Annotated in this window: 56 protein-coding genes and 2 pseudogenes; 27 read left to right on the forward strand and 31 right to left on the reverse strand. The window is 65.9% G+C overall.

Annotated features, from left to right (window positions below):
- Positions 1-41 precede the first annotated feature (41 nt).
- From ON44_RS29550 to ON44_RS29585, 8 genes are all read left to right on the forward strand, one after another.
- On the forward strand, positions 42-935 hold the full coding sequence (locus ON44_RS29550) for a metal-dependent hydrolase (protein WP_040696026.1): 894 nt from the start codon (positions 42-44) through the stop codon (positions 933-935).
- On the forward strand, positions 935-1,972 hold the full coding sequence (locus tag ON44_RS29555) for a PDR/VanB family oxidoreductase (RefSeq protein WP_040695919.1): 1,038 nt from the start codon (positions 935-937) through the stop codon (positions 1,970-1,972). The genes ON44_RS29550 and ON44_RS29555 overlap by 1 nt, the downstream gene beginning before the upstream one ends.
- A gap of 30 nt (positions 1,973-2,002) precedes the next feature.
- Complete coding sequence (locus ON44_RS29560) at positions 2,003-3,484, forward strand: aldehyde dehydrogenase family protein (protein WP_040696028.1); 1,482 nt, start codon at positions 2,003-2,005, stop codon at positions 3,482-3,484.
- Positions 3,485-4,942: a flavin-containing monooxygenase gene (locus ON44_RS29565; protein WP_040695921.1), complete on the forward strand. Its 1,458-nt coding sequence runs from the start codon at positions 3,485-3,487 to the stop codon at positions 4,940-4,942. It abuts the gene before it with no gap.
- Positions 4,939-5,796, forward strand: coding sequence for a short-chain dehydrogenase/reductase (locus ON44_RS29570; protein WP_040695923.1), 858 nt, complete (start codon positions 4,939-4,941; stop codon positions 5,794-5,796). Before ON44_RS29565 ends, ON44_RS29570 begins: the two co-directional genes overlap by 4 nt.
- A gap of 67 nt (positions 5,797-5,863) precedes the next feature.
- A complete protein-coding gene (locus ON44_RS29575; protein ID WP_063721651.1) occupies positions 5,864-6,790 on the forward strand; it encodes an alpha/beta hydrolase in 927 nt (308 codons plus the stop codon).
- Between the two features lie 13 nt (positions 6,791-6,803).
- Complete coding sequence (fadD11, locus tag ON44_RS29580; RefSeq protein ID WP_040695925.1) at positions 6,804-8,615, forward strand: fatty acid--CoA ligase FadD11; 1,812 nt, start codon at positions 6,804-6,806, stop codon at positions 8,613-8,615.
- Positions 8,612-8,866 (forward strand): SRPBCC family protein, encoded by a 255-nt coding sequence (locus tag ON44_RS29585; RefSeq protein ID WP_051182579.1) that lies wholly within the window; start codon positions 8,612-8,614, stop codon positions 8,864-8,866. The genes fadD11 and ON44_RS29585 overlap by 4 nt, the downstream gene beginning before the upstream one ends.
- A 44-nt stretch (positions 8,867-8,910) precedes the next feature.
- On the opposite strand, the gene ON44_RS29590 is transcribed toward ON44_RS29585, so the two are convergent.
- From ON44_RS29590 to ON44_RS29600, 3 genes are all read right to left on the reverse strand, one after another.
- Entirely contained in the window at positions 8,911-9,378 is a 468-nt protein-coding gene (locus ON44_RS29590) for a hypothetical protein (RefSeq protein ID WP_040695927.1), read from the reverse strand.
- 796 nt (positions 9,379-10,174) lie between these two features.
- Positions 10,175-11,170 carry a pyridoxal phosphate-dependent aminotransferase gene (locus ON44_RS29595; RefSeq protein ID WP_040695929.1) on the reverse strand — a complete coding sequence of 332 codons (996 nt, stop codon included), beginning with the start codon at positions 11,168-11,170 and terminating at the stop codon, positions 10,175-10,177.
- Positions 11,171-11,249: 79 nt separating this feature from the next.
- Complete coding sequence (locus ON44_RS29600; protein WP_040696032.1) at positions 11,250-11,525, reverse strand: hypothetical protein; 276 nt, start codon at positions 11,523-11,525, stop codon at positions 11,250-11,252.
- Positions 11,526-11,806: 281 nt separating this feature from the next.
- On the opposite strand from ON44_RS29600, the gene ON44_RS29605 reads away from it, so the two are divergent.
- From ON44_RS29605 to ON44_RS29625, 5 genes are all read left to right on the forward strand, one after another.
- Positions 11,807-12,655: an SAM-dependent methyltransferase gene (locus tag ON44_RS29605; protein WP_051182590.1), complete on the forward strand. Its 849-nt coding sequence runs from the start codon at positions 11,807-11,809 to the stop codon at positions 12,653-12,655.
- Positions 12,656-12,703: 48 nt separating this feature from the next.
- Positions 12,704-13,063 (forward strand): hypothetical protein, encoded by a 360-nt coding sequence (locus ON44_RS29610; RefSeq protein WP_040695932.1) that lies wholly within the window; start codon positions 12,704-12,706, stop codon positions 13,061-13,063.
- Positions 13,064-13,143: 80 nt separating this feature from the next.
- Complete coding sequence (locus tag ON44_RS29615; protein WP_040696036.1) at positions 13,144-13,578, forward strand: MarR family winged helix-turn-helix transcriptional regulator; 435 nt, start codon at positions 13,144-13,146, stop codon at positions 13,576-13,578.
- Positions 13,579-13,595: 17 nt separating this feature from the next.
- Positions 13,596-14,018, forward strand: coding sequence for an organic hydroperoxide resistance protein (locus ON44_RS29620; RefSeq protein ID WP_040695933.1), 423 nt, complete (start codon positions 13,596-13,598; stop codon positions 14,016-14,018).
- A gap of 15 nt (positions 14,019-14,033) precedes the next feature.
- On the forward strand, positions 14,034-15,020 hold the full coding sequence (locus tag ON44_RS29625; protein ID WP_040695935.1) for a zinc-binding dehydrogenase: 987 nt from the start codon (positions 14,034-14,036) through the stop codon (positions 15,018-15,020).
- Positions 15,021-15,035: 15 nt separating this feature from the next.
- Here the strand turns inward: ON44_RS29625 and curA are convergent, their stop codons facing one another.
- Positions 15,036-16,052: an NADPH-dependent curcumin/dihydrocurcumin reductase gene (gene curA / locus ON44_RS29630; protein WP_040695937.1), complete on the reverse strand. Its 1,017-nt coding sequence runs from the start codon at positions 16,050-16,052 to the stop codon at positions 15,036-15,038.
- Positions 16,053-16,210: 158 nt separating this feature from the next.
- Between curA and ON44_RS29635 the strand changes: the two genes are divergently transcribed.
- Positions 16,211-16,960, forward strand: coding sequence for an LGFP repeat-containing protein (locus ON44_RS29635; RefSeq protein ID WP_040695939.1), 750 nt, complete (start codon positions 16,211-16,213; stop codon positions 16,958-16,960).
- A gap of 12 nt (positions 16,961-16,972) precedes the next feature.
- On the opposite strand, the gene ON44_RS29640 is transcribed toward ON44_RS29635, so the two are convergent.
- The 8 genes from ON44_RS29640 to ON44_RS29675 all read right to left on the reverse strand — a co-directional run bounded on the left by ON44_RS29640 (position 16,973) and on the right by ON44_RS29675 (position 25,013).
- Positions 16,973-17,854, reverse strand: coding sequence for an SDR family oxidoreductase (locus tag ON44_RS29640; RefSeq protein WP_040695940.1), 882 nt, complete (start codon positions 17,852-17,854; stop codon positions 16,973-16,975).
- A 186-nt stretch (positions 17,855-18,040) separates the two neighbouring features.
- A complete protein-coding gene (locus ON44_RS29645; protein WP_040695942.1) occupies positions 18,041-18,988 on the reverse strand; it encodes an ABC transporter substrate-binding protein in 948 nt (315 codons plus the stop codon).
- Positions 18,989-19,046: 58 nt separating this feature from the next.
- Complete coding sequence (locus ON44_RS29650; RefSeq protein WP_040695944.1) at positions 19,047-20,216, reverse strand: LLM class flavin-dependent oxidoreductase; 1,170 nt, start codon at positions 20,214-20,216, stop codon at positions 19,047-19,049.
- Positions 20,213-21,337, reverse strand: coding sequence for an LLM class flavin-dependent oxidoreductase (locus ON44_RS29655; protein WP_051182591.1), 1,125 nt, complete (start codon positions 21,335-21,337; stop codon positions 20,213-20,215). Before ON44_RS29655 ends, ON44_RS29650 begins: the two co-directional genes overlap by 4 nt.
- Before the next feature lie 23 nt (positions 21,338-21,360).
- Positions 21,361-22,386, reverse strand: a complete 1,026-nt coding sequence (locus ON44_RS29660; RefSeq protein WP_040695948.1) for an ABC transporter substrate-binding protein — start codon at positions 22,384-22,386, stop codon at positions 21,361-21,363.
- Positions 22,383-23,126 carry an ABC transporter ATP-binding protein gene (locus ON44_RS29665; protein WP_040696040.1) on the reverse strand — a complete coding sequence of 248 codons (744 nt, stop codon included), beginning with the start codon at positions 23,124-23,126 and terminating at the stop codon, positions 22,383-22,385. The genes ON44_RS29660 and ON44_RS29665 overlap by 4 nt, the downstream gene beginning before the upstream one ends.
- Positions 23,123-23,974: an ABC transporter permease gene (locus tag ON44_RS29670; RefSeq protein WP_040695950.1), complete on the reverse strand. Its 852-nt coding sequence runs from the start codon at positions 23,972-23,974 to the stop codon at positions 23,123-23,125. Before ON44_RS29670 ends, ON44_RS29665 begins: the two co-directional genes overlap by 4 nt.
- A gap of 1 nt (position 23,975) precedes the next feature.
- Positions 23,976-25,013, reverse strand: a complete 1,038-nt coding sequence (locus ON44_RS29675; RefSeq protein WP_040695952.1) for an NrtA/SsuA/CpmA family ABC transporter substrate-binding protein — start codon at positions 25,011-25,013, stop codon at positions 23,976-23,978.
- A gap of 179 nt (positions 25,014-25,192) precedes the next feature.
- Between ON44_RS29675 and ON44_RS29680 the strand changes: the two genes are divergently transcribed.
- Together ON44_RS29680 and ON44_RS29685 are read left to right on the forward strand one after the other, a co-directional pair.
- A complete protein-coding gene (locus ON44_RS29680) occupies positions 25,193-25,960 on the forward strand; it encodes an IclR family transcriptional regulator (protein WP_040695954.1) in 768 nt (255 codons plus the stop codon).
- An 89-nt stretch (positions 25,961-26,049) separates the two neighbouring features.
- The gene (locus tag ON44_RS29685) at positions 26,050-27,462 is read left to right on the forward strand and encodes an MDR family MFS transporter (RefSeq protein WP_040695956.1); all 1,413 of its coding nucleotides are present in this window, start codon (positions 26,050-26,052) and stop codon (positions 27,460-27,462) included.
- A 153-nt stretch (positions 27,463-27,615) separates the two neighbouring features.
- Here the strand turns inward: ON44_RS29685 and ON44_RS29690 are convergent, their stop codons facing one another.
- Together ON44_RS29690 and ON44_RS29695 are read right to left on the reverse strand one after the other, a co-directional pair.
- Positions 27,616-28,359 carry a hypothetical protein gene (locus ON44_RS29690; RefSeq protein ID WP_040695958.1) on the reverse strand — a complete coding sequence of 248 codons (744 nt, stop codon included), beginning with the start codon at positions 28,357-28,359 and terminating at the stop codon, positions 27,616-27,618.
- The gene (locus ON44_RS29695) at positions 28,356-28,565 is read right to left on the reverse strand and encodes a hypothetical protein (protein ID WP_040696043.1); all 210 of its coding nucleotides are present in this window, start codon (positions 28,563-28,565) and stop codon (positions 28,356-28,358) included. The genes ON44_RS29690 and ON44_RS29695 overlap by 4 nt, the downstream gene beginning before the upstream one ends.
- 162 nt (positions 28,566-28,727) lie before the next feature.
- On the opposite strand from ON44_RS29695, the gene ON44_RS29700 reads away from it, so the two are divergent.
- Complete coding sequence (locus ON44_RS29700) at positions 28,728-30,113, forward strand: flavin monoamine oxidase family protein (protein ID WP_040695960.1); 1,386 nt, start codon at positions 28,728-28,730, stop codon at positions 30,111-30,113.
- A 188-nt stretch (positions 30,114-30,301) separates the two neighbouring features.
- Here the strand turns inward: ON44_RS29700 and ON44_RS50590 are convergent, their stop codons facing one another.
- The 3 genes from ON44_RS50590 to ON44_RS29710 all read right to left on the reverse strand — a co-directional run bounded on the left by ON44_RS50590 (position 30,302) and on the right by ON44_RS29710 (position 32,797).
- Positions 30,302-30,418 carry an NAD(P)-binding protein gene (locus ON44_RS50590; protein WP_157187351.1) on the reverse strand — a complete coding sequence of 39 codons (117 nt, stop codon included), beginning with the start codon at positions 30,416-30,418 and terminating at the stop codon, positions 30,302-30,304.
- A gap of 23 nt (positions 30,419-30,441) precedes the next feature.
- On the reverse strand, positions 30,442-31,872 hold the full coding sequence (locus ON44_RS29705; RefSeq protein WP_040695962.1) for an amino acid permease: 1,431 nt from the start codon (positions 31,870-31,872) through the stop codon (positions 30,442-30,444).
- Between the two features lie 97 nt (positions 31,873-31,969).
- The gene (locus ON44_RS29710; protein WP_083898218.1) at positions 31,970-32,797 is read right to left on the reverse strand and encodes an NADPH-dependent oxidoreductase; all 828 of its coding nucleotides are present in this window, start codon (positions 32,795-32,797) and stop codon (positions 31,970-31,972) included.
- A 111-nt stretch (positions 32,798-32,908) separates the two neighbouring features.
- On the opposite strand from ON44_RS29710, the gene ON44_RS29715 reads away from it, so the two are divergent.
- On the forward strand, positions 32,909-33,673 hold the full coding sequence (locus ON44_RS29715; protein ID WP_040696045.1) for a siderophore-interacting protein: 765 nt from the start codon (positions 32,909-32,911) through the stop codon (positions 33,671-33,673).
- Positions 33,674-33,733: 60 nt separating this feature from the next.
- Here ON44_RS29715 and ON44_RS29720 read toward each other — a convergent pair whose 3' ends face one another.
- From ON44_RS29720 to ON44_RS29730, 3 genes are read right to left on the reverse strand one after another with little or no spacing between them, the layout of a single operon-like run.
- Positions 33,734-34,828: an ABC transporter substrate-binding protein gene (locus tag ON44_RS29720; RefSeq protein ID WP_245567385.1), complete on the reverse strand. Its 1,095-nt coding sequence runs from the start codon at positions 34,826-34,828 to the stop codon at positions 33,734-33,736.
- Positions 34,789-35,676, reverse strand: coding sequence for an ABC transporter permease (locus tag ON44_RS29725; RefSeq protein ID WP_083898216.1), 888 nt, complete (start codon positions 35,674-35,676; stop codon positions 34,789-34,791). Before ON44_RS29725 ends, ON44_RS29720 begins: the two co-directional genes overlap by 40 nt.
- Positions 35,666-36,472 (reverse strand): ABC transporter ATP-binding protein, encoded by an 807-nt coding sequence (locus ON44_RS29730; protein WP_040695968.1) that lies wholly within the window; start codon positions 36,470-36,472, stop codon positions 35,666-35,668. The genes ON44_RS29725 and ON44_RS29730 overlap by 11 nt, the downstream gene beginning before the upstream one ends.
- Positions 36,473-36,618: 146 nt before the next feature.
- Between ON44_RS29730 and ON44_RS29735 the strand changes: the two genes are divergently transcribed.
- From ON44_RS29735 to ON44_RS29745, 3 genes are all read left to right on the forward strand, one after another.
- Positions 36,619-38,319 carry a sensor histidine kinase gene (locus ON44_RS29735; protein WP_051182593.1) on the forward strand — a complete coding sequence of 567 codons (1,701 nt, stop codon included), beginning with the start codon at positions 36,619-36,621 and terminating at the stop codon, positions 38,317-38,319.
- Positions 38,301-38,975 (forward strand): response regulator, encoded by a 675-nt coding sequence (locus ON44_RS29740; protein WP_040695970.1) that lies wholly within the window; start codon positions 38,301-38,303, stop codon positions 38,973-38,975. Before ON44_RS29735 ends, ON44_RS29740 begins: the two co-directional genes overlap by 19 nt.
- A gap of 126 nt (positions 38,976-39,101) precedes the next feature.
- Complete coding sequence (locus ON44_RS29745; RefSeq protein ID WP_245567386.1) at positions 39,102-39,641, forward strand: hypothetical protein; 540 nt, start codon at positions 39,102-39,104, stop codon at positions 39,639-39,641.
- A 3-nt stretch (positions 39,642-39,644) separates the two neighbouring features.
- Here ON44_RS29745 and ON44_RS29750 read toward each other — a convergent pair whose 3' ends face one another.
- Positions 39,645-40,280: a LysE family translocator gene (locus ON44_RS29750; protein WP_040695972.1), complete on the reverse strand. Its 636-nt coding sequence runs from the start codon at positions 40,278-40,280 to the stop codon at positions 39,645-39,647.
- A 189-nt stretch (positions 40,281-40,469) separates the two neighbouring features.
- Positions 40,470-40,991: an SRPBCC family protein gene (locus tag ON44_RS29755; RefSeq protein ID WP_245567387.1), complete on the reverse strand. Its 522-nt coding sequence runs from the start codon at positions 40,989-40,991 to the stop codon at positions 40,470-40,472.
- A 222-nt stretch (positions 40,992-41,213) separates the two neighbouring features.
- Between ON44_RS29755 and ON44_RS29760 the strand changes: the two genes are divergently transcribed.
- Positions 41,214-41,930 carry a class I SAM-dependent methyltransferase gene (locus ON44_RS29760; RefSeq protein ID WP_051182582.1) on the forward strand — a complete coding sequence of 239 codons (717 nt, stop codon included), beginning with the start codon at positions 41,214-41,216 and terminating at the stop codon, positions 41,928-41,930.
- A 6-nt stretch (positions 41,931-41,936) separates the two neighbouring features.
- Here ON44_RS29760 and ON44_RS29765 read toward each other — a convergent pair whose 3' ends face one another.
- A complete protein-coding gene (locus tag ON44_RS29765) occupies positions 41,937-42,878 on the reverse strand; it encodes a tellurite resistance/C4-dicarboxylate transporter family protein (RefSeq protein ID WP_245567388.1) in 942 nt (313 codons plus the stop codon).
- Between the two features lie 127 nt (positions 42,879-43,005).
- Between ON44_RS29765 and ON44_RS52860 the strand changes: the two are divergent.
- A pseudogene (locus ON44_RS52860) lies at positions 43,006-43,356 on the forward strand (molybdopterin-dependent oxidoreductase); the annotation flags it as partial.
- A gap of 44 nt (positions 43,357-43,400) precedes the next feature.
- On the opposite strand, the gene ON44_RS52865 reads toward ON44_RS52860, so the two are convergent.
- The gene (locus tag ON44_RS52865) at positions 43,401-43,787 is read right to left on the reverse strand and encodes an alpha/beta fold hydrolase (protein ID WP_051182583.1); all 387 of its coding nucleotides are present in this window, start codon (positions 43,785-43,787) and stop codon (positions 43,401-43,403) included.
- A 220-nt stretch (positions 43,788-44,007) separates the two neighbouring features.
- Here ON44_RS52865 and ON44_RS29780 point away from each other — a divergent pair, with 220 nt between their 5' ends.
- Both ON44_RS29780 and ON44_RS29785 read left to right on the forward strand, forming a co-directional pair.
- Positions 44,008-45,192, forward strand: a complete 1,185-nt coding sequence (locus ON44_RS29780; protein WP_245567389.1) for a Gfo/Idh/MocA family oxidoreductase — start codon at positions 44,008-44,010, stop codon at positions 45,190-45,192.
- A gap of 51 nt (positions 45,193-45,243) precedes the next feature.
- Entirely contained in the window at positions 45,244-46,044 is an 801-nt protein-coding gene (locus ON44_RS29785; protein ID WP_040695980.1) for a M50 family metallopeptidase, read from the forward strand.
- 17 nt (positions 46,045-46,061) lie between these two features.
- Here the strand turns inward: ON44_RS29785 and ON44_RS52870 are convergent.
- Positions 46,062-46,655 (reverse strand): annotated as a pseudogene (locus ON44_RS52870) (phosphatase PAP2 family protein); the annotation flags it as partial.
- Positions 46,656-46,749: 94 nt separating this feature from the next.
- Here ON44_RS52870 and ON44_RS51390 point away from each other — a divergent pair.
- Positions 46,750-46,971 carry a hypothetical protein gene (locus ON44_RS51390; RefSeq protein WP_169338111.1) on the forward strand — a complete coding sequence of 74 codons (222 nt, stop codon included), beginning with the start codon at positions 46,750-46,752 and terminating at the stop codon, positions 46,969-46,971.
- Position 46,972: 1 nt separating this feature from the next.
- On the opposite strand, the gene ON44_RS29800 is transcribed toward ON44_RS51390, so the two are convergent.
- Entirely contained in the window at positions 46,973-47,503 is a 531-nt protein-coding gene (locus ON44_RS29800; RefSeq protein ID WP_245567390.1) for a gluconokinase, read from the reverse strand.
- Between the two features lie 300 nt (positions 47,504-47,803).
- Here ON44_RS29800 and ON44_RS29810 point away from each other — a divergent pair, with 300 nt between their 5' ends.
- Positions 47,804-48,724, forward strand: a complete 921-nt coding sequence (locus ON44_RS29810) for an LLM class F420-dependent oxidoreductase (RefSeq protein WP_040695989.1) — start codon at positions 47,804-47,806, stop codon at positions 48,722-48,724.
- Here ON44_RS29810 and rpoB read toward each other — a convergent pair.
- The 5 genes from rpoB to ON44_RS29835 all read right to left on the reverse strand — a co-directional run bounded on the left by rpoB (position 48,713) and on the right by ON44_RS29835 (position 56,655).
- Complete coding sequence (rpoB, locus tag ON44_RS29815; RefSeq protein WP_040695992.1) at positions 48,713-52,222, reverse strand: DNA-directed RNA polymerase subunit beta; 3,510 nt, start codon at positions 52,220-52,222, stop codon at positions 48,713-48,715. The genes ON44_RS29810 and rpoB overlap by 12 nt on opposite strands.
- Positions 52,223-52,642: 420 nt before the next feature.
- On the reverse strand, positions 52,643-53,353 hold the full coding sequence (locus ON44_RS29820) for a hypothetical protein (protein ID WP_040695994.1): 711 nt from the start codon (positions 53,351-53,353) through the stop codon (positions 52,643-52,645).
- Positions 53,354-53,364: 11 nt separating this feature from the next.
- Entirely contained in the window at positions 53,365-54,072 is a 708-nt protein-coding gene (locus ON44_RS29825; protein ID WP_157187353.1) for an Rv1363c family protein, read from the reverse strand.
- Positions 54,073-54,202: 130 nt separating this feature from the next.
- A complete protein-coding gene (locus ON44_RS29830) occupies positions 54,203-55,444 on the reverse strand; it encodes an MCE family protein (protein ID WP_040695996.1) in 1,242 nt (413 codons plus the stop codon).
- Complete coding sequence (locus tag ON44_RS29835) at positions 55,441-56,655, reverse strand: MCE family protein (RefSeq protein ID WP_040695998.1); 1,215 nt, start codon at positions 56,653-56,655, stop codon at positions 55,441-55,443. The genes ON44_RS29830 and ON44_RS29835 overlap by 4 nt, the downstream gene beginning before the upstream one ends.
- Positions 56,656-56,678 lie beyond the last annotated feature (23 nt).

The raw sequence follows: 56,678 nt of genomic DNA on the forward strand, positions 1-56,678 counted from the left end.
GCAACATTGCAATGAAATTTGTGGCGCTGTACGGTCGGGGCATGGCTGACACGGCTGGCGCGACGACGCGCACCTACGGCGACGACGCGCATGCGATCAATGCGCGCGATGTCCATTTCGAGTTCGATTCCGTGCCGATGCACTACATCCCCGGCGAGGTGCTGGCCACCCACATCGTCAACGTCATGCATCTGGTGCTGCCCGAGGGTGAGCGGGCGATGGCGCAGGCCCTGTCCGAGGCATTGCCGCATATCCACGACGAGCGGCTGCGGGAGGAGGTGATCGGGTTCGTCGGGCAGGAGACCATGCACGCCAACAGCCATGAGTCCGCACGCATACACCTGCAGTCCATCGGCCTGGACGTGGACTCCTATGTCCGCAAGGTGGCTTGGCTGGTCGACCGCATTCTCGGCGATCACGGCCTGACCGGACGGGCGAAGGACCAGTGGCTCAAGGAACGCCTCGGCCTGTTCGCCGGGATGGAGCACTACACCGCCGTACTCGGCGAATGGCTGCTCAACGCGGACATTCTCGAGGAGAAGGGCATGCATCCGGCCATGCTGGATCTGGTGCGCTGGCACGGTGCGGAGGAGGTCGAGCACCGCAGCGTGGTCTACGACGCGTTCATGTACGTCGACGGTAGTTACGCACGCCGAGCACGGACCGCGATCCTGGCGAGCCTGACCCTGCTGCCGCTGTTCATCGTGTCGACGGCGTACATGTACCGCAAGGATCCGGAGGCCGATAAAGGCAAATTCTGGTTGCGGCAGTTCGCCAGTGCCACCCGCCGCGGCGTGATCCCCAGTTGGACGGTGTTCCTGACCGAAATCCCGCGTTACCTGCGTCCGGGTTTCCATCCAGCACAGCTGGGTCCGATGGACAAAGCGCTGCGGTATCTCGGGCACTCGCCCGCCGCACGGGCGGCGGGTCACTGATGGGCAAGCCGGCCGACGCCACGCCGATGAGTCTGCGGATGCTCGGCGGGATCATGGACGCGTATAAGAGCGTCTTCGTGAAAGGCGGCGCCGCGCCGCTGCTGTCGCGACCGAAGCCGGTGCGGCGCACGGGATTCGAGCTGGATGTGCGCGTCGAGAGCATCGAACGCCAGACAGACGATGTGGTCAGTCTGACGCTGCGTGCGGCGGGTGGCCCGCTGCCGACATGGCGGCCGGGTTCGCACGTGGATGTATTTCTGCCCTCCGGACGGCAGCGGCAGTATTCGCTGTGCGGGGACCCGTCGGATCGCTTCCGCTACCGGATCGCGGTGCGCCTCATCCCGGACGGCGGCGGAGGCTCCCGGGAGGTGCACGAGACGCTGCGCACCGATGATCGGCTGCGAATTCGCGGCCCCCGCAACGCGTTCACCTTCGTCGATGCCCCGTCGTATCTCTTCCTGGCCGGTGGCATCGGCATCACACCGATCCTGCCGATGGTCAAGTCAGCGGGATCCCGTGGTCGACTGGTGTACCTCGGCCGCTCGCGCGACACCATGCCGTTCCTGCACGAGCTGCCCGGGGCGGATATCCGTCCCGACGACGAATTCGGTGTCAGCGATATCGCCGAACTCATTGCTCGTGCCGAACCCGGTGCGGCCGTGTACGTCTGCGGACCGCCGCCGATGCTGGCGGCGGCGCAGCGCTGCATGTTCGAATCGAATCCGACCGGATCGCTGCACACCGAGCGATTCTCGGCGCCACCGGTCACCGATGGCCGCGCATTCGATATCTCCCTCGCGCACACCGGCGGCACCGTTCGCGTCGCCGCGGACGAGACCGCACTGACCGCGCTGCGGCGTCGGCTTCCGGATATCGCCTACTCCTGCCAGCAGGGCTTCTGCGGCACCTGCAAGGTCGGCGTCGCCGCCGGATCGGTCGAGCACCGCGACCGGCTGCTCACCGAATCCGAACGAGCCGACCACATGCTGGCCTGCGTATCGCGCGCCGCCGGCGACACGCTCGTACTCGACCTCTGAACGGCCGGAGACCAACTGATGGCTACATCGATGAAAACCCTTGGGGCAGTGGCAACCTTCGAGGTCCGCAATCCAGCCACCGGCGCAACGGTGGGCCACTATCCGATCCACCGGCAGGCCGAGGTCGACCACGCTGTCGCGATCGCGCACGAAGCGGGAAACTGGTGGGGAGCACTCGGATTCACCGAGCGCAGACGGCGGCTCGACGCCTGGCGCGCCGAAATCGCGCAGGGCCGTGACGAATTGGCCCGGATCATCCATGCCGAGATGGGCAAGCCGGTCTCGGACGCGAAACTCGAGATCGCCATGGCGCTCGAACATCTGCGTTGGGCCGCGCACAACGCAGAACGCGTACTCGGCCGCCGCAGGGTGCGGTCGAGCCTGCTCACTGTCAACCATGCCGCCGAGGTCGAGTACCGGCCCTTCGGCGTGGTCGGGGTGATCGGCCCATGGAACTATCCGGTTTTCACGCCGCTCGGCTCGGTGTCGTTCGCGTTGGCCGCCGGGAACGCCGTGGTGTTCAAGCCGAGCGAATACACGCCCGGCGTGGGTGTCTGGCTCGCCGATGCCTTCGCCCGCACTACTCCGGAGCGACCGGTGCTGCAGGTGGTCACCGGTCTCGGTGAGACCGGAAACGCGCTGTGCCGCAGCAAGGTCGGCAAGATCGGGTTCACCGGTTCCACCGCCACGGGCAAGAAGGTCATGGCGGCCTGCGCCGAGAATCTGACCCCGGTGCTGATGGAGTGCGGTGGCAAAGACGCGCTCATTGTCGATGCCGACGCCGATCTCGACGCTGCCGCCGAGGCCGCGGTGTGGGGCGGGTTGTCCAATGCGGGCCAGACGTGCCTCGGCGTCGAACGCGTCTACGTGCACACCGAGGTGTACGACGCCTTCGTCGCGAAACTGGTGGCGCTCGCGAGCACCATCGACGCCGGTCGACCCGAATCCAAGATCGGACCGATCACCATGCCCAAGCAGCTCGACGTCATCCGACGCCATCTCGAGGACGCGATCACCCGGGGCGCTCGCGTCCTGCTCGGCGGAATCGACACTGTGCCAGGGCAATTCGTGCAGCCCACGATCCTGGCCGATGTACCCGACGACGCCGCGGCCAATACCGAGGAGACCTTCGGCCCGACCCTGACGGTCACCCGCGTACGCGATATGGACGAAGCGATCGAGAAGGTGAACGCGGGCGCGTACGGCTTGGGCGGCACAGTGTTCTCCCGGCACAACGGCCGCGCCATCGCGGATCGCATTCGCGCCGGCGGCGTTTCGATCAACTCGTTCGTCACACATGCCACCATCCCGACGCTGCCGCTCGGCGGAGTCGGCGACTCCGGATTCGGCCGGGTACACGGACCCGATGGGCTCGAGGAATTCGCCTACGCCAAAGCGACCACCAGGCAGCTGTTTCCATCGCCGCTGCCATTGACCACCTTCCGGCGCACCACCCGGATAGACGCGGTGGCAGACCGGCTGGTGGCGCTGCTGCACGCAAGGAGCCGATAGATGAACGCGGAACACACCCATATCGCCGTCGTCGGCGCGGGATTCGGCGGCATCGGGCTCGCGGTGAAACTGCGCGAGGCCGGATTCGAGGATTTCGTCGTCCTGGAACGCGCCGACGATCTGGGCGGAACCTGGCGCGCCAATACCTATCCGGGATGCGCCTGCGACGTACCCTCACAGTTGTACAGCTACTCGTTCGCGCCCAATCCGGACTGGTCGCGCACCTACGGGAAGCAGACCGAGATCCTCGAATACCTCCGTTCGGTGGCCGTCGACCACGATGTGGTCCCTGCCATTCGCTTCGGCACGGAGGTCCTCGACGCCCGCTGGGACGAGACCGCGTCGCTGTGGCGCATCGAGACCACGCAGGGTTCGCGCACCGCGGACTTTCTCGTGTCGGCGACGGGTATCTTCGCCGAGGCGAAGTATCCCGAACTGCCGGGTCTGGACACCTTCGCGGGCACCAGCTTTCACTCACTGCACTGGGACCACGACCACGACCTCACCGGCGAGCGCGTCGCGGTCATCGGCACCGGCGCCTCCGCTGTGCAGTTCGTCCCCGAAATCCAGCCCCGAGTCGGCAAACTGCTGCTGTTCCAACGCTCCGCGCCGTGGATCGTACCGCGCATGGACCGCAGGATACTGCCTGCCGAGCGGTATCTCCTGCGCAACATTCCCTTGGCGCAGAAGGCTGTTCGCGGCCTGTGGTACTCGGCCATCGAGGCTTTCGGATTGATCTCGCTGGTGGACCAGCGCTTCCGGCATCCCTACGAGGGGCTGGCTCGGCTGCAGCTGTTGCGTCAGGTGCGAAACCCGTTGTTGCGCAAGATCTTGACGCCCGACTATGTGATCGGCTGCAAGCGCGCCATCTTCTCCGACGCGTATCTGCCCGCGCTCGATCAGCCCAATGTCGAGGTCGTCACGCAGGGCATCGCCGAGGTGCGTCCACATTCGATCGTGCTGCGCGACGGCACCGAACACGAAGTCGACACCATAATCCACGGCACCGGGTTCACCGCGATCCCGACCGCCTACGAACGACTCATCGGCCGTGACGGGATCTCACTGGCGGAGCTCTACCACAAACAACCGCAGAGCTATCTCGGTGCGGCGGTCGCGGGATTCCCCAATTTCTTCTGCACGCTCGGCCCCTTCGGCGCGGCCGGAAACCAGTCGGCCATCTATATGATCGAATCGCAGATCGCCTATATCGTCGATGCGCTGAAATCGGTGCGCCGCAACGGAGCTCGCCGCGTCGAGGTGCGGCCGGAAGCTCAGGAGGAGTTCCTCGTCGAAATGGCGCGCCGCAGTTCGACCAGTGTCTGGCTCACCGGCGGCTGCACCAGCTACTACACCACACCCGAGGGGCTCAATGCCGGGCTGTATCCGAACTGGAGTTTCGAATACCGCCGTCGCACACGCACTTTCGACGCCGATGCCTATGAGGTGACCGCATGACGATCGGGAGCCGCCCCTACGACGTGGACGGCAAGGTCGTGTTGATCACGGGGGCCGCGCAGGGCATCGGCCGTGAGCTGGCGAATATCCTCCACACACGCGGCGCATCGGTAGTACTGGTCGACATCGACGGGGAGGGCGTCGCCGCGGCCGCGACTGCCCTCGGCCCGCGCGCCCTGCCGCTCGTTGCCGATGTGGCGAATCGAGAAGCCATGCGCCAGGTGATCACAGACACGGTCGATCACTTCGGCTGCCTGAATGTAGTGGTGGCCAATGCCGGTGTGGTGCCGCGCCCCGCCACCCTGCGCACCATCGAGGGCCAGGACTTCGACCGGGTAATCGATATCAACCTGACCGGAGTGTTCAACACCGTGCGCCCGGCACTCGATCACCTTGTCACCGCCCACGGCCATGTCGTGGTGGTGTCCTCGTGCGCAGCCTTCGCGCCGGGGATGGCGGGTGCGCCGTACATGATCAGCAAGGCAGGCGTGGAGCAGCTGGGACGGGCACTGCGTGTGGAGCTTGCACCATTCGGCGCGACCGCCGGAGTCGCCTACTTCGGCATTGTCGACACCGCCATGACCCATACCACCCTCGACGGCGACGACCTCGGTCGCTCCCTCGACGAGCTGCTCCCGTGGCCATTGAACCGACGGATCACCGCGGCACAGGCCGCGCAGGCAGTGGCCGACGGCATCGAACGACGCGCACCGCGCACCATCGCACCCGCGACCGGCTGGAGCGCATACGCGCTGCTACGCGGTGCGGTGAACGTGGTGCTCGACACCCGCCTCACGCGCGACGCGCGCGTGCACGATCTGATGCGCGCGGTGGAAGCGCGGGTTCGGATATGAGCGAGCGAAAAGTCGACACAGCCGCCCCGGCGGTCATGACGGAACCCAGCGCAGGCGAGGCGCGGTCGTGAGCGCCGAACCCGCGTCGCTGCGGGCCAGAGCGCTACGGCAGATCTCGACCCACACCGTGCGTCCGGTGGTGGCCGCCCTCCCGGTCAACGCGCACACGCTACCGGCGGCGCGGATGGTCATCGACCGGGTCATGCGCGCGGTCGCGCCGGTGCTGAACGGCACGGCGATCGAGGCTGTCGAGTACGGTCCGGTGCGCGCCGAGTGGGTGCGGGGTCCGCGTGCGACCCGTGACGACGCCGCCATCCTGTATGTACACGGCGGCGGCTTCGTCGCCGGGTCCGCACGCTCGTATCGCGGTGTCACCTCACGGCTTTCGACCGCGACCCGACTGCCGGTTCTAGCCGTGGACTACCGTCTTGCTCCCGAAAACCCATACTCTGCAGCGGCATCCGATGTCTCGGCCGCCTATCATTTACTGCGCGAACAAGGATTCGCCCCGGACCGGATCGTCATCGCGGGCGACTCCGCGGGCGGCTATCTCGCCACCGATTTCGTGATACGCAGCGCCGATCGCGGCCGCAGCTGCGCGGCGGCCCTGCTGTTGTTCTCCCCCATGGCCGATCTCGCATTGGACCTCGCGCGCGGCGGCGACGGCCGCGATGCCCTGCTCGACCTGGCCACCGCGCACGCCGCCGTCGCCCACCTCGCCGACGCGCCGCGACATCTGCGCCCCGGTTCGGGAACGCCGTTGCCACCCACTCTGATTCACGCCAGCAGGGATGAGCTCTTCGCCGCCGACGCGATCGCACTCGCCGACCGCCTCAGCGCCGCGGGCGCACGCTGTGACCTGCGCTTGTGGCCCCACCAAATGCACGTCTTCCACACCCTCGCGGCGCTGGTGCCCGAATCCCGAACGGCATACCGCGCGTCCGGCCGGTTCGTCATCGAAGCCCTCGAATCACCTGCCGCACAGGCAATCTGAAAGAAGTAACGCTATGCGCTCTGATACCCTCTGCGCCGCCTTCCAGCACATCGCCGCCATCGATCCCGACGCTGTCGCGGTGCGCACCGTAGGCGGCTCCCAGGAACTCACCTGGGGTGAATACGCCGCCCAGGTGCGCCGTATTGCCGCCGGCTTCGCCGCGCTCGGCATCGGCCGCGGTGACACCGTGGCACTGATGATGGGCAACCGGGTGGAGTTCTACCCGATCGACGTCGGCGCACTGCACGCCGGAGCCACGTCCTTCTCGGTCTACAACACACTGCCGGCAGAGGGGATCGCCCATGTGCTGAGCAATGCGGGGGCGTCGGTGGTGGTGTGTGAGGCGCAATACCTCGACCGCATCCGAAGCTCCGGAGCGGCCCCCGCGCACATCGTCGTGCTGGACGGCGACCCGATCGAGGGCACAATGACCCTTCAGGAGCTGCAGACGCTCGGTACCAGCGACTTCGATTTCGAGAAGTCCTGGAAGGAGACGCAGCCCGACGATATCGCCACCCTCATCTATACCTCCGGTACCACCGGCAACCCCAAGGGCGTCGAAACCACGCACGCCAATCTGCTGTTCGAGGCCTATGCGCTGGCCCAGGTGCTGCCGATCGAATTCGGCGACCGGATCACCTCGTTCATGCCCTCGGCCCATATCGCCGACCGGTTGACCGCGCTCTACCTGCAGATAGTGTTCGGCACGCAGGTGACGGTGGTGGCCGAACCCGCGCTCATCGCGGCCGCGCTGCCGGATTGCCGCCCGACCATCTGGGGTGCGGTACCGCGGGTGTGGGAGAAGCTGAAGGCCGCAATAGAACTCGGCGTCGCCAACGAATCCGATGCGGCGCGTGCCGGCGCCCTGCGCTGGGCCCTCGACACCGCACGCAAGCGCATGGACCTAATGCGCGCCGGAGCGCCTGTTCCAGCCGACCTGGCCGCCGAATTCGAGAAGGCCGATGACGCAGTCCTGTCGGCGCTGCGCGCGAAACTCGGTTTCGACGAGCTGAAATGGGCGGTCTCCGGTGCTGCACCGATCCCCGCCGACACCCTCGCATTCTTCGCCGCACTCGGACTACCCATCTCCGAAATCTGGGGCATGTCCGAACTCACCTGCATCGCCAGCGTATCCCGTTACGAGCCAACCGAACTCGGCACCGTTGGGCGTCTCGTACCGGGTATGGCGATGCGGCTCGCGGACGACGGTGAGCTGTTCGTGCGCGGCCCACTGGTCATGAAGGGCTATCGCGGCGAACCGGAGAAAACGGCCGAAGCCATCGATGCCGACGGCTGGCTCGCGACCGGCGATGTGATGACTCGCGACGACAATGGCTGTTTGCGCGTCGTCGACCGCAAGAAAGAACTCATCATCAACGCGTCGGGAAAGAATATGTCTCCCGCCAATATCGAGAACGCGGTACGCGCGGCCTCCGGCCTGATCGGCACCGTCGTCGCCGTCGGCGACGGCCGCCCCTATGTCACCGCCCTCGTGACACTGGATCCGGACACCGCTGCGAGTTTCGCCGCCGAGCACGGACTACCGGTCACTGCCACCGCACTCGTCGAACATCCGGACATCATCGAACGAGTCTGCGCCGCTATCGATTCCGCCAACCAGATCCTGTCCCGCGTCGAGCAGATCAAACGGTTCCGGCTGCTGCCGACCTTCTGGGAACCCGGCGGCGTCGAACTCACCCTCACCATGAAGCTGCGGCGCAAGCCCATCAGCGAGCTGTACGCCGCCGACATCGACCTGCTCTATGCCGACCTGCAGCCCGCCGACGTGCACACCCCGGCCACGAAGGAGACCGTCTCCCGATGACCCGCTGGTTCCCCCTTGCCGACAGCGACGACACTCTCATTCGGAACGGCCCGATCCGCTTCCGCCACAGCGTGATCGTGCCCGCCGAACCCGACCAGGTCTGGCAACTCCTCACCGCCGACGACGCCCTGGTCTCTTGGGCTCGCGGCATCACCGGCGTCGGCTGGATCACCCCGCGCCCCTTCGGTATCGGCACGCGTCGCGAGGTCACTGTCGGCCACGGCGCCGCCGCACTGCGGGAGCGCTTCTAACGCTGGGACGAGAACAAACAGCTGACCTTCACCGTCGGAGGCCGTCACGAGCGTGCTGACGTTCCCCCGTCGTTGTCTCGGGTTTCGATAGCCTTGACGGTCTTGTCGAGGGCCTGTTTCAGGACGCGTTTGCCGACGGTCCCGACCACGACTCCGAGGACTCGTCCCGTGAGGTTCTTGCCCTCGCGCACCACGACGACATCCACATCGGTCTTCCCGTCGGTCCGGCGCGTGAAGGTATAGGTGTGACCCGAGTGGCCGCCCCATACGTTCGAGTCGGTGGTCGTCATGACGACGCGGTCGGGGTTCGACCAGTCGTAGTGCAGGCGTTCCCAGATGCCGTGCGAGCCCTCCGTGACGTCGGCATCACGTCGGCCCCGCTCGTGCACCTCGAGATATTTGTCGGCGCTGTTGCCGAACACTTGCGAGCGGCCCGGCCCGAAATCGGTCAGCGCCGCCACGAACTGCTCCGGTGTCGAGCTCGTGGTCTCCTTGAAGTGGATGGTGGACATCGTTGCTCCTTTGCTCAGGGGTGACGGGTCAGGGTCGCGGTTCGGGCGCCGTGTCCGCAGCAGTCGAGCCCCTGGGCGGCTCGCAGGCCCGTGTTGCTCCCGTCGGCATCGACGGCGCTGGTTCGATCCACGAGGTGAGAACAATCTGAGCGAGGTCCTCCTCGGGGTATTCGCGCCCGCCGTAGAGCACGCCGGCACCAGCCGCTAGCACCGTCCGCCGGAGTCAATTCGGCGAATGATCGCCCTCAACGTGCGCGGTGTTCCTATTCATGAAGCATGAACTTCGGCAGATGCCGGCGCAAGGCCGTCCGCGCGGGCATCGAGCCCAGCACGCGACGAGGCCACCGTCGATGGGTTATCGAGCGAAGAATCTCGTCGCTGACCGCCTCCCAACCAGCTCGACCTCCGCGCATGGCGCAGTCGCCGTCCTGCCGGGCGTGTCGCACGCGGGGTCGGCGGCTCGTCGACGAACGGGCCCCACTCCCACGCGAGGTGATCGTGCCGCGACCCAACGTCCCTCCAAGTGCGCTGAGGGGGCGCGGGCGGCCCGTCGTGCCGGTCAGCGGTCGGCAGTTGTCGAATCGCCTCCCGCGGTACGCACTCCGCGGATCGGGGTCGAGGCGTCGAAGCTGTATCGGAGGCACGGATCCGAATGGCTGCGGGCCGCCGCAACTGCCTCCCTTACACGGTGGAATCGAACTTTACGAGTGCCACTATGGCCCGGAACCGGATGACCGTCATGGGGCGAAAGTCCCCAGCTCGGGTGACCTCGGACCACACTCCCGAGCCACCGGACTCAGTGTGACGCGGCAAGCACCGCATCGGTCGCCGCTGTATCGCCGACCGTAATCCTGATACCCGTGCCGTAATGCTTGACCGCGATGCTCTCCCGCGCGAAAGCCGCACGGAGCCGGTCGATTTCGACGCCACGGCAGCGACCGAGGTACACGAAATTCGCCGCACTTGTCGGCACCGCGAAGCCGAGCGCGCGCAAACCCTCGGTGAGCCGACCGCATTCGCGGGTGATCGCGGCGGTGCGCACCGCCAATTCCGCCTCGGCGTCATAACATGCCCGCACACCGGTCTCGGCCAGCGCGGTCACCCCGAACGGCAACTGCCACCGTCGAATTCGCGCGATCATCGGGACCGCCCCGATCGCATATCCGACCCGCGGCGACGCCAACCCGTGCGCCTTCGAGAAGGTCCGCGTCACAACCAGATTCGGATACCGCGCCAACAGATCGGCCGTGTCCACCCGATCCGCCACGGCGACGAAGTCGATGTACGCCTCGTCGAGCACGACCGTGACCGACGGATCGATCCGATCGAGGAACCCTTCGAGTTCGGCCTGCGCTATGCAGGTGCCGGTCGGATTGTGCGGACTGCACAGCACAACCACCGACGTGCGCGTATCGACGGCATCGACCATGACGTCGAGATCCTGATGACCGTCCGCGGTGAGCGGAATCTGCACTGCTCGACCGCCGATGGTCTCGGTCAGCAACGGAAACCCGTCGAAGGTCGGCGTCGCCATCACGACGCCGTCGCCGGGCGCGACGAACTCCCGCAGGATATACGTGATGACCCCGGTGGCACCCGCACCGACCACCACCTGGTCGGGCGGCACGCCGAGCCGTTCGGCGATCATCCCGGGCAGCCTGCGCGGCAGGTACTCCGGATACCGGTTCGCCGCCATCCGTGCGCCACGCAACGCGGCGTGCACGGATGGTAAAGGGCCATAAGGGTTTTCGTCGAGCGCGAGCCGATGCTCCAGTTCCGAGGTCGGTGACATATCGAATCCCCTCGCTCGATGAGCGCGCCCGCACGACTGATCGTGCGGGCACTCGATTCGAACAGATGCTGTGCGGTCGCTAGAGCACGGCATTCATGATCGTGCCCGCACTGGTGGCGACCGCGCCACCGGCCATCGCACTGGCAATCATCTTCGGCGACTGCAACCCGCCCCCGGACCATTTCTCCCAGGCGAACCGGCCGCCACCGTAGGTAATGGCGGTGACGCCGGACAACTGAATCAGCCAGGTGAAATACCGGCCCATTTGCATCAGTTTGTCCGCCATCGGCGGCGCCTCTGGTTCGGGATTGCTGACCTCGGCTAGCACGGTGTCGTGTAACGCGGCGAGAATCATGCTCACTTTCATGCTCCTTGTCGCATGCCGGTGCTGGGAGAAGAAGAGACTTCACAATGGACCGCTGCAGCGCGTTGACCTCATAGATTCAACCTCATCAAGATCATGTGGTGGAGCCGACACACCGGAATCGATCCCCTAATGCAGTCCGAATCCCAGCCTGCCGGGCGTTCACCACCCCTATCCTGAGCGAGGAAAATTCGACGGAGCGGCCGCCGACCGTGGGCGGCTCGGCGGTTGTGGGCACCCGACGGCCCGCCCCGCCACAGGAGGGAATCGTCATGCCGGATAGCTGGACCGAAACCGCCACCGGATTACCGACCAAAATCGACCCGAGTGTGGCCCATGAAGCTCGTGTTTACGATTATTGGCTCGGCGGAAAGGATAATTACCCGGCCGACCGGGCACTCGGCGATGCGATAGCCACCCATATTCCGGCAATCCGCAGTATGGCCCGCGCCAACCGGGCCTTCCTCGGCCGCGCGGTGCGCTACGTCGTCGACGCGGGCGTCACCCAGTTCCTCGATATCGGCACCGGAATCCCCACCGCGGGCAATACCCACGAAATCGCCCAGAGCATCGCTTCGGACGCGCGCGTGGTCTATGTGGACAACGACCCCATCGTTCTCGCGCACGCGCGGGCACTCATGTCCAGCACCCGCGAGGGCAAAACGGCCTTTATTCACGCGGATCTGCACGATCCGGCCTCGATACTGCGCGATCCGTCCCTGACCGCGACTCTGGACATGAACCGTCCGGTCGCCATCATGCTGGTCGCGATCATGATGTATTTCCGCGACAGCGACGATCCGCACGCCATCATCGAGAATCTGCTGCAATCGGTTCCCGCCGGCAGTTTTATCGTGATCACCCATCCCACGGCCGATTTCGATGCCCGCGCCATGGCCAGGGTGGTGGCCTCGGCCGAATCCGCCGGCATCACCTTCAATCCGCGCAGCCGCGCCGAAACCGAAACTCTGTTCGCCGGAACCGAAATCGTCGAACCGGGCATCGTCCCCGTCGTCACCTGGCATCCGGAGTTGATCGGCGACCTCTCGGGTCGAATGCAAGCCATTCCGGCAGACCCGGAGTCCGCTTGGTACTGGGCGGGCGTGGGCCGCACGACCTGACGTTTGGGTCCGCGACGGTCGGCAACTCCACCCATGAGGTGAGCGATCATGGTCAACGATCTGGAGAAGCGGTGGACGGCGGACGAGCGGACCTTTCGCCGGGTGGCGATCTATGTGGCGGCGGTGCTCGTGGTGGCCGCGTTCGTCTTCGTGATCACCGCGATATGGGCGGCCGACCGGAGGGCCTGCGCGGCCGCGGAGACGATGCTCTGTGACACCGCCGCGAAGACCGCGATCCTGGCCGGACCGACCGTGGTGCTGATGCTCGGCGGCATCTGCGCATTCGTGCAGACCTATCGCGTGTGGCGGCGCGGCCGGAGTTGGCCGATCTGGCAGGGCGCGGGCTGGTTCCTGTTCACCATGATGATCGTCTACCTGGGCATCGGCGGCGGCAGCGTCGCCGGCTGAGGGCAGGCGTCCATCGGGTGTGACGTGAAGCACAGCCAATTTGATTGTGCACAATTTAATTGTCCACTACCGTAATGGACATGACCGATCACCTCACCCTCGACGAGCAGTTGTGCTTCCGGCTGTATGCCGCGTCGCGGGCGATGACGGCGGTCTATCGCCCGAAGCTCGAACGCCTCGGGCTCACCTATCCGCAGTACCTGGTGATGTTGACACTGTGGGAACGGGACGGTCGCAGCGTCGGCGACCTCTGCGAAGCACTGCTACTCGACTCCGGAACGCTGTCGCCGCTGCTCAAGCGGTTGGAGGCGGCAGGCCTGGTCGAACGGCGCCGGGCAGCGGCCGACGAACGTCGCGTCGATGTCCAACTCACCGAACGCGGCCGCGAATTGCGGTCCGAAGCCCGTTGTCTACCAACGGAAATGGGCGAGGCCAGCGGCCTGGCCCCCGACGAATTCATCGCCCTGCGCGAAACCCTTCGGCGACTTGCCGATTCGCTGATGTCCCACCCCTGATCGAAAGAGAGTCAGACATGACCGCCCTGTACACCGCCGAAGCCCTCGCGACCGGCGACGGACGCAACGGCCACGCCCGCACCTCCGACGGCAAGATCGACGTCGCGCTGAACACCCCCAAAGAGATGGGCGGCAGCGGCGTGGGCACCAACCCGGAGCAGCTCTTCGCGGCGGGCTACGCGGCCTGCTTCCACAGCGCACTGCGCCTGGTCGGCAAGCGCGAAGGCGCGAATGTCGACGATTCCGCGGTCGGCGCGAAGGTCGGCATCGGCCCGAACGACGACGGCGGCTTCGAGCTGACCGTCACCCTCGAGATCTCGCTGCCACACCTGTCCCCCGCCGAGGCGCAGACCATCGCCGACAAGGCCCACCAGGTGTGCCCGTACTCGAACGCTACCCGCGGCAATATCGACGTCCAGGTCACCCTCGCTGACGACTGACGAAAGGAATCCACCATGCGTGCCGTAGTCATCGAAAGTTTTGGCGAGCCGAAGGATGTGCTCACCACCGCACAGCAGCCGACGCCCGAACCCGGGCCCGGACAGGTGCGGATCGAGCTGATCCTCGCGCCCATTCACAACCACGATCTGGCGACCATTCGCGGGGTCTACGGCTACAAGCCGTCGCTGCCCGCGATTCCGGGAACCGAGGCCGTGGGCCGGATCGATGCACTGGGATCGGATGTGACCGGCCTGGAAGTCGGTCAGCGCGTGAGCGTTTCCGGCATCCACAATGTGTGGGCCGAGTATTTCGTGGCCAAGGCGACGCAGGTGGTTCCGCTGCCGGACAGCATTTCCGATGAGACGGCGGCACAGTTGCTCGCGATGCCGCTCAGCTCCCTGATGCTGCTGGAGGATCTGCGGGTTTCGCCGGGCGACTGGATTGCGATCAATGCCGCCAATGGTGCGGTCGGTCGCCTGGTGAATGTGCTTGCGCGGCAACGCGGTCTCAATGTGCTCAATCTGGTTCGCGGCCCGGCTTCCGTTAAAGCGTTGCAGGAGTTGGGTTTCGAACCGGTCTTCGATACCGAATCCGAGGGCTGGCTAGACCGAGCCGTCGCGGCGACGGCGGGTGCGCCGATCGTGCGCGCCGTTGACCAGGTCGGTGGCCGGGCCGCCGATGCGCTGCTTTCGCTGCTCGGCCAGGACGGTGAGCTGATCTCGTTCGGTGCGCTGTCCGGTCAGCCGCTGTCCATCAATCCGGGTCCGCTGATCTTCAAACAGGCTGTGGTCAAGGGCTTTTGGGGCTCCAAGCGGGCCGAGCAGACCAGCGGCGAGGATATGCGGCGCCTGATCGGTGAACTCGTGGGGATGGCGGCGACGGGTGCACTTCGCCTCGATGTCGAAGCCGTCTATCCGCTGGAGTCCGCCGCCGATGCCGCGGCCGCGAGCGAAACACCGGGGCGGTCGGCCAAGATCGTGCTGTCGCCGCAGCCGGTGTAATCCGATCCGGGTCCGCTACCCGACCCGTACCACGAGTTTGCCGAAGTTGCGGCCCTCGAGCATGCCGATGAACGCCTCCGGCGCATGCTCGAGGCCGTCGACAATGTCCTCGCGGTAGCGGACCCGGTCCTCGGCGATCCAGCCGGACATCTCGTGCAGGAAGTCCTTGTACATCTCCGGGACGAATTCGGTCTGGATGAATCCGCGCACCGTGAGACTCTTGGTCAGAATGCGACCGTAGAAACCGGGCAAGCGATCCGGCCCCTCGGGTGCGCCGGTCACGTTGTAATTCGCGATGAGTCCGCAAACAGGTACGCGCGCATAGGTATTCAGCAGCGGATACACCGCGTCCGCCACCGCGCCACCGACATTTTCGAAATAGATATCGATGCCGTCGGGCACCGCGGTGCGCAGTTGATCGGCGAAATCCGGTGCGCGATGGTCGATTGCGGCATCGAAGCCCAATTCCGCACGCACATAAGCGCATTTCTCCGGGCCACCCGCAATGCCGATCGCCCGCACACCCTTGATACGGGCGATCTGACCGACAGCGGAACCGACCGGGCCACTGGCCGCTGCGACCACCAGGGTCTCCCCCGCCTTCGGCTGCCCGATCTTCAACAGCCCGGAATATGCCGTGAACCCCGGCATGCCGAGCACCCCGAGCGCAGTCGATATCGGCGCTTTGTCCGGATCCAACTTGCGCAGCCCCGACGCGGATGCGACCTGATGCGTCTGCCAGCCCGAATAGGCCTGCACCACATCACCTTTCGCGATCGACGGAGCTCTGGATTCGAGCACCTCGGCGACGGTGCCGCCGACCATCACATCGCCGACCTCGACCGGCCGCGCATACGACTTGGCGGCACTCATCCGTCCGCGCATATACGGATCGAGGGATAAGTACAGGGTGCGCAGCAGCACCTCGCCCTCGCCGGGCTCGGGAAGCGCCGCGGTCTCGATGCGGAAATTCGCCGGGGTCGGTGCGCCCTCCGGCCGGGATACCAGCACAATCCTCGTCGACTCGACCATATGCTTTAGCCTATCGCTGGCCACTCAGCGAAGCACGGAATAGCTAGGTTGGCTAACGGATATCGCGCTGCCCCCGATAGAAGGCTGTCGACTCCTCTGACGACAGTTCGCGGCTTCACTGAAGTTCGTATTCGACTACGACCTGCTCAGGAGTTCATTTGGCATCGCAATTTCGCACCGCACGACCCGCGCGGGCAGCACTCACATCGACCACCGCCGCACTGGCCTTGCTGCTGAGCGTCGGCCTCGGCACCGCGACGGCGCGCCCCGTCGGTCCGTTCGACGTCGGCGGAGCCATCGAGGTCGAATACGACCAGGTGGGCGGCCCCGGCGCGCTCGGCGATCCGACCGCACCGGAACTCGATGCCGCCAACGGCGGCCGATATCAGACCTTCGAGCGCAATGCCTCGATCTATTGGCACCCCGATACCGGCGCCAATGCGGTCGGCGGCGCGATCCGCGACAAATGGCGTGACCTCGGCTGGGAGACCGGCGTGCTGCGCTACCCCGTTACCCGTCAGCAATCCACGCCGTCGGGATCCGGCTCCTACAACATTTTCCAGGGCGGGTCGATCTATTGGTCCCTCGGCACCGCCGCGCACCAGATCGGCGGCGCGATCCGCGATAGGTGGGCGGCCTCCGGCTGGGAGAGCGGTCCGCTCGGGTTCCCGCTCACCGACGAGGCGGCAGCGCGCGCGGACAACGGGCGCTACAACCTGTTCCCGGGTGGCGCGATCTATTGGTCCTCGCGTACCGGTGCGCATGCCGTCTGGGGTGCGATCCGCGATCTGTGGGTGTCCAATGGCGCGGAATCCGGGCGGTACGGGTTCCCGACGGGCGAGGAATACGACTACGAGGGTGGGAAGGCGCAGGACTTCCAGGGCGGTCGGATCACCTGGCAGCCCTGATGGAACAGACCCCTAGTCCTCGCCGAGCGCCTGCGTCCGGGCGCTGAGCGAACGACCCAGCCCGGCCACCTCGGCGTCCATATCCGGCAGCCACGTCGGGGTGGTCTTGCTGCCCGCGCGCTCGGCGGATGGCGTCTGCAGCAGCGGCCTCAGCCAACGAAGCGCGCCGACCCAGACGGGCACGTTGATCCGTCTGGCGCGCCGCTCGATTCCTCGCTCGAATCTGGCGGCGCACTTCTGCACCGAGGTCGTCTTGCGGATCGGGCTCGGCAGTGCGGCGAGCGCTCGCTTGGTCGCGGGCAGGTCGGCGAAACTTTCCCGTACGAGCGGGGTGTCGATCCACGACATGTGCGCGGACCCGACGTCGACGCCGCGATGCGCGACCTCGAGGCGCAACGCGTTCGCGAAGTGCTCGACCCCGGCCTTGGAAGCGCAGTAGGCCGTCATCCCCGGCATCGCCATATAGGCCGCGAGGGAGGAGACGATCAGCACGTACCCGCGACGCTCGATGACCGCAGGCAGGGCAGCGCGCACGGTGTGGAAACAACCGATGACGTTGACCTCGATCACCCGCCGGAAGGCGGCGGGGTCCACCATCAGGACCGAGCCGTAGCTGGCGATTCCCGCGTTCGCCATGACGATGTCGATGCCGCCGAACCTCTCGATCCCCTGCGCGACCGCGGCCTCCATCGCGGCGAAGTCGCGCACGTCGGCAGGGACCGCCACCACATGCTCGTCGCCGCCGAGTTCGGTCGCGAGCTCCCGCAGCGGGGGCGAGTCGATATCGATGAGTACGAGGCGCGCGCCTTGTGCACGCAACCTTCGGGCGACCTCTGCGCCGATGCCGCGCGCACCGCCGGTGATTAGTGCGACCTTGCCGGTGAAGGCGGTCATAGTCATGAAGTCTAAACCGTCCGCTACCTGGCAGCATCCACATCGCTCAATCGTCACGGACCTGGGCCGCTTCCCTTTAACCGTGACGGTCCAACGCCCTCACCAGTTGGATGCGCAGCTGCAATCACCGTGCCCAGGGTGACCACGCCGACGAGCAATGCGAGGGCTGCCCGCTGCGTCACGGCGTCAGACGGATGCGCTGGCTTTGGTCGCCTCGACCGCCTCCCCGATCCAGGGCAGCACCGCATCACGGACCCGGATCGTGCGCGGCAGTAATCCGTTAGCCGCCAACAGGTCCGCGGCATGCTGTTGCTCGTCGAGGAAGCCTTCGCTGACGGCGTTGATGCCGAATGGCCTGCCGCGCAACGCCGCTTCCCATGCGTCGAGGTCGGCCTTGCCGCCACGGGCGACGACATCGTCGACGAAATACTGGGCGGCAGCGCGCGGGTTGGCGGTGATCCAGGCGTCGGATTCCTGCAGCGCCGCGATGATCGCAATCAGCGCGTCGCGATTGTTCTCGGCGACATCGCGGCGAGTGAACCACAGTGACGGGTGGCTGAAGACGGATTCGGTATCCACCAGGGTGTGCAATTCGGTGGTGGCCTCCACCGCGGTCAGGCCGGGATACGCGCCGACCCAGGCATCGAGGTCACCTGCCAGCAGGGCATCGCCGCCATCGCGCACATCGGTATCGATGGGTTCGACATCCGACCAGGTCAACCCCGCCTTTTCCAGGGCGAACAGCAGCAGCGTGGTCTGCCAGGAGCCGTGCGCGATACCGACGCGCTTGCCCTTCAGATCCGCCGCGCCGCGAATTCCACTGTCGGCCTTGGTGACCAGCCTGCCGTTCTCCACGCGTGGCCCCGAAATGCCTACGTAGACAAGGTCGCGACCGTTGGCGAGGCCGGTAACCGGCGGTGTGAAGCCGGTGCCGATGAAGTCGTAGCCGCCCTCGGTGAACAACCAATCCGAATGCAGCGACGGCAGGCCCTTCTTCGGATCGACGCGCTCCGCAGCCGCTAGTGTGCGCAGGTCGACCCATTCCACATCGGGCAGTGCGGCCTCCAGGATGCCGCGGTGGCGCAGGACGAACAGGGAGTTGTTGTGCGGGAAGTAGCCGACACGAAGGGACATATGGATGCTCCTGAAATCGAAGAAATAGGTTGTGGTGAGACGAGATTCGCCGCAGCGACTATCGGGAGAGCGATAGTGCCGATGTGGGCGCCGGCACGGTGAGCCGGGAGCGGCCGAGCAGCGGCAGCACTTCCTCGCCCACCCGGTAGGCCTCCTCGAGGTGCGGATTGCCCGCGAGGATGAAGGCATCGACACCGAGGGCGATCAGCTCGTCGAGGCGCTGGGCGACTTGTTCGTAACTGCCGACCAAGCCGAAGGCCGGACCGCCGCGAATGAGGCTGAATCCACACCAGACATTGGGCTGGACCTCCAGATCGCGGTAGCCGGTTATGGTTTCGGGTACCCAGCCCTTGATTCGGGCGGCGCCGACCGAATCACCCTGTGCCGCACGGTTCGCGGCGTCGCGGTCGACGAACGCCCAGCCCTGTTCGATCTCCGCCCAGGCCGCCTCCGCCGTGTGCCGCGCGACGATATCGATGCGGACCGCGAATTTCGGTGTCCGGCCGATGGTTTCGGCATGGGCGCGGACGCCGTCGAATTTGGCGCGCAGATCGGCATAGGGCTCGAGCCAGGACAGGTAGTAGTCGGCGTGGCGGCCGGCGGCCTGGACGGCGGCGCCGGACGAGCCGGAGAAGTACACCTCCGGAAACGGCTGACCGGCCAGTCCCGGCGCGAGCGCCGCGCCATCCGTGCGGAAGAACCGGCCGTCGTGATCGTACGGATCGCCGTCCCATACCCCGCGAAGTACGTCGAGGAATTCGCTGGTCCGCGCGTAACGGTCGTCGTGGGAAACCTTATCGCCCCACCACAATTGGGCGGGTCCACCACCGCCGCTGATGATGTTGTAGACCAACCGGCCACCGGTAGCGCGCTGCAGGCTGGCCGACATCCTGGCGGCCTGCACCGGATGCAGGAATCCGGGCTGGAACGCGACCATGAACCGGTAGGTGGTGGTCTCCCTGGCCAGCGCCGCCGCGACCGCCCACGGGTCGTCGGTGACCGGGAACGAGGGCAGCAGTCCACCCAGGAATCCGGCGGATTCGGAAGCCTTGGCGACCGCGGCCATATGGTCGATGTAGCCGTAGCCGTCGAGTCGACCTCCACGGATCGCGGGGGCGATATTGCCGGGGCCGTAGCCGTTGGCGTGGCCGCGGTTGTAGCGGCGCGGAGTGCGCAGCGACGCGTGGTCGCCCTCCATACCGATGCGCCAATAGATGTCGATGGTCATGCCGTGGCCTCCTGCGCGGCCAGGGTGCGCCCGGCCGGATCGACGAGATGCAGCAGATGTTCGCCGGTGCGGTGCACTTCCTCGATGTGCGGGTGACCGGAGAGCACGATGGTCTCGATGCCCGCGTCGATGTAGTCCGAGAGACGTCGGGCCACCTGCTCGTAGCTGCCGACGAGGCCGATCGGTTGGGGGTAGCCGAGTTCGGCGAATCCGGCCCAGCGACCGTCGCCCAGGTCCAATGCCTCGGCGGTACCTTCCGGGGCGACCTCGTTCCACTGGCGGTGCACCCGGGCCAATGCCTCCTGCTCGGTTTCCCTGGCGATGACCGGTATTTCGATGCCGGCGCGTACGGTCCGGCCCGCGGCCGTCGCGCGCTCACGCAGTTCCGTCACCGATGTGGTAATCCCATCCGGTGTTTCGGTGAACACATGCACATCGCCGTGGCGGGCCGAGAGTTCGAGAGCCGGCGAGGATGTACCGGACAGATACACCGTCGGGAAAGGCAGACCCGACAGGATGCCGCGGAATCCGCCATCGACGACGTCGTAGTGCTCCCCGTCGAAATCGAATCCGGTACCGGCGAATCCGGCTCCGGGAACGGATGTCTCGTTCCATACGCCACGCGCCACGGCGAGGAACTCCGCCGCGCGGGCATAGCGATCGGCACCGGTAACCCGGTCGCCGCGCGCACGAGCATCGGCCTCGTCGGTCTCCACCGCGATCCGCCAGGAGAGCCTACCGTGCGAAATCCGTTGCAGCGTCGTAGCGACCTTCGCCGCGTAAACGGGAGTACCGAAGGCGGGATGGAATTCGACGACCACGCGCGCATGTCGGGTGGCGCGCAACGCTCCCGCGCCCACGATCCACGATTCCTCACCCAGCGGGTCGTAGGGCGCGAGTACCCCGTCGAGCCCGGACAGTTCGGCGGCGTGCACGATCTGGTGCAGATCGTCGAACGGACCGAACCGGCCCGGCCGCGGATCGGTGACCGCGGTGACCGGCGGCGGCGCACCGAAACCGCCCCGCCGACGCAGTCCGGGATCGGCACGCCTGCCGTCGCCCCGGCTGGGCAACCGCCACAGGAACTCCGGTCCACCCGCCACCCGGCCACCACCCCTCATCGAATCGCTGCGCGATGCCGCCCTCATACCGGCACCTTTGCGGACTCGACCAGTTCACGCGCTCGCACCAACGGCTCACGCGCGACCCAGGATTCGAGGTCGAAGTCGGCGGCCAGAAAGCCGTGGGTGTACAGGAACTGCTTCTGGACGCCGATCAACTCCACCCGCTCGTCCGAGAGCGACGGGTGCAAATCCTTGTGGAAGTCCGCGCCGTAGGCGGCGGCGACCCCCTCGGGGCCGGAGAGGGTTTCGCGCTGTAGCACCTCGCGGACGCCATCCAGGTTGCCCGCCGCCCAGTCCGCGGCGCGCAGACTCTGGGCAAGGAATCCGATGACGACCTCGGGACGCGCTTGCAGCAAGTCCTCGTGCACGGTTATGGGCCGCGGGGTGCCATTGTTGACGCGCAGCCGCTTGCTCTCGGTGGCGTCCAGGTCCACCGCGACGCGGAGCCCGTGCTCGCGGGCAATCTCCTGGGCGCGTGCGCCTTTGACATAGATGGCGTCCACCGCACCGCGCAGCAGCTCCGCCACACCCCAGGTGGTGGTGCGGCGGGCGGACTGGGTTTCGGTGCGCACCTGCGGATTACGTTCGACGCCGACCTCGACGACGGTCACGTCGGCGAGGGTGAGTCCGCCGAGGCGCAGCGCGCTCGCGAAACCGTGCAGGGCCATGGCGCGGGGAAAGCTGCGGGCCTGGTCCTGCGCCCAGGCCGGGATGCCGATCCGCAGCCCGGCGAGTTCGGCGGGGGTCGCGATCTCGGACTCCGGTCCAACCAGGATGGCCTGTGCCTCATCGATCCAGGTCAGGCCGATGAGGCGGGTCGGCGACCCCTGTGCGCGAGCGGCGATCGCCGGCACATTTCCGCCCTCCCGGACGAGGCCGGACAGGTCGTGCAGGAAGTGGTGTGCCGCGAGTTCGGGACCCGCGTCCTGTAGGACGCCGAATTGCAGGCCGGACTGGGCGGCGGTATCACCGAGCCAGCCGAGGCTGTGCGCGAGACCGCTCGCGGTCGGTACGGGGCAGCGTGTGTACCACAGGGTTTCGGTCATCGGATGCTCCTGATCGGGTGGATGTCGGGTGATGCGGACTTGCCGACACCGAGTCGGGCGAGGAATTCGGTGTGGTAGCCGACGATTTCGGGATCGGCACGGTCGCGCGGACGGGCAAGGTCGATATCGACATCGATGGCGAAGCGGCCGCGATCGAGGATAAGCACACGATCGGCGAGACGAACGGCCTCGTCGACATCGTGGGTGACCATGAGCACCGCGGGCCGGTGTCGGGCAACGAGTTCGCCGACGAGATCCTGCATCTGTAACCGGGTCAGCGCGTCCAACGCCGCGAAAGGTTCATCCAGCAACAGCAATTCGGGTTCGCGGACCAGCGCGCGAGCCAAGGCCGCGCGCTGGGCCTCACCGCCGGAGAGGGTGGCGGGCCACTGCCGCGCCTTACCGTCCAGATGCACCTCGGCCAGCGCCCGCAGCCCCGCCTCCCGATGCTCGCGGGTACGACGCTGGCCGACAATGACATTGGCCAGTACACGCTTGGAAGGGATCAGCCGCGGCTCCTGGTAGACAGTGGTACGGCGGCCGGGCACCAGAACTTCGCCGGCGTCCGGCAGCTCGAGGCCGGTCAGCAGGCGCAGCAGAGTGGTCTTGCCGGTGCCGCTGGGTCCGAGCAGCACCACGAACTCGCCGCGCCGGATGGTCAGGTCGATGCCGTCGAGAACCGTCTTGTCACCGAACGACTTCCGCAGCCCGGTGATCGACACCGCGATGGGCTCGGTCATCGGATCGCCACCTGCTTGCGCCACGGCATCGCGAACTTCTCGATGATCCGCACCACACCGTCGAATACCAAGCCGAGCAACGCGTACAGGACCACACACAACACCATGTAGTCCGTGCGGTTGTATTCCTGCGCCAGCGTCACCAGATATCCGACGCCCTCTCGCGTCCCGACCTGCTCGGCCGCGATGAGGCCGGTAATGCTGATGGACAAGCACACGCGCAGTGCCATCAAAACTCCGGGCAGTGCCGACGGCAGGATCACCTCGAGCACCAGCCGCGGCCCGGTCAGCCCGAAACTACGTGCGGCCTCGACCATCTTGCGATCCACATTGCGGACCCCGAGATAGGTGTAGGCGTACATCGGCGCGACCGTCGCCACCGCGATCAGCAGGATCTTGTACAACTCGTCGATGCCGAACCAGGCGATGAACAGCGGAACCAACGCAAGGAAGGGCACCGCCCGCACGATCTGCATCGTCGAATCGACGAGTTCTTCACCGAGACTCGACAATCCGGCGAGCAGGCCGAGCAGCAGCCCGATGCCGACACCGATCGCCACGCCGAGCGCGGCACGGACGAACGACGCCACCGCGAAGTCCACCAACTGACCGCTGTCGAGCAGTTCGGTGAACGCGGTCCACACCTTGGGCGGGCCCGCGAGCACCTGCTCGGAGACAGCCCCGGTGGCCGAACCGATCCACCAGGCGGCGAAGATCAGCGCGGGCACCAGGAACCGAAATGGCACGGAAACCCAGGTGGGTCTGCGCCTTTCGGTTCGACCGCGTGGTGTCGCGAGCACCGGATCGGATCGGACGGGCCCGACCGCCGGCTCGGTGAGCACCGCCATCTCAGCTGCCCACCTTGACGGCGGCCAACTGCTCCGGTGTCAGTTTCGACTGCAGGTCGTAGAAGATGTCATCCGCGGTGATCTTGCGGTTGACCACGCCATTCGCAACGAAGAGGTTCACCACATCGCTCAAATCGGCCGCGTCTGTTGGCGACGGCAGTCGCGGCACGGTGGCCTCGCCGCCGACCCGCACAGCATCGGCCAATCGCGGCCCCGTCAGCGCCCGCGGACCGGTCTTCTCGAAGACGTTTTCGAAGTCGGCTGGATTGGCGCGCTGCTTCGCGGTAAGTCCTTGCAGCACTTCCAGATACTTCGCCGCGACGTCGGGATGCTTGTCGAGCACTTCGGTGCGGAAGACGACGACGGAATTGTCTTTGGAACCGATGCTCTGCTCGGTGGCGATCTCGATGCCACCATTGGCCTTCGCCTCCTGATACGGCACCAGGAACGAGGCCCAAGCGTCGACCTTACCGGTGGCGAATGCCGAGGCGGCATCCTTCTGTTGCAACGGAACCCGGGTCACCTTATCCGCCGGAATCCCGGCCTGCGCCAATGCCTTCAGCAGGATGTATTCGCCCTTGGCCGCTGGATTCACCGCGACCCGCTTGCCGACCAGATCGGCGACCGAATGGATTCCCGAGCCCGCAGCGGCAATGATGCCGCTCTGGTCCTTGCCCGCCGGATCCTGCACCGCGACGATCCGCACGCCGACGTCTTTGGACAGCGCGCCGACAACCGGGCTGAAGGCCGCGCCGGACACGTCAAGTTCCTTGGTGTTGAACAGTTTCAGCATGGAACTGAAGCCCGGCGTTGTGTTGACCCATTCGATTTTGGCGCCGAGTGGGGCGAGCGCGGCATCAAAAGTCCCGTCGCGCTTGCCGACCGCGATCGGCCCGGAGTTGCCCGGATCGACCACCTTGAGCACGAAGGACTGCGCGCTGCCACCGTCGCCGCCGGATCCGGAGCCACATCCGGCGACGAGTGCGACGACGGGAGCGATCGCGAATGCGATACGCATGAGGGCTCGCCTGCGGGACATCGTGGAGACTCCTGTTCCGGATTGTCGATCAATGCCTTCGCAGCGTATGGACGGCGGTGGGCCTCGACGAGGTAATCCTTTCCGTGGATCGGAAAGCTTGACAGAACAGGTCCCGAATATGTAGCGAGCTTTCCGAATAGCGGAAAGCTGAAACCGGTCCGCTGTGTTAGCGTCGCAGCGTGGAACCTTCCGGCGTGCAGACCGTCGCCCGTGCCCTCTCGGTCCTGGATTGTTTCCGTGGCGGCGAGGAGCGCGGCGTTTCGGAGGTGGCCCGGCAGCAGGGGCTCGCCGTCAGCACCACCCATCGCCTGCTCTCGGCCCTGGTGCAAGCGGGTTTCCTGGAGAAGAACGCCGAATCCAGCAGATACCGGATGGGCCGAGCGCTCGCCGAATACGGTCAGATCGCCTACCGCCAGCACCGCATCTACCTGGCCGAACCGTATTTGGAGCAACTGGCCAACACCACCGGAGCCAGCGCGTCGGTGGCGACCCGACACGATATCCACGCCGTACTGCTCGGCACCAGCCGCTGGCGCGAAACCGACGGCCATGCCCTGCAGGGCGTGCGGCTGCCGTTGCACGCGAGCGCACTCGGCAAGGCCCTGCTGGCCTGGTCACCGACCTCCGATGACGAATTGCGCGGACTCCCCTACGAAGAAGGCACCGAACGGTCGGTGTCCGGCCCGGACGAACTGCGCCGCGAACTCACCACAACCCGCGAGCGCGGCTACGCCTACAACGACGAGGAACTCGATCCCGGCTTCCGCACCATCGGCCTGCCCATCCTCGACGAGGCGGCCCGCGAACAGGGCGGCAGCTGCCGCTTTGCCCTCGGATTGCGCGGCCCGACCACGCTGATGATTCCCGAGCGGGTGCCGTTCTTCATCGAGTTGGCGAAGGTGACGGCGCAGGAGATAGCGGACAGGTTCGCCGCCGCATCCGGCTGAGTCGTGCCGAAATAATTCCGTGCGGGAATAGCTGTGGCCGGGATACGTTGCTTCGGGGTGGTTAGTGAAGCGAAGGAAGGGGCTGGTCGGTGGCAACCGAGGCAGTGGAGTCGTCTGTCGGTCTGCGATCCGATCGAGGTGCGATCCTTGCTTCGCTGATGCTTGCGACGGGGCTGGTCGCGCTGGATTCCACCATTATCGCCACTGCGGTGCTGACCATCACCGACAACCTCGGCGGCTTCTCGCAATTCCCGTGGTTGTTCTCGATTTACCTACTGACACAAGCGGTTACGGTTCCGGTGTACGGCAAGGTTGCCGATACGGTCGGGCGCAAGCCGGTAATCCTGTTCGGGATCGCGGTTTTCGCGCTCGGCTCACTGCTCTGCGGTGTGGCGACGAGCATGTTGGGACTGATAATTTTCCGCGCGGTGCAGGGTATCGGCGCGGGCGCCATCATGCCGATGACCATGACAATCGCAGGCGATCTCTACACCCTGACCGAACGCGCCAAGGTACAGGGCTATCTGGCCAGCGTATGGGCCATCTCGGCGGTGGTCGGGCCACTGCTGGGCGGACTGTTCGCCGAATACGTCAGCTGGCGCTGGATATTCCTGATCAATATCCCGCTGTCCGCACTGGCCGCGTGGATGCTGGTGCGCAACTTCCAGGAGAGCACGGTACGGCGCAAACAGCGCGTCGACTATCTCGGTGCGGCACTGCTCACCATCGGCGCGGGGGCACTGATTCTCGGATTGCTCGAGGGTGGACAGGCCTGGGCCTGGTCGTCGCCCACCGGTATCGGCATCTTCGTGGGCAGCGCACTCGTGCTGGTGCTGTTCGGTCTGGTGGAGCGGCGGGCCGCGAATCCGATTCTGCCACTGTGGGTTTTCACGCGACGGGTCATTATCGCCAGCAGTCTGGTCTCGGTGCTGGTCGGCGCGATCCTGCTCGGCATGACCTCGTATGTACCGACTTTCACCCAGGGTGTGCTCGGCACCGGGGCGCTGATCGCCGGTCTCACCGTCGGCGCGCTCACCCTCGGCTGGCCGCTGGCCGCCTCCCAGGCCGGAAAGGTTTACCTGCGCATCGGTTTTCGCGCGACCGCGCTGATCGGCAGCACCCTGGCCACACTCGGTGCCGCCACCACCCTGCTGATCGATGAGAATTCCACGCTGATCCAGGTCGCCGCTTCGTGTTTCGTGATCGGCACCGGCATGGGCCTTGTCGCCACCCCCACCCTGATCGCGGCGCAGACGACGGCGGAGTGGTCCGAGCGCGGCGTGGTCACCTCGGCGAATATGTTCGCCAGGTCATTGGGCAGTGCGGTCGGTGTCGCGATATTCGGCGCGATCGTGAACTCGCGCGTCGGCGATACCGACCATCCGGCTCCGGCATTGTTGTCCTCGGCGGTGCATCTGGTTTTCCTCGCGGTCGCCGGAATGGCCTTGGTCATGGTGATCGCATCCGCGATGATGCCGCGCCGGGGCGCGAACGCCGCCTAGGGGCAGCGAACGCGTCCACCTCCACCACATGCCCTGCGAACGACACCCACGCGGTCGTCGTCTGTGCCGTATGCCGTCAGGAACTCGATCGGCGCGATGTGCAGGCGCGACTGCCCCGCCCGACGATTGCCGAGCGCCCGGTCAGATCCGTCATTACCAGGCAGAACGCCGATCGGCGATTTCGGTCAGCGCGCGATCACGCTGCTCGACGGGCAACTCTTCGGCGGCGGCGCGGACCACGTCGATCGCGGATTCGGAGAGCACGTCCAGCGTGCCGCGATACTCCGGCCATAGATCGTGTTCGGCTGTGGCCCAGAGCATTTCGATGAGCTTGTCCCGAGGAGCGAGGTTGACGAAGCGTTTCAGCTGTGCGGCATCGTCGACGAGGTGGGCCGAGCGGACGAGTGCGATGCCATCGAGTGCGGATTCGGTGGCGCGGGCCGCGGTATCGGAGATCGAGGCGACCAGATCGCCGAGTGTGATCCAATCTTCGCGTGCCGCAAGCTCTTTGCCGACGGCGACAATGGTCGCCTCGGGCAGGCCACCGATAATGGCCGCGGAATGGCGTGGATCGAGTCGTGCGGCGATTTCGGCGAGGAAGTCGACCGGCAGGCGTTTGGCGACATCCACCGCATGCGACGCATCGAGCACGCCCGACATCCGGGCCGCGAGCAGTGCACCGCGGCTGCGCGCCACCATTTTCGCGGTGATCGGCGTCGGAATCACTTTGGACGCCTGGGCGACCCGCCGCAGTCCGGCCTCCTGTCCGGCCACGAACAGATCTGTGACCTGACGGCGGAATTCTCGCAGATCCGCATCGGGTACGTCGGCGAGGTAGGCGAGCTGCTCGACCGGAACCCCCAGTGTCCGTGCGAGTTTCAGCAATTGCGCGGTCACAGTCCGGCCGCCTTCTTGACCGGGCCACGCAGGAAGCGCGGCAGAAAGTCGAGCATGCCGAAGGCCGCGGTCTTCAGCTCGTTCGCCTCCCGCCATCGGGCATCGACGATCGCCTGCGCGAGCTCGGCTTGCCGCTCCGGGCTCAGCGCGGCAATCCCCGGGGGTAGGTCATCGGTTATGAGTTCCGCCAGCGTCTGCTCTGTCATGGTTGCCTCCGTCGGGCGCATCGGGTTCATGATCACGTGGGGCGATTTGCGGCTGGATGCAAGGAAACGGTGCTGTTCGGGGTCAATGACGGGGTCGTGTGCCCTAACGTCGGAGCATACGACCGAGTCGTCCGATCGGTCACGGGTGGATCGGTGGTCGCCATGGGTGTCGAGCGCACGGTGGATATCGCGGTGATCGGCGGCGGACTGGCCGGATTGACGGCGGCCCGTCAGTTGCGTCGCGCCGGATTCGATGCGCTTGTCGTCGAGGCGCGGGATCGGGTAGGTGGTCGCACACTGAACCATCCGATCGGGAGCGGCAAGATCGTCGAGGTCGGTGGGCAGTGGGTAGGTCCCGGTCAGGACCGGGTGCTGGCTCTGATCGATGAATTGGGGCTGGAGACGTTTCCCACTTACACCACCGGTCGGCATCTGTTCGAACATCGCGGGAAGCTGCGACGCTATCGCGGTCGGATTCCGTTGATCGCCTCCCCCGCCCTGCTGGATGCCTATATCGGTCTGCAGCGGTTGGATCGGATGTCCCGCCTGGTACCAGCGGACGCCCCTTGGTCGGCGGCGCGGGCGAGGCAGTGGGACGCCGAGACCGTCGAGTCGTGGATGCGACGCAATCTGCATTCGGAGATCGCACGCCGGGCCATCACGATGGTCTGCAAAGCGGTGTGGGCCGCCGATCCGGCCGACGTGTCACTACTGCATCTGCTGGCCTATCTCAATGCCGGTGGCGGTGTGGATTCGATGATCGAAACCGAGGGTGGCACACAGCAAACCCGCATCGTGGGCGGTTCGCAACGAATCTCGATGGCGCTGGCGGAGCAGTTGGGCGAGCACGTGCTGCTGAATACGCCGGTGCGCAAGATCGAGCAGACCCAGGGTTCCGTCGTCGTGCACGGCGATGACACCCGGATTCTGGCCCGCCGCGTGATCGTGGCGATGAGCCCGGCACTGGCAGGTCGGCTTGTGTACTCCCCTGCGCTGCCCGCCGATCGCGACCAGCTCACTCAGCGCATGCCGAACGGCTCGGTCATCAAGACCATGGCCGTATACGACACACCCTTCTGGCGTGCCGATGGGATGTCCGGACAGGTCACCGCGGCCACCGGCCCTGTGAAGGTCACCTTCGACAACTCCCCGCCGGACGGGAACCCCGGCGTGCTGCTCGCTTTCCTGGAAGGCGGCGATGCCCGGCGACTGGGCCGATACCCGGTCGAGGAACGGCGCGATATCGTGATCTCCAGCCTCACCAGGTTTTTCGGCCCGGCAGCGGCCACACCCATCGACTACATCGAGAAGGACTGGTCCGCCGACGAATGGACCCGCGGCTGCTACGGGGCCTTCATGCCGCCCAACACCTGGACCGAATACGGCCCCGCCCTACGCGCACCGATCGGCCGAATCCATTGGGCCGGAGCCGAAACCGCGACAGTGTGGATGGGTTACATGGACGGGGCGATCCGCTCAGGTGAACGTGCCGCCGCCGAGATCACCGCGTTGGTCGCTGGGGACCGGAAGCCCACAGCGGTCATCTGACCGTCAGGTGCGGCTTATCCCGCAGCCGATCGGGTGAATTCGGCCCGCCACCGTTGCGTCTCTTGATTCGCTTCGATATCCACTGGCCGAAAGTCCCTCATCTGCAACCAAATTGATCTCCGACCGGGTCAGTGGCCACGGCGGTCCGCTGACCTCCTCCCCCTCCGCCCGGATTCCGGCGATCACGATCAACTGACCACCGCGTGCCAGGGCCGCCGCTCGTGCACGGTGGCCGGAAGTCCCTCGCGCGCAAGGGCTCCGGCGAGCACAGTGCCCGCGATACCACCGCCGATGATCGTGACCATGCGCCTCCTCGGGCCGCCGTCGCCTACGCCACCGGTTCGGTTACCGCGCCGCCCTTGCCGAGCTTGGTCATCGCCAGGTAGCCGCCGCAGACCAGCACACCCCAGACCGCTCCGACGACAATCGCGGTGCGCCCGCTGTCGGTCCAGAACAACAGGACGACAACCAAACTGAGGAAGGCCAGCGCCAGCCAGGTGGTGATCGGCGCACCGGGCAGGCGGTAATCGCTGGCGGGCAGTTCACCACGGCCGACCTTGGCGCGATAGATCAAGTGACACACCAAGATTACGCCCCAGACGAAGATGATGCCGATGGTGCTGACCGAGGTGATGTAGTTGAATGCCTTGTCCGGCGAGATCACATTGACGATCACCCCGATGACCATCGCGGCCGCCGAAGCAGTGATGCCGACATACGGCACCGCGCGCGAACTGAGCTTGTTCAGCCCCGCGGGCGCTTCCCCGTGCAGCGACAGGGTGCGCAGCATGCGGCCGGTGGAGTAGATGCCGGAATTGCACGACGACAGCGCCGCGGTGAGCAGCACGAAATTGATGATGCCCGCGGCACCTGGAATGCCGATCTGCTGGAACACCTCGACAAACGGGCTCTTACCCGCGTGGAAGTTGCGCCAGCTCGCCACCGACATGATCACCACGAGTGCGCCCACATAGAACAGGCCGATGCGGAACGGCAGGGTGTTGATCGCCTTGCGCAGCGTCGTACGCGGATCCCGTGCCTCGCCCGCGGTCACACCGACCAGTTCGACGCCGACGTAGGCGAACAATACGATCTGCAGCACCAGCAGCGACTGTCCGAAACCGTTCGGGAACACACCGCCATCGGCCCACAGATTGGTGACCGTGGGGTCGGCGGCATGGCCGAAGCCGATCGTCAGCACGCCGATGCCGATGAGGATCATCGCGACGATCGCGGTGACCTTGATGGCGGAGAACCAGAACTCGCCCTCACCGAACAGCCGCACCGAGATCAGGTTGGCGCAGAACATGACCGCCAACACCACCAGCGCGGTCAGCCACGGCGCGATATCGAACCAGTACTGCACATACTTCCCGGCGACAGTGATCTCGGCCATACAAGTGGCCACCCACACCGCCCAGTACGACCACCCGGTGACGAATCCCGCGAAGCGCCCGAGGAATTCGTGCGCGTACTCGGCGAAACTGCCCGAGATGGGCCGGTAGGTCAGCAACTCCCCCAGCGCCCGCATGATCACGAAGATCGCCAGACCCGCCGCGAGATAGGCCAGGATCAGCCCCGGCCCCGCCTGCTCGATCGCACCGCCCGCACCATAGAAAAGACCCGTGCCGATCGCACCACCGATCGCGATCATCTGAATGGTCCGCGGGCTCAGCCCCCGGGAGTACCCCTCTTCACCGGATACGGCCGGGTCGGCGGGCGCCGAATCAGCTTGTAGCTGACGGTCGGAGGCTGTCATGGATCGTGCGGTCCTTCCCATGGAGCTCGAGAGCGATCAGCCCGTCACGCTACCGGCCGCACCGCCGGAGCGCCGGGCGACCCGAACCACACCGGGATCAGTGCAGGCGGAAGCCGTGATTCGCCAGGGACTCGCGCAGCCGGTGGCGGCCGTTGAGGCTGGCGGCGGAGGCCAGGCGGGCCAGGACGCGCTCGGTCCAGGAGTGCGAGAGTCGCTGTTCGGCGTAGAACTCGGCGATCCGGTCTTCGTAGGCCGCGACGTGGGTGCGTTGGGTGGGGAGGTCGTAGGTTTCGTGGTGGAGGACGGCCGGTTGCGGGAGGCGCGGTTTGACGCGGGCGTCCTCACTCGGATCCGGATGTCCGACAACGAGTCCGAAGACCGCGAAGACCTGTTCGGGCAGTTTCAGTTCCGCCGCAACCTGTTCCGGGTTGTTGCTGATCGCACCGATGTAGACGGTGCCGAGGCCGAGGGATTCCGCGGCGACGACCGCGTTCTGCGCGGCCAGGGCGGCATCGATGAAACCGACATAGCTCGATTCGAGGTAGTCGGCACCGGCCAGTGGCGCTTCGTGGTCCTCGGCCAGTTGGCGCAGCCGGGCGAAATCGGCGGTGAACACCAGCAGCACCGGTGCCTGTTCGATATGTGCCTGCCCGCCGGCCAGCGCGGCCAGGCGGGCCTTGCGCGCCGGATCGCGGACCGCTATGACGCTCCACACCTGCAGATTGGAGGAGGTCGGCGCGGACTGGGCCGCCGAGATGAGCAACCGCAGGGTGTCATCGGAGACCGGATCGGCGAGGTAGCGGCGCACCGAGCGATGCTCGTGCAGCACCTGCAGCACCGGATTCCACTCGGTGGGCTCGGTCGGATCGGGATCCCGATAGCGCTGCTGGACGGCGTGGGCGGGGCTCGGCACGGTCTGCGTCATGCCGATCATCCTGTGACATCTACGGCGCGCCCGTCTGCGGTAACCCTCAGCATGAACCGAACCAGGTACGGTTGGTAAGGCAAGCCTAATTAGCAATTAGTGGAGGTTACCTTGGCACGACCCCGCACCACCCTGACGGTGCAGCGCACCGAGCGGCTGACCCCGCATCTGATCCGGGTGTATTTCGGCGGATCCGGATTCGCCGCGTTTCGGCCGAGCGAGTTCACCGACTCGTATGTGAAGTTCATTTACCCGCGCGACGGGATCGACGTGCTGCGCACCTACACCGTGCGTTCGGTCGATCCGGAGGCCGGCGAGCTGGCCGTGGACTTCGTCTACCACGGTGACGAGGGCATTGCCGGTCCGTGGGCCGCTTCGGTGCGGCCGGGCGACACCATCGACTGCTTCGGACCGGGCGGAGCCTACGCCCCGCGTACCGATGCCGACTGGCATCTACTGGCGGGCGATGAGGCAGCGCTGCCCGCGATCGCGGCCGCGTTGGAGGGTATGTCCGCCGATGCGGTCGGGCAGGCCTTCATCGAGGTCGCCGGACCCGATGACGAACTGAAACTGGACAAGCCCACCGGCATCGAACTGACCTGGCTGCATCGCGGCTCACGCGAGCCGGGCGATGTGCTGGCCGAAGCCGTGCGCGCGGCGACCTGGCGCGAGGGCCAGGTGCAGGTCTTCATCCACGGCGAGGCCCGCGCCGTCATGCAGGACCTGCGCCGCTACGTCCGCCGCGACCGTGGCGTCTCCGCCGAATGGGCGAACTCGATCTCCGGCTATTGGCGGCGCGGCCGCACCGAGGAGGGCTTCCGCGAATGGAAGGCCGAATTCAAGGCCCAGGACACCGAGGATGCGCCGACCAGGTGAACGGCCGAAATCCCATGGCGCCCGGATGTTCGCCGGTCGCCATGGGATTCCGTGGTGTCGCTACTGCTGATTCGCGCGCAGCGCCTCCTGCACGAACTGGGTCGTGTAGGTCTTCGACAGATCGATGCGGTCCCGCATGGGCGCAACGTTCTTCGAGTATTTGCCGAGTACGTTCAGCACATTCTCGGCGCCTTCGGATTTCATCAGGCCGGTGCCGTTGAACATGCCGATCGAGTCGCGGATGGACTGGACATAGAGATCCCGGCCCGCGCTCGCGTATTGCGAGGGCATCTTGGCGGCGATCTCCTCGGCGGTGTGCGTCTTGATCCACTGCAGCGTCTGCACGAAGGCGGTCGCGATCTTCTGCACGATATCCGGATGCGCGTCGACGGTATCGCAGCGCATGTAGAGCGACGATGCCGGATACAGCCCGCCCAATGCGGCGCGGGTACCTTCCTCGGTGCGCATATCCACCAGGATCTTCGCATCACCGGAGTTCACCATGGTGGCGACCGTCGGGTCGGTGGTCATGCCCGCATCGATGCCGTTGTGGTTCATACCCGCGATAAAGGTCTGTCCCGCACCGACTTTCACGCGCGTGTAGTCGGCGGTGGTCATACCGACCTGTCCGGTGAGTGCCTGGGTGAGGAAGTCGGTCGAGGAGCCGAGCGAGGTCACACCGAGGTTCTTGCCGCGCAGATCCGCCAGCGACTTGATTCCGGCCGCATCCGCCTTGGAGACGAGCTCCACTTCGCCCGGCACATCGGCGAATTGGACCACCGAGGTCAGGCACTGCTCCTTGGCCTGCAAGTCGATGGTGTGGTCGTAGAAGCCCACCACGGCCTGCACATCGCCGGTCAGCAGCGCGGTTTCGGCACTCGCGCCGGACTGCTCGCCGAGCAGTTTGACGTCGATATCGTTCTTCTCGAAAAAGCCGAGCTTCTCGGTGAGCATGGCAGGCAGGTAGATCACCTTTTCCAAACCGCCGACCATAATGGTGATCTGGGGTCGACCGTTTGCCATCGGAATGGTTCGAGAGTCCCGGCAACCGGTCGCCAGCAGCAGCGCCGCGATGACCCCGACAATGATCGTCAGATGTTTGACGTACCGCATGATCAGATCCCGTGGTTCGAAGTCGCCTGCGACGGACGCCATTTCAGCAATCGGCCCTCCGCCGCACCGATCGCCCATTCGGCCAGCAGCGCGATGACGGTGATGATGATCATGCCCGCGTAGATACCGGCCGAATCGAAGGTGCCCTGGGCGTTGCTGATCAGCAGACCCAAACCCTTACTCGCACCGGCGTATTCACCGACGACCGCACCGATCAGCGCGAAACCGAAGGCGGTGTGCAGGCTGGACAAGATCCAGGTGGTCGCGCTGGGCAACACGATCGAGCTCAGTACCTGACGCTTGCTCGCACCGAGGATGCGGGCGTTGTTGATGACGTTGCCGTCGACCTCACGCGCACCGGTGAAGGCGTTGAAGAATACGGCGAAGAACACCAGCACCACGACCGTCGCGACCTTCGAGCTGAGCCCGAGACCGAACCAGATGATGAACAGCGACGCCAGCACGATACGTGGAACGGCGTTGAGCGCCTTGATGAACGGCGCGAGCACCTCGGCCCAGTACCGGCTGCGGCCGAGCAGCGTGCCGAGTACGACACCGGCCACCGCACCGATGACGAAGCCGAGCACCGCTTCCTGCACGGTGGTGTACATCTGCAACCAGATCGAGCCGAATTGCGTTCCTTCGGTGAACCATTCGACCAGGCGGTCCCAGATCAGCGAGGGCTTGGAATAGAAGAACGGGTCGATCCACAGCGTGGCGGTGAGCTCCCAGGCGCCCAGCCACACCGCGATCAGTGCGATCCGCAGGCCCCAGGTGCGCAGCCGGTTGCGCCGGAGGTTGGTCCGCACGCGCGCGAGAATCTGCTCCTCGGTTTCGATTTCGACCTCGGGCGCGGACTTCGCCACATCGTCGAGCACGTTATGCGACACGGGAGGCTCCCTTGCCTCGGGCTGCCTCGACCTGATCGCGCAGCGTTTCCCAAATTTCCTTGTAGATGTCCCGGAATTCGTTGGTGAGCCGGACCTCCTCGACGTCGCGCGGACGTTCCAGCGAGACCGGGAAGTTGCCGCACACCGTGGCCGGGCTGGCGGTCATGACGACGACCCGGTCGGCGAGCACGATGGCCTCTTCCAGATCGTGGGTCACGAAGATGACGGCCGCGCCGGTACCCGCCCACACGCGCAGCAGTTCGTCCTGCATCAGCTGTCTGGTCTGCACGTCCAGCGCGCTGAACGGCTCGTCCATCAGCAGGATCTCGGGATCGTTGACCAATGTCTGCGCGAGTGCGACGCGCTTGCGCATACCGCCGGAGAGCTGATGCGGGTAGTAGCTCTCGAATCCGGCGAGACCGACCTTGCGCACCCAGCCGCGGGCCTGTTCGCGCGCTTCGGCCTTGGACTTGCCGCGCAGGCGCGGGCCGAGGGCGACGTTATCGATCACGCTCTTCCACGGCAGCACCGCGTCCTGCTGGAACATGTAGCCGATGCCGTCCGGGATGCCGTGGACATCCTTGCCGCGCACCAGCGTCCGCCCGGCCGAGGCCGGTTCCAGCCCGGACACCAACGACAGCGTCGTCGACTTTCCGCAACCCGTCGGGCCGACCACGGCGACGAATTCGCCGGGTTGCACCGCGAGATCGAGATTGCGGACGGCGGTATGGATTCCGCCGCCGGTGCCGGGGAAGCGCTTCGTCGCGCTCCGCAGCTCGATGAGTGGTTCGGTCATTTTTCTTGCTCCTAGCGGATCAGGTAGAGCGAACCTACGTGGGCCGGGTCACACTTCGAGGCTTGTGCGCACAACCGGCGCAAACGACCGATTCGAAGGTTGTGCGCATTCTGCTCACGCCCGTCCGCGTGGTTTATGCTGCGGAAATGGCCAACGACGGCGGAGCACGACGGCGCGGGACCGGACACTTCCGGTTGCGCACCCAGGTGCTGCTGCTGCAGATCGTGATCGTCTCGGTAACCCTCGGCGCCGCCTTCGCGGTATTCGGCTACGTCAGCAGCCAACGGCTCAACGATCAGTACGGGCAGCGTGCGCTGGCAATCGCACGCAGCATCGCGGCCGAACCGGTGGTGCGCACGGAGGTCGCCCGGTACGCACCCGGCACGGTGACGCCCGAGCTTCGGGAACAGCTCACCGCGGGACCGCTGGAACAGATAGCCATCGATACGACGCAGCGCACCGGCGCACTGTTCGTGGTGATCACCGACGATGCCGGAATCCGGTTGGCACATCCGGACGAGGCGCGACTGACCGAACATGTGAGCACGGATCCATCGGAGGCGCTGGCGGGCCGGGAGGTGATCGTCAAGGAGCGCGGCACGCTCGGACCATCTGTGCGTGCGAAAGTTCCTGTGGTGGAAGCTGGTTCGGATCGCATTGTCGGTGCGGTGAGCGTCGGTATCTCGACCACCGCGATTCGCGGGCAGTTGCTCTCCGATCTGCGCACCGCGGCGCTGTTCATCGCCGCCGCACTACTGATCGGCATCGCGGGTTCGGCATTGCTGGCGCGGCGATGGCGCGGGTTGACGCTCGGACTCGAACCCGCCGAACTTGCCGAACTCGTCCAAGGTCAGGCGGCGGTGCTGCACGGCATCGGCCGCGGTGTGCTGGCCGTCGATTCCGCTTGGCACACAACGTTTGTCAATGACGAGGCGCGACGGCTACTCGGTATCAGCGCCGAGATCGGCAGTCCGGTCGACGAGATCGGTTTGACGCCACGGGTGCTGGAGGTTTTCCGTGCGCTCGACGAGCAGCCGACGCCGGCCACCATCGGCTCGCATATCGTGGTGGTCGCGGCCCGGCCGGTCACCCGCGATGGGCGCAATCTCGGTGCCGTACTCACCGTGCGCGATCGCACCGATGTGGAGGCATTGACCCGCCAACTCGACGCGGTGCAATCGATGAGCACCGTGCTGCGCGCCCAGCGCCACGAGTTCTCCAACAAGATGCACCTGCTCAGCGGACTGCTGCACGGCGGGCGCACGGAGGAGGCGTCACATGTCATCGATGAGCTGATCGGTGCCGGCCCGCTCGGTGCGGCGACGCCCGGCATCGACGCGATCCACGACGCGTATCTGCAGGCCTTCCTCGCAGCCAAGGCGGCGCATTCGCGCGAGAGTGGCGTCGAACTCGTACTCGGTCCTAATACCTGGGTGGACGGCACTCTCGCCGAACCCGTCGATGTCACGACCGTGCTCGGCAATCTGCTCGACAACGCGATCGAGGCGGCGCGCATCGCCGCCGATCCCACCAAACAGGTGGAAGTCGAACTGGTGCAGGAGGATTCGACGCTGCACATCGCGGTCGCGGACAGCGGTGACGGTGTCGCACCCGAAATGATCGACACCCTGTTCACCGAGGGCACCTCCACCCGCGACGATCACGGTGTGCCGGGCGGGCGAGGCGTCGGCCTCGCGCTGATCCGCCAGATCGCCCGCGCGCACGGCGGCGATGTCCGGCTCGCCAGTGCGCGCCGTGGTGCGCCGCCGCTCACCGGCGCCGAATTCATCGCCCGAATCCCCGGAGTACTGGTAGACAGCGAGATGCCATGGCCGCAACAGATCTGACCGTGCTGGTGGTGGACGACGACTTCCGCGTGGCCAATCTGCACGCCGGAATCGTCGAATCCATCGCGGGTTTCACCGTCGCCGGCACCGCGAACACCCTGGCCGCCGCGCGAGAACTCAACGCCACCAACGCAATCGACCTGGCGCTGGTCGATGTGTACCTGCCGGATGGTTCGGGCATCGACCTCGTGCGCGAATTGCACTGCGACGCCATGGTATTGACCGCTGCCACCGAAAGCACCACCGTGCGATCCGCATTCGCCGCGGGCGCGCTCGCTTACTTGGTGAAACCATTCCCGCACACCATGCTCGCGGCCCGCCTCGCCGGATACGCCCGCTACCGCCGCACCCTCGCCGCACCCCAAATCGATAACGCGAGCATCGAAGCCGCGCTCCAAGCGCTGCGCCCGACCTCGACGCCCACCGCGACCACCGTCATCGCCTCCCCCACCAAAGACCTCGTCCTGCACACCATTCTCGAGGCCACCGCACCGCTTTCCGCCGCCGAGGTGGCCACCGCCATCGGCATCTCCCGCGCCACCGCCCAGCGCTATCTCGCCACCCTGGTCGCCGCGGGCACGGTCCAGATGCGGCTGCGCTACGGCACCACCGGCCGCCCCGAACAGGAGTACACCGCAGTACCGCGCCGCCGCTGAATACCCCTGTTGATCTCGACCGAAATCGGAGACACTAGCATTAGGCGTGCCTAACCTTAACCGGGTCGGGTGAGTTATGTGCGAGTGAGGATCGACAATGCAGGGCCGCGACTTGGAGCGGCGCCGATGACGGCGCTGGTGGGCGGGGTACATACCCGGCGCGGTTTCGCAATCCGGACGGTTGCCACCTGCGCCGCGCTCGCGACGGCGATCTGGCTGTCGACCCAATTGCACTGCACGCCAGCACTACACCATGCGGCGCTGCTCATCCACCTGGCATCGCTGGTCCTCGGCTTCGGCGCGGTGCTGGCGGTGGACTATTTCGCCGTGGCCTGGGTCCTGCGCCGCACGCCCCTGCGCGAAATGCTGACCGTCGCCGACCGCCTCCAACTGCCCATCTGGCTGGGCGTCACCGGTCTGGTCGCCAGCGGCGTACTCCTCGAACCGAATATCGCCAACCACACCACCCAGACCAAAATGGCGCTGGTCGTCGCCCTGACGCTGAACGGTCTACAAGCATCCGCCTTCACCGACCGAGTCGCGGCCCATGGCGGCATCCTCGATCGACCACTGATCGCCCGCGGCGCGCTAACCCTGCTCATCTCCCAGGCATGCTGGTGGGGTGCGCTCTGGATCGGGTTCTGGAATACCACCAACCACGTGTAATCCTCAGTTGGTACCGCTCAGCGCGACGCTCGCGCCAACGCCGATGATCATCAATCCGCCGGTGGCGCCGACGGATTCGAGGCGGCGCGGTGAACGGACGAACCACGATCGCGCGGCACCCGCGATCATGGCCCACGTTCCGTCGGAGAGTATTTGGATGCCGAGCCCGACCGACCCGAGCGTCAGCAACTGCAAGGGCAATGCGCCCGTAGCCGGGTCGGCGAACTGCGGTAAGACGGCGGCGAAGAACACGATGGTTTTCGGATTCGTCGCGCCGACGATCACACCTTGCCGGAACATGCGTCGCGGATTCGCTTCCAGCGCATGCGAACTCAGCGCACCCGCGAGACTCTTCCGCTCCCGAATCGCCATGACGCCCAGGTAGATCAGATAAGCCGCACCCACCACCTTGACGATCGTGAGCAGCACGGCCGACGCCGCGAGCACCACACCCAACCCCAGTGCAACGGCAATCAGCGGAACCGCGGACCCCACCGTCGCCCCCAACACCGAAAGCAATGCCGTGCGCCGACCGTGTGCCAAGGCCCGTCCGATCGCGAAAAGCACATTCGGGCCGGGAATTACGATGATGATCAGTGCGGCGACGGCGAAAGCGGCCAAGTGAGAGGCGGGCACCATTCGCCGGAGCCTACCGCTTCGACACTGAGTCCGTACGGCTGCGCGTACTTGGCAGACATCGAACCTCACCACCCTGATCGACATCGTCGAGACCGCTATGACCGAGTGACGCTTTGCTGCACTCTCATTCGAGAACGATCGGTCTAATTACGCGGGCGATTGGCTCGAGCCTTCTGCGGCACCAGGCGTCTAACCGCCGGGCATCCAGGCCGGGGACATCGGTTCGGCAAGTTTGGCCAGATGGTGCAGCGAGTTGGTGAGATGCTCCGGACCGAACGGCGGGAACTGGATGTACTCCCGGATGTGCTGCGGCACCGCCGACCAGTCGTAGGTGAGCGTGACCTCGGTCTCGGACGGACCGAGCGGAACCAGGTCGTAACGCCAGATCCAACCGCCGAACTCCAGCTGACCGTCGCCCTTCTCCTGCCCCGTCAGCCAGCCGATGGCGTGCGGCGGGTCGAGGACCTGGACCTTGTTGACCACCTGGTAGTCACCGTCCGGATGGTTGGCGTGATACATGTCCATCCGGAAAATCTGCCCCACCTCGGTCAGCGGCGCCCGGTCGACAGGTTCCCGAACCCAGCCGGTGCCATCGATCGCGGAATGGGTCGTCGGGTTTGACAGCACCGCGAACACCCGCGCGGCGGGCACGGCGACCGTCAGGGTGGCGCTCACGTTCTCCTGGTCCACGGTCTGCACCCTCCTTGTCATCTCATCTCATGCCTCCCGCAGGCGCGGAAGAAGGACTTCCCAACATGCAGACGACGCGGCGAGGCGGAACTCATCGGTCTGTGGGCGGAACCCGCACCCATGCCACCAAATGGGTGAGCCGGAGATGACGCGGCAGCTAAACGGAGATTTCGCCTCCGCTTTCGGCTAGGATTACCTTTGTCGAGATCCCTGCAGTTCATCTATCGAAGCAAGGGGCGAGTCATGAGTGAAAGTGATGCGGTATCGCAGTTCGACCCGGCGGAAATTGATTTCGAACAGGCCTATCGGGACAAAACGGTCGTCGAGGGCATACCGATGGGGCGGTTGCCGTGGGATATCGGTAGACCGCAGCCGGTATTGGTCGAATTCGAACATGCGGGACGCATCACCGGGCAGGTGCTCGATATCGGCTGCGGGCCGGGCGATAACGCCATCTATCTAGCGAGTCTGGGCTATCAGGTGTCCGGATTGGATGCCGCGCCCACCGCGATCGAGGAGGCGCGCACCCGCGCAGTCGCGCGCGGCGTAGCGGTGGCCTTCACGGTTGCCGATGCCACCGAACTCGACGGCTACGACGATCGGTTCGACACGGTGGTCAGCAGTGCGCTGTTCCATTGCCTCGCCGCGGAGCAGCGCCGTGATCATGTCGCCGCACTGCATCGAGTTATGCGCCCGGGTGGTCGGCTGATCCAATTCTGTTTTGCCGATAAGGGACACAGCGAAGCGTATGCGCCGTTTCAGATCGGCGAGGAAGAGTTGCGCGCCGCCTTCGCGGCTCCGGATTGGTCGCTTTATACGCTGCGCATCGACCGGATGGTGACGATCATGCCGCCGCCACCGGTGCGCGATATGTTGGCCGAGCGGGGCGTCGAGCTCGAAATCGATGAGACCGGAGCGCTCCTGCTGCCGATATGGGTGCTGGAGGCCCAGCGAATCTGATGTCGATCACGCGGACCGACCGGATTCGAATGCCGTTCGGTCCGCGAGCAATACGGCGAAGGTGAGCGCCCACGCGCCCACCGCAACAAGGAGCAGCAGGTCGCCGAGCGTGCGCAGTGCGGGCAGGTCGGTGGCCGTACTGGTGGCCAGCGTCGCGACCGCGGTCATGCCGAGCGGGAAAACCGTGGCCCAGCGCCGGATGTCGTACTCGGGTCGCGGGCGGATCACCTCGGCGACCATGAGGATCGTGTAGCCGAACAGGTTGAGGCCGAGGACGATCAGCGCGACCACCTCGAGCAGCAGATGCGCGGCGCCGGTCCACTGGTGTGCGCCAACGAGTTCGGCGGCCGCCAGCGTCGAAATCGCCAGCGCACCGGTGGCGACCCATTGATCGCCCGCACCGATCCACACCTGCCGAATATCGAAATGAGCGAAGGCCGCGAGATAAAGCAGCACGCCGACACAGAACAACGCCAACGCCACCCAGCCGAGCCAATCACCGACATCGGCCAGGGCCAGTGTCCCCGCCAGCACCGCGAGGCCCTGAGTAGAAACACAAACCAGGAATGCCCCGCCCGGCATTCGCCGATTCCAATGCCGCAGTACCGCGAGCAATAGTCCGGGCCAGATCGCCGCGGCCAGCACCAATAATGCGCAAGCCGCAATCTGCCAGCCCGACAGTGATAACCGTGTCCCGAGCACCGTTGTCGCCGCGACCCCGGTCAATGCGGGCGGGGTATCGGCCTCGGCCTCCCATTGCGAACGATGCCACAGCAGTCGGGTGCCGAAGTCTATCGCGAGCAGCAGCCAGACCCCCGCCGCAAGTGCGAATATCAGCCACGAGACGACCTCGAATCCGGTGAGATGCAACCCCACCGACACGATTCCGGTCGCCATGACGAACGCCCCCGCCACCGGCGGTAGGTCCTGCCACCATCGCTGTGCCACCCCGATATCACATCTCGAAATGCGATCTTGGTCAAGCAACTCGATAGCAAATTTTGGCGAGGCGGCTGGGGAATGCGGCGCAATTGGGTTTGGATGGAGCCGGATAGTCGTGCACACCGTCCGAGGTTCGCCGACCCGATTCCGCTATCCCTATATCCGCGACGTGCTCCCGCGAATGTATCGAGAAGCCAAGTATCGCACCGGTGATCCGGTCACCGCATGGGTCGAAATCCAGGCCGGTCCAATACTGCGTCAGGAATACCAGCAATCCGGGGGCAAATGCGGTCTGGTGCGGGCGAATTGGGATGAGGTCGTCGAAATCACCGCCGCCGCTCATGTGCAAACCATCAACGTATGGCCCGGACCGGATCGCGGGCTTCTCCCCGATTGCGGCGATGTCGATGGTGTCGCATGCGGCGGGTACCCGCTTTATGGCGCGCCGATTCCTTCGTTCTACGACTGGTACGGCTCGCCGCCTGGTCAATCGCTTCCAGCGGCACCACGCGTTGGAGCAATACCGAACTACGGTGCCATCGCCGATGTGCTCGGTGTCGTACATGCTCTGGTAACCAGGTCGACCCACACCTGCGGATCGGTCGACCACAGGTTGTGGGCGACTCCGGGTATTTCCTCGAACCTGCCCTGCGGGATCAAGGCGGCGAGTTGCCGCAGTGGCCAGGACGGGCGGATGTCGTGCTGTGGGGCGATGAATGTCATGGCGACAGCGGAGTCGGCCAATCGGTGCAGCACGTCGGGTTCGTGAACCCACTGCACGAACGACGCGCTCAGCGCGGCGTGAACGCCTGGCTCCCAATCGATCTCGATATCGGCTTCCAGATGCCGCAAGGACTCGTACGCCTGGGACCACGTGCGATCCTTGTGCAATCCGTGCCCGGCGACACCTACCACGGACCTGACTCGGGATCCCCCTGTAGCGCAGGCCATTCCTACGGACCATGTCTTCTGGTGTCGTCTTCACTCAACGCTACCCGGCGGAGATCGGCGACGACCGCTCGATGGCGGTCGATAACATCGACGATCGGCGTGTCAATAGCCGAGGCGTTGTGCCGCAATTGATTTGAGGCGGTCGCGGAGGACATCACTGTCGGGGCCGAAGATTTGTTCGTCGGTGTCCACGACGATGCGGATGGCGCGGCGGGCGGGCACGGGCTTCGGGGCCGACTTCGATGCGCAGGATTCGAGCATCATCGAGGTCTGGCCTGCGGGTGCGGAGGGCGCGGTCTTCCAGTCCGGTAGCGTCGGAGCGATGAGCCTGCAGGTCGCCATAGTCGGGTACGGATTGGCCGGGTCGGTGTTCCATGCGCCGCTGATCGCCGCGCAGCCGAGGATGCGGGTGGCGGCGGTGGTTACGGGGTCATCCGAGCGGGCGGAGCAGGCGCGGCGCGAGCATCCCGGGGTGCGGGTGCTGGCGAGCGCCGACGACCTGTTCGCCGATATCGCGGGAATTGATCTCGTGGTTATCGCGACGCCGAATCGAACGCATGCGCCGCTGGCTCGGCAAGCGCTGGACGCCGGGCTGCCGGTGGTCGTCGACAAGCCGTTCGCGGTGAACGTGACCGAGGGTGAGGATCTGATCACGCGGGCCGAGCGAGCCGGTCTGGCGCTATCGGTATTCCAGAACCGGCGCTGGGATGGCGATTTCCTGACGGTGCGGCAGCTGATCGCGGATGGGCGGCTCGGCGAAGTGCGCCGTTTCGAATCCCGGTTCGAGCGGTGGCGTCCGGTGCCGAAGGGCGGCTGGCGCGAGGTCGGTTCCGCCGACGACGGCGCCGGACTGCTGTTCGACCTCGGTAGTCATCTGATCGATCAGGCGGTGACGCTGTTCGGCCCGGTGCGCTCGGTGTACGGCGAGCTGGACCGGCGCCGGCCGAATATCCAGACCGATGACGACGCCTTCGTCGCACTCACCCACATCTCGGGTGTGCGATCACATCTCTGGATGAGCGCGGTAACTCCGCGGCTGGGACCACGTTTTCGGGTGCTCGGTTCCGAAGCCGGTTATGTCACTTACGGATTGGATCCACAAGAAGAGGCGCTGCGGTCGGGCCGTCGCCCCGGTGACGGCCCATGGGGCACAATCGAACCCGAGCGGTGGGGCACGGTGGGCGCGGAACCCGCCGTCGAACCCGTCCCCACGATCGCGGGCGACTACCCCGCGTTCTACGAGGCCATGGCCGCCGCACTCCTCGACGGCGCACCCGTTCCGGTCGACCCACGCGACGCCGTCACCAGCTTGCGATTGCTCGAGGCCGCCCGCAGATCGGCGGATCTCGGCGAGCTCGTCACCACCTGACCGGCTCACGACGACTCAGCGAAGCTCGCCGCGGCCGGATAAGGTGCGGCGGTGCAAACAGCGGAATTCGTCGAGCGCGGCGCCTCCATCGCGGACCGGCTCACCACAACCCAGGCCGCGCCACCATGGTGGTTGGTGATCGCAACAGCAGTCGCGGCCCTGATTCTGGTCGGATACAGCCCGCTGTGGCGGATCACCCGCAATGTGGTCACCATCGCGCACGAGGGCGGCCACGCCCTCACCGCGCTGCTCACCGGCCGCAGGCTCAACAGCATCACACTGCACTCCGACACCTCCGGCCTGACCGTATCGAGCGGAAAACCCTACGGCCTCGGCATGATTCTGACCGCGATGGCGGGCTATCCCTCGCCACCGCTGCTCGGTCTCGGCTTCGCCGCACTGCTCGGCGCCAACCGGATCACCCTCATGCTCTGGACCGCGATCGCTTTGCTCGCCGCCGTCCTGATCAAGGTCCGCAACGTCTACGGACTGCTGACGGTATTCGGCTTGGGCGCTATCGTCTTCGCGGTGTCCTGGTTCGGAACCGATACGGTCCAGGCCGGTTTCGCATATCTCGGAGCGTGGTTCCTACTGCTCGCGGGCACCCGGCCGGTGATCGAATTGCAGCGCGGACGGGTCCGCCGCTGGAATATGCCGCAGGGCGCGGACTCCGACGCCGATCAGCTCGCCCGGCTCACTCACATCCCCGCGCTGCTGTGGGTCTTCGTCTTCGGCGCGATCGCGGTGGCCGCGCTGGTCGGCGGGGCGTTGCTGCTGTCCGAGGCCGCGGGTGTCTGCATTCCCAATGTCTCCGGCGGAGAGTGCACCACACCGGCCCTGCCGACCAGATAGGCCCGGTACGCCGCCAGACACAGCGCGAGCCACAGCGCGCCGATACACCAGCCGCCGAGCACATCGGTCGGCCAGTGCACGCCCAGATACCAGCGGGAAAGACCAACGGCCACAACGAAGACGGCCGCGACCGTCACGACGATGCGGCGGGCTGCCGGACGGTGCACTCGCGAAAGCAGCACCGCGGCGAGGACTCCGATCACCACGATCGATCCGAGACTGTGTCCGGATGGATATGCCTGATTGGTCACCGTGACCAGATGATCCGCCTCGGGCGGGCGAGTACGCCCGACGATATGTTTGCCGACCCGGACGAGTACGCCCGCGCCTACGGCAGCGACAGCGACCAGCACCACCTCCGGCCACTGCCGACGCCAGGCCAGCGTGAGACAGAGGACCACCGCCACCGCGGTCATCGCCGGCGTGCCGCCCAGATCGCTGACACCCATCGCGACCGGCGTGACCAGCCCGGCACGGCGCTGAACCACCCAATCGGTCCCCGGCTCATCGATCGCGGTAATGCCGTAGCGCCCGAGCACGCTGCCGGTGATGGCGAAGACCGCCGCGGTCAGTACCGCGATGCTCCACACCGGTAGCGGGCGATTTGTCATATCTCCACGATGCCAGATTCGCAGCTGTGAGGTTGCTGAGTGTCCGGCCGAGGATGTACCGGAGATACCGATCCGATGTCGTAGGGTGTTGGCCGTGAATCGATGGCCGGACCACGCCAGCACCGGACCGGACGAGCACTCGCCAGTGGCAGAGTTGGCTCGCGGCCTGATCGACGCGATATGCGATACCGTCGCGGGCTGGCTGCATCCGCTCGCGGGCGCGGCGACGGTACCGCTGCTGCTGCTCGCCCCACTGCTCATTCTCGGTGTGGCCTGGCTCGCGACCCGGGTCGCACGGCGCCGCACAGACACCTGAGTCAGCTCGACTCCCAGGCGGCTACCGCCTCGCGGACCAGCTCGGCGGGGTCCTCGGTCGCGTCCACGGTGATGCCGAATTCATCCGTGGCCAATGGCTGCAACGCGGCGAGCTGTGAGTCCAGCAAGGTCGCGGGCATGAAATGGCCGCGGCGGGTCTCCATTCGGCGGGCCAGTTCCGCGCGCGATGCGGACAGATGAACGAAAAACGTCTCGGGTGCGGCCGCGCGCAGCCGATCACGGTAGTCGCGCTTCAGCGCCGAGCAGCTGACCACCCCGCCGCGCTCGCGCCGCTCCCCCAGCCATGCCGCGACGATATCGAGCCATGGCAGGCGATCCGCATCCGTCAGCGGCACACCGGCCGCCATCTTCTCGATATTCGACGCCGGATGGAAATCGTCACCCTCGGCATACTCGACCTGCAATGTCGCGGCAAGCAGGGCACCGACCGTGGATTTTCCGCATCCGGAGACGCCCATCACGACGACAACGGGCCGATCGGGCGGACCCTTCATCGAAGATGCTGCCGCCATGTGACCTCCACTTGTTCGCCGGGCACCCGCGACCCTATCGGTCGCCCGCGCTACAACGCCGCGAGGACGAAAGTCTTGGCAACCTTGTCGTGCCAGCCCTGCGCGCCTCGGCCGCGGCGGCCACCTGCCGGAGTTTCGGATTGCCCGCGGCCTCGAACAGGCTCACCAGACGTTGGGCGAACACCGATCTCGGCGAAGTTGCGTAGATCGGATTCCGATTCGAACGCGCCAACCACGGGCCAATGATAAGCGGGGGCCCGGACCCGACCAACAAGATCGATTTCGGGCACCATGGTCGGCATGGAACTACGCATCTTCACCGAACCGCAGCAGGGAGCGAGCTACGACACGCTGCTCACCGTAGCCAAAGCAACCGAGGATCTTGGATTCGATGCGTTCTTCCGCTCCGACCATTACCTGGCCATGGGCGGCAGCGATGGCCTACCCGGACCGACCGACGCCTGGCTCACCCTGGCCGGGCTGGCCAGGGAGACCAAGCGGATCCGGCTCGGCACCCTGGTGACGGCCGCAACCTTCCGACTGCCCGGACCGCTGGCCATCCAGGTCGCCCAGGTCGATCAAATGTCCGGCGGTCGGGTCGAGTTCGGGCTCGGCAGCGGCTGGTTCGCCGAGGAGCACGCTGCCTACGGCATCCCGTTCCCGCAGGACAAGTTCACCAGGTTCGAGGAGCAACTGGCCATCATCACCGGCCTGTGGGCGACGAAGGTCGGCGATAAGTTCACCTTCGACGGTGCGCACTACCAGATCACGGACTCCCCCGCGCTGCCGAAGCCGGTGCAGGACCCGGTGCCGTTGCTCATCGGCGGACACGGTGCGGCGCGCACTCCGCGCCTTGCCGCCACCTACGCGACCGAATTCAATATGCCCTTCGCCTCGCTCGAGGACAGCGTCCGTCAGTTCGACCGCGTACGCGCCGCCGCCGAGGCTCGCGGCCGCCGCCCGGACGATCTGATCTACTCCAATGCCCTGGTGGCCTGCGTCGGCGCCTCAGATGCCGAGGTGGCACGCCGGGCCGCCGCCATCGGCCGCGAAGTCGGGGAACTGAAGACCAACGGGCTCGCGGGCTCCCCCGCCGAAGTCGTCGACAAGATCGCCCGCTACGCCGAGATCGGCGCGTCCCGTCTCTATCTCCAGATCCTCGACCTCGATGATCTGTCGCACCTGGAACTCATTGCGGCCCAGGTGATGTCACAGCTGTAGATCGTCCACGGTGGCGGATTCGTTGCGGGACAGGTTGATTCCCAGATTCGCCGCCGTCCGATCGATATCGTCCTCGTCGGCGCCGCCCATTTCGATGGCGGCGCCGTCGGAGGACAGCACCTCGACGTTGAGGCACAGCGACTGGAGCTCCTTCAGGAGCACCTTGAACGACTCCGGAATGCCCGGCTCCGGAATGTTCTCGCCCTTGACGATCGCCTCGTACACCTTGACCCGGCCGGCGATATCGTCGGACTTGATGGTGAGCAGCTCTTGCAGCGTGTAAGCGGCGCCGTAGGCCTGCATGGCCCAGCACTCCATCTCACCGAAGCGCTGACCACCGAACTGCGCCTTACCACCGAGCGGCTGCTGGGTGATCATCGAGTACGGACCGGTCGAACGGGCGTGGATCTTGTCGTCGACCAGGTGGTGCAGCTTCAGGATGTACATGTAGCCGACGGCCACCGGGTACGGGAAGGGCTCACCGGAACGTCCGTCGAACAGCGTCGCCTTGCCGTTGTCGTCGACCATGCGCTCACCGTCGCGGTTCGGCAGGGTCGAGGCGAGCAGACCGGTCAGCTCCTCTTCACGAGCGCCGTCGAACACCGGGGTGGCGATGTTGGACTCGGCCGGGGCCGCCAGCATCTCCTCCGGCAGTGCCTTGGCCCAGTCCGGACGAGAACCACCGTCCGCACCGGCGCCGACATCCCAGCCCGCCTTGCCGATCCACCCGAGGTGGGTCTCCAAGATCTGGCCGATGTTCATACGACGCGGCACACCGTGGGTGTTCAGGATGATGTCCACCGGGGTGCCATCGGGCATGAACGGCATGTCCTCGGTGGGGAGGATCTTGCCGATGACACCCTTGTTGCCGTGGCGACCGGCCAGCTTGTCGCCGTCCTGGATCTTGCGCTTCTGCGCCACGTACACCCGGACCAGCTCGTTGACGCCCGGAGGCAGATCGTCGTCGTCCTCACGCGAGAACACGCGGATGCCGATGACCTTGCCGGACTCACCGTGCGGCACCTTCAGCGAGGTATCGCGCACTTCGCGCGCCTTCTCACCGAAGATCGCGCGCAGCAGCCGCTCCTCCGGGGTCAGCTCGGTCTCACCCTTCGGGGTGACCTTGCCGACCAGGATGTCGCCGTCGCGAACCTCGGCGCCGATGCGCACGATGCCGCGCTCGTCCAGGTCCGCGAGGACCTCGTCGGAGACGTTCGGGATGTCCCGGGTGATCTCCTCGGCACCGAGCTTGGTGTCGCGGGCGTCGATTTCGTGCTCCTCGATGTGGATCGAGGTGAGCACGTCCTCTTCGACGAGGCGCTGCGACAGGATGATCGCGTCCTCGTAGTTGTGGCCCTCCCACGGCATGATCGCCACGAGCAGGTTCTTGCCGAGCGCCATCTCACCGTTCTCGGTGCAGGGACCATCGGCGAGCACCTGACCGGACTCGACGCGCTGACCCTCGTCCACGATCGGCCGCTGGTTCGCGCAGGTGCCCTGGTTCGAGCGGGCGAACTTGCGCATCCGGTAGCTCTTGCGGGTGCCGTCGTCGGCCATCACGGTGACGTAATCGGCCGAAACCTCTTCCACCACACCGGACTTCTCGTTCACCACGACGTCACCGGCGTCGACCGCGGCGCGCAGCTCCATACCGGTACCCACGATCGGGGATTCGGAACGGATCAGCGGCACGGCCTGGCGCTGCATGTTCGCACCCATGAGGGCACGGTTGGCGTCGTCGTGCTCGAGGAACGGAATCATCGCGGTCGCGACCGAAACCATCTGACGCGGCGAGACATCCATGTAGTCGACGTCGGAGGCGGGAACGAGTTCGTTCTCGTCGTTGCCCCGGCGGCAGAGCACACGCTCATCGATGAAGCGGCCGTCGGCGTCGACCGGCGAGTTGGCCTGCGCACGTACGTGGCGGTCCTCTTCGTCGGCGGTGAGGTACTTGACCTCATCGGTGACCACGCCATCGACCACCTTGCGGTACGGCGTCTCGATGAAGCCGAACGGGTTGACCCGCGCGTACACCGACAGCGAACCGATCAGGCCGATGTTCGGGCCTTCCGGGGTCTCGATCGGGCACATGCGGCCGTAGTGCGAGGTGTGCACGTCGCGGACTTCCAGACCCGCGCGCTCACGGGACAGACCACCCGGGCCCAGCGCCGAGAGGCGACGCTTGTGGGTCAGACCCGACAGCGGGTTGTTCTGATCCATGAACTGCGACAGCTGCGAGGTTCCGAAGAACTCCTTGATCGCGGCCACGACGGGACGGATGTTGATCAGGGTCTGCGGCGTGATGGCCTCGACGTCCTGAGTGGTCATCCGCTCGCGGACCACGCGCTCCATGCGGGAAAGGCCGACCCGGATCTGGTTCTGGATCAGCTCGCCGACGGTGCGCAGGCGACGGTTGCCGAAGTGGTCGATGTCGTCGACCTCGACCGGCACCTCTTCGCCGCCCGGCGCGGTCATCGCCCGATCACCGGCGTGCAGACGCACCAGGTACTCGATCGTGGTGACGATGTCTTCCTTGGTGAGCACCGATGCGGTGATCGGCTCGCCGAGGTGGATGCCGAGCTTCTTGTTGATCTTGTAGCGACCGACGCGCGCCAGGTCGTAGCGCTTCTCCTTGAAGAACAGGTTCTCCAGCAGGGTCTGCGCGGACTCCTTCGTCGGCGGCTCGCCCGGACGCAGCTTGCGGTAGATGTCCAGCAGCGCCTCGTCCTGACCGGCGGTGTTGTCCTTCTCCAGGGTCGACATCATGATCTCGGAGAAGCCGAAACGCTCGACGATCTCCTCGTTCGTCCAACCCAGCGCCTTGAGCAGCACGGTGACCGGCTGACGGCGCTTACGGTCGATACGCACGCCAACGGTGTCGCGCTTATCGATATCGAACTCCAGCCAAGCGCCACGCGACGGAATCACCCGCACACTGTGCAGGTCCTTCTCCGTGGTCTTGTCGACGCTGTGATCGAAGTACACACCCGGCGAACGCACCAGCTGCGATACGACGACGCGCTCGGTGCCGTTGATGATGAACGTGCCCTTATCGGTCATCATCGGGAAATCACCCATGAAGACCGTCTGGCTCTTGATCTCACCGGTGTTGTTGTTGATGAACTCGGCGGTCACGAACAACGGCGCCGCGTAGGTCATGTCCTTGTCTTTGCACTCGTCGATGGAGGCCTTGACCTCCTCGAAACGAGGATCCGAGAAAGAAAGGGACATGGAGCCGGAGAAGTCCTCGATCGGCGAGAGCTCCTCGAGCACCTCCTCCAGACCGCCCGTTAGTCCGCCGTCGCCGCGAGCCGCGGCTTTCTCACGCCACGAGGGCGAGCCGATCAACCATGCAAATGAGTCGGTCTGTAGATCGAGAAGTCCGGGCACCTCCAAGGGTTCACGGATCTTCGCGAAAGACACCCGCAACGGGGCTCCGGGGATTCCGGCAACTGCCTTGGTCTGGGTGGAGACTGCCAAGATGCGTCCTTCCAGCACCTCACGCGCGTCGCGTGGTGGTCCGCGACCGTCGCTTGTCTGCTACGAATTCCGCTGGATACAACCCGAACGAAACCCGAACAGGCAACAACGGAAGTAACACCGGAAGGTGGAACTTACGTGTGCAAATCGAGGTATGGACAGGAGGCAGCCAGCGCAACGTCCAACCGTACACCCATACGCAAGGTGGTGTCAAAGTACCACCCGAACAAGCCTCCGCGTGGCGGCGCGCCGTGACCGTTATGGCCGCATTCCGGGTCCGAATCGCTGGCTGCGTCGGGAGCCACGGGGCGCGAGAAGCCACTGTGACAGCTGCCGCTGTTGTGAATAGCGTGACGTGTCCGGCGAAACTCGTCAAGTGGCGGGCCCGACCCGGTGATCAGCCAGATCCCCTGCCCCGCTGGGCTTATGCCGCCGAAATCACTGGTCGACGATGGCCGCAGCCAGCCACTTGCCGTCCACCTTCTGCATTTTCAGCACGATCGGGCCGGAGGCGCTCTGCTGCGCGACGCCGTTCTTGTTCGCGCTGACCACAAAGTTCACCAGCAACTCGGCCCTATCCGGGGTGAGCAAGGTCACTCCGATCGGGTCGGGGAGGGCATCGGCGCTGGTCTGCGCCTGTTTCAGGGCGGCGAGATTGGTATCGGCGTACTTGTCGAAATCGGCGAGCATCTGCCCGGTGACGACACCGTGTACCGCATCCTTGTAGCCGTCGAGCTTGTTCACGTCATAGGCGTAGATGGTCTTCAACGCGTGCGAAGCGGCCGCGGTCACCTCTTCGGTGGCCTTGCTGTCCACATAGGCCTCGTTGGAATCGTCGATGCCGGGACGGAACGCCGCGACCGCGGCGAAGGCGCCGAGCAGCACAGCAACGAGGAGAAGGGCCGCGACCACACCCCACCCCGCGCCCGGACGCAACCGCTGCGACCACGGCCGCGACGGCTCGGCGGGCTGCGGAGCCGGACGGACCGGTTCCGCGCTACCGGCGACCTTCGTCCGGCGCTTCGTGGTCGCTTCGTCGGCCGCGCGGTTGCTGCGGCGCGCGGTGACCGACCCGGTATTCGCCGCCGTGCGGCCGACAGTGGGACGGTTGCGGGGAGTGACCCGATTGACTGGTCGACGAGATGCCATGACGGGTCCTCCTACGATCCGGGCTTGGGCGTCGCACCCGCGGACGGCGTGGCACCGGGCTGTGCGGCAGTCGGCTGATTCAGGGGGATGGGCTGGCTCAACGGACTCGCCTTCTCGGCCTTCCAGACCTCACCCTGCTTGACCAGATCAAGGGCCCAGGTCTGACGGTAGGAGTACGGCGCGACATCCGGGACAGTCCTGGTGGTCTGCAGCACGATGAGCGCGGAGGCGTGGTCGCGCTCGGAGTTCAGCGCGGTCAGTGAGGAGCCGATGACCTTGGACTCCAGCCTGGTCTTGGCCTGCGTGGCCTGCTCGCGGAACTGCTCCTGGGTCTTGGTGGCATCGTCGAGCAGCGATCCGGTCATCGACGACTGGATCAGCTTGATCGAACCGTCGACATCATTGGGATCCAGCGACATCAGGTTGATCGCGGCCTGCCTGGCATCGGCGAGCGCGGTATCGCGCGCCTCGACGCGCGGACCGTCGGTGAAGAAGGCCGCGCGCACCCAGCCGGTGCCGAACCAGACCGCGGCGATCAACGCGACGACCAGCGCGGCGGCCGCGACCATGGTGACCGCGAGTCGTCCGCGGGGTGCGTCCGCCGACGCGACCGCCGGGCGCACGGAATCCGATGCCGTCGCGTCATGCGCTGCGGCATCAGCTTCCGTGGAATCGGAGCCGGTCACCGCCGGCGTTTCCTTGGACATGTCGATGCTCACGACCGTACCTCGCCAGCGCTCGGCACGGTCGTGCCCATCATGGGCGCAGTGTTCTCGGTTCGTTCGCTTCGCTCACTCACGGCCAGACACCCTAACTTCTGTTACTGCGGAGTAGCCGCATAGGTCCTGTTCACCGCTTGGGCGTGACCCCCAACAGGGTGGCCATCTGTACGGCGATCGGGTTCAGATTCAGCTTCTCGGGATCGGTCTTGGGGTTGGAATCCCAGGGCTGCACAATGCTCGGATCCGCCAGATCGGCGCGCATTCCGCCGCGCACCGCGGTCGGATTACCGAACGGCACAGTGCATTTCGCGTCCTTGTTGAACGGGAACTCGTCGCGGGTGTCGTCGAAGTCCGGATTCTCCCGCTTCATCTGGTCGAGGATGGCCTTGGTGCCCTCATAGCCCTGGGTGCAGGCGGGCGGGTTGTTCGCCTCGAGCACCAGACCGAAGTGGCTGGTGCCGTCACCGGGTGCGGTGGACGACGCGCCGATGGACAGCCCCGGCAGCATCTGCAGCAGCGGGCGCAGCGCGTAGAACTTCGGCGAGATGGACAGCAGCAGCTGACGCAGGTTGGTCAGATCCTCGGTGAGGGCGCCGCCGCTCTCGTTCAGCAGCGCGGTGATCTGTTCACCGGCATCGGTGCCGGTGCCGATGAGGCGCCGGATGTCCGGATCGCTGGAGCGCAGCTGGGCGGTGAGTTCATCGAGGCCCTGGCTGAACTGCCGGATGTAGCCCGACTGCTCGGCCTGGGTGCCCAGTGCGATCCGGCCGTCGCGGATCAGCTGGATCGTCTGCGGCAGGGAGTCGTTGAACGTCGTGGTGAATTTGTTCAGCGAATCGATGAAGACCTTGAGGTCGTCGCCCTTGCCGTCGAATGCCTTGCCGAGTTCGGTGACGGTGGTATTGAGCGCGGTGAGATCGACCGAGCGGGTAAAGGTGTCCACGCTCTGCACCAGCTGCTCGACCGAAATCGGTGTCGTCGCCGAGGCGATGACCGAACCGTCGCGTAGATACGGGCCGTGGTCGGCATCGGGCTGCAGATCGACGTACTGCTCACCGATGGCCGAACGGTTGGCGATCACTGCCTTGGCCGACTCCGGAATCTTCGGCGCACTCGAATCGAGCACCAGGTCGATAGCCACACCCGAATCGGTCAGTTCGAGATTGCCGACCCGGCCGACCGGGACGCCGCGGTAGGTCACCTCGGCGCCCTTGTAGATGCCGCCGGTCTGCTTGGCGTCGACCTTCACCCTGTACTCGCCGATGCCGAGCATATGCTCGAGCCGAACGTATTTGGCGCCGACGTAAACCACGCCGAGCACCGCGATCAGGGCGAACGCGATCAGCTGGTAGCGCACCAGACGGGTCATCGCTGACCACCTCCGATCTGGTCGAGAATCGCCCCGAGCGGATCGGCAGGCAGCTGCGGCAGGCCAGCGGGGTAGCGCGGAATATTGGGCGGCAGCGGCAGCAGCGATACCGTCGGCCAACCCGGGCGCGGACCATTGCCGCCGTAGTACGGGTTGGTCGGATTCACCGGCACCTCGGGGCCGTAGGGCGGCGGGATGTAGACCGGGTCACCCTTGCCGACACCGAGATTGCTGAGCGTGACACCGATCTGCTGATCGACCGAGAGCCAGGTGTTCACCTGGCCGCCGAAGGTGCCCTCCAGCGTCGAGTCCGGGAACGGATAGGTCGGCACCAGCGGCAGCGCGGTAACCAGATCCGGTGCGGCCTTGCCGAGTTCCTGCAGTGTCGGACGCAGCGAGGTCAGATCCTTGATCAGATCTTCCTTCGAGTGTTTCAACACGTCGAAACCGGCCTGACCCACCCGATCCAACTGCTGCAGCAGCGAAATCAGTTGTGGCCGTTGCTCGTTCAGGATCTTGATGCCCTGCGGCAGCTCGTCGATGATCTTGCTGATCTGATCGGTCTGGGTGCTCACCCGATTGCTCAGCGTGGCGAGTCCGTCGATGGCCTTGGTGATGTCGTCGACCTGCTCGTTCAGCCCGCCGATCAGGGTGTTGGCCTGATCCAGTAGTGAGCGCACCCGCTCCTCACGGCCGCCGAGGGTCTTGTTCAGCTCCGTGACGATCGGCTGCAACTGCGCGACGCCACCACCGTTGAGCAGCAACGACAGCGCACCGAGCACCTGCTCGACCTCGGTCGCGTGACGAGTGTGATCGGCCGGGATGACCGCACCATTGGCAAGCTTTTTGCTATCGGGTTCCTCGGCGGGCTTGGAAAGTTCGATGAACTTCTCGCCGAGCAGGTTCGACTGCCGCACCTCGGCCCGCGCATTGGCGGGCAGGTCGACCGAGGCGTTCACCACCGCGCGCACGCTGGCGGTCCAGCCGTCCGGAGCCAGGGCGATTTTCTCGACGCGGCCGACCGCCACGCCCTCGACCTTGACCGCGGACTGCGGCACCAGATCGAGCACATCGTCGAACCGGATATCGATGGTCATCGGATGGTCGCCGACATCGGCGCCGCCGGGCAGCGGCACCGCGTAGATACCCTCGGACGAGCACGAGGTCACCAGGACCGTGCTCATGCCGACCACCAGCACGGCGCTGACCATTTCGAGCGACCTGCGAGCAGTCG

Source organism: Nocardia vinacea NBRC 16497 (assembly GCF_000308835.1).
Classification (GTDB): Bacteria; Actinomycetota; Actinomycetes; order Mycobacteriales; family Mycobacteriaceae; genus Nocardia; species Nocardia vinacea.

What these genes read in the sequence shown, in the direction of transcription:
- ON44_RS29710 (WP_083898218.1), bottom strand. Translation starts at nt 32,797, where the DNA reads ATGACGCAGACCGTGCCGAGCCCCGCCCACGCCGTCCAGCAGCGCTAT.
- ON44_RS29615 (WP_040696036.1), top strand. Translation starts at nt 13,144, where the DNA reads ATGACCGATCACCTCACCCTCGACGAGCAGTTGTGCTTCCGGCTGTAT.
- ON44_RS29655 (WP_051182591.1), bottom strand. Translation starts at nt 21,337, where the DNA reads ATGAGGGGTGGTGGCCGGGTGGCGGGTGGACCGGAGTTCCTGTGGCGG.
- ON44_RS29810 (WP_040695989.1), top strand. Translation starts at nt 47,804, where the DNA reads ATGGAACTACGCATCTTCACCGAACCGCAGCAGGGAGCGAGCTACGAC.
- fadD11 (WP_040695925.1), top strand. Translation starts at nt 6,804, where the DNA reads ATGCGCTCTGATACCCTCTGCGCCGCCTTCCAGCACATCGCCGCCATC.
- ON44_RS29830 (WP_040695996.1), bottom strand. Translation starts at nt 55,444, where the DNA reads ATGACCCGTCTGGTGCGCTACCAGCTGATCGCGTTCGCCCTGATCGCG.
- ON44_RS29570 (WP_040695923.1), top strand. Translation starts at nt 4,939, where the DNA reads ATGACGATCGGGAGCCGCCCCTACGACGTGGACGGCAAGGTCGTGTTG.
- ON44_RS29585 (WP_051182579.1), top strand. Translation starts at nt 8,612, where the DNA reads ATGACCCGCTGGTTCCCCCTTGCCGACAGCGACGACACTCTCATTCGG.
- ON44_RS29760 (WP_051182582.1), top strand. Translation starts at nt 41,214, where the DNA reads ATGAGTGAAAGTGATGCGGTATCGCAGTTCGACCCGGCGGAAATTGAT.
- ON44_RS29645 (WP_040695942.1), bottom strand. Translation starts at nt 18,988, where the DNA reads ATGTCCCTTCGTGTCGGCTACTTCCCGCACAACAACTCCCTGTTCGTC.
- ON44_RS29605 (WP_051182590.1), top strand. Translation starts at nt 11,807, where the DNA reads ATGCCGGATAGCTGGACCGAAACCGCCACCGGATTACCGACCAAAATC.
- ON44_RS29835 (WP_040695998.1), bottom strand. Translation starts at nt 56,655, where the DNA reads ATGGTCAGCGCCGTGCTGGTGGTCGGCATGAGCACGGTCCTGGTGACC.
- ON44_RS29670 (WP_040695950.1), bottom strand. Translation starts at nt 23,974, where the DNA reads ATGGCGGTGCTCACCGAGCCGGCGGTCGGGCCCGTCCGATCCGATCCG.
- ON44_RS29625 (WP_040695935.1), top strand. Translation starts at nt 14,034, where the DNA reads ATGCGTGCCGTAGTCATCGAAAGTTTTGGCGAGCCGAAGGATGTGCTC.
- ON44_RS29755 (WP_245567387.1), bottom strand. Translation starts at nt 40,991, where the DNA reads ATGACAAGGAGGGTGCAGACCGTGGACCAGGAGAACGTGAGCGCCACC.
- ON44_RS29695 (WP_040696043.1), bottom strand. Translation starts at nt 28,565, where the DNA reads ATGACAGAGCAGACGCTGGCGGAACTCATAACCGATGACCTACCCCCG.
- ON44_RS29675 (WP_040695952.1), bottom strand. Translation starts at nt 25,013, where the DNA reads ATGTCCCGCAGGCGAGCCCTCATGCGTATCGCATTCGCGATCGCTCCC.
- ON44_RS29600 (WP_040696032.1), bottom strand. Translation starts at nt 11,525, where the DNA reads ATGATTCTCGCCGCGTTACACGACACCGTGCTAGCCGAGGTCAGCAAT.
- ON44_RS29800 (WP_245567390.1), bottom strand. Translation starts at nt 47,503, where the DNA reads ATGGCGGCAGCATCTTCGATGAAGGGTCCGCCCGATCGGCCCGTTGTC.
- ON44_RS29740 (WP_040695970.1), top strand. Translation starts at nt 38,301, where the DNA reads ATGGCCGCAACAGATCTGACCGTGCTGGTGGTGGACGACGACTTCCGC.
- ON44_RS29745 (WP_245567386.1), top strand. Translation starts at nt 39,102, where the DNA reads ATGACGGCGCTGGTGGGCGGGGTACATACCCGGCGCGGTTTCGCAATC.
- ON44_RS29610 (WP_040695932.1), top strand. Translation starts at nt 12,704, where the DNA reads ATGGTCAACGATCTGGAGAAGCGGTGGACGGCGGACGAGCGGACCTTT.
- ON44_RS29665 (WP_040696040.1), bottom strand. Translation starts at nt 23,126, where the DNA reads ATGACCGAGCCCATCGCGGTGTCGATCACCGGGCTGCGGAAGTCGTTC.
- ON44_RS29590 (WP_040695927.1), bottom strand. Translation starts at nt 9,378, where the DNA reads ATGTCCACCATCCACTTCAAGGAGACCACGAGCTCGACACCGGAGCAG.
- ON44_RS29620 (WP_040695933.1), top strand. Translation starts at nt 13,596, where the DNA reads ATGACCGCCCTGTACACCGCCGAAGCCCTCGCGACCGGCGACGGACGC.
- ON44_RS29700 (WP_040695960.1), top strand. Translation starts at nt 28,728, where the DNA reads ATGGGTGTCGAGCGCACGGTGGATATCGCGGTGATCGGCGGCGGACTG.
- ON44_RS50590 (WP_157187351.1), bottom strand. Translation starts at nt 30,418, where the DNA reads ATGGTCACGATCATCGGCGGTGGTATCGCGGGCACTGTGCTCGCCGGA.
- ON44_RS29820 (WP_040695994.1), bottom strand. Translation starts at nt 53,353, where the DNA reads ATGGCATCTCGTCGACCAGTCAATCGGGTCACTCCCCGCAACCGTCCC.
- ON44_RS29730 (WP_040695968.1), bottom strand. Translation starts at nt 36,472, where the DNA reads ATGACCGAACCACTCATCGAGCTGCGGAGCGCGACGAAGCGCTTCCCC.
- ON44_RS29595 (WP_040695929.1), bottom strand. Translation starts at nt 11,170, where the DNA reads ATGTCACCGACCTCGGAACTGGAGCATCGGCTCGCGCTCGACGAAAAC.
- curA (WP_040695937.1), bottom strand. Translation starts at nt 16,052, where the DNA reads ATGGTCGAGTCGACGAGGATTGTGCTGGTATCCCGGCCGGAGGGCGCA.
- ON44_RS29720 (WP_245567385.1), bottom strand. Translation starts at nt 34,828, where the DNA reads ATGGCGTCCGTCGCAGGCGACTTCGAACCACGGGATCTGATCATGCGG.
- ON44_RS29550 (WP_040696026.1), top strand. Translation starts at nt 42, where the DNA reads ATGGCTGACACGGCTGGCGCGACGACGCGCACCTACGGCGACGACGCG.
- ON44_RS29650 (WP_040695944.1), bottom strand. Translation starts at nt 20,216, where the DNA reads ATGACCATCGACATCTATTGGCGCATCGGTATGGAGGGCGACCACGCG.
- ON44_RS29750 (WP_040695972.1), bottom strand. Translation starts at nt 40,280, where the DNA reads ATGGTGCCCGCCTCTCACTTGGCCGCTTTCGCCGTCGCCGCACTGATC.
- ON44_RS29735 (WP_051182593.1), top strand. Translation starts at nt 36,619, where the DNA reads ATGGCCAACGACGGCGGAGCACGACGGCGCGGGACCGGACACTTCCGG.
- ON44_RS29640 (WP_040695940.1), bottom strand. Translation starts at nt 17,854, where the DNA reads ATGACCGCCTTCACCGGCAAGGTCGCACTAATCACCGGCGGTGCGCGC.
- ON44_RS29565 (WP_040695921.1), top strand. Translation starts at nt 3,485, where the DNA reads ATGAACGCGGAACACACCCATATCGCCGTCGTCGGCGCGGGATTCGGC.
- ON44_RS29560 (WP_040696028.1), top strand. Translation starts at nt 2,003, where the DNA reads ATGAAAACCCTTGGGGCAGTGGCAACCTTCGAGGTCCGCAATCCAGCC.
- ON44_RS29660 (WP_040695948.1), bottom strand. Translation starts at nt 22,386, where the DNA reads ATGACCGAAACCCTGTGGTACACACGCTGCCCCGTACCGACCGCGAGC.
- ON44_RS29555 (WP_040695919.1), top strand. Translation starts at nt 935, where the DNA reads ATGGGCAAGCCGGCCGACGCCACGCCGATGAGTCTGCGGATGCTCGGC.
- ON44_RS29705 (WP_040695962.1), bottom strand. Translation starts at nt 31,872, where the DNA reads ATGACAGCCTCCGACCGTCAGCTACAAGCTGATTCGGCGCCCGCCGAC.